Origin of the sequence: Rhodovulum sp. 12E13 (genome assembly GCF_003340565.1) — a bacterium.
Taxonomy (GTDB): domain Bacteria; phylum Pseudomonadota; class Alphaproteobacteria; order Rhodobacterales; family Rhodobacteraceae; genus HLUCCA09.
This window is the reverse complement of sequence record NZ_QPLK01000023.1, coordinates 1-51,315: the sequence shown is the minus strand read 5'-3', so window position 1 is coordinate 51,315 and position 51,315 is coordinate 1. Positions and strand designations below refer to the sequence as shown.

Sequence of the window (51,315 nt, the reverse complement as noted above, 5' to 3'; positions counted from 1 at the left end):
GGAAGTCTCCTTCTGCGACACGTCCAGCCCGACATACTGTTTCATTGCGGTATCCTCGATTGGGGCCTGATCCCGGCTATCGTGGCGATGTCGCCGGTCATGGGAAGCGCCGGCAGCAATTACCTCAGCGTAAGCAAGAAACGCGTGAACCCCCTTTATGGGTACGCATCCTAGGCCGCCTCCTTCCCCCCGGGCGACGGGCGTCTCGGTCACACGGAGCCATGGCAGGCCGCAGGCCCCCGGCGCGTCACCGGTCTGACATCTGTCCCGGCAGGCCGGCGCGCCCGGGTCCGCTCCCGCACTGCCGCCGCATGCCGAGCTTGCCCTCGGCATCGCCAGGTCGGCTGGTCAGGCCGCCGCGGTGATCGGCGGCGCGACACCGACGCGACACGGGGCGCGCCGGGGCGCAGGGGCCAAGCACGCACCGTGCAGTGTGGCACGACGCCGGCATCTTGGCTGGGCCTGCGCGCTCCCCATATCTTCGTCGAACCGAGACCCCGCTCATCGGAGAACGACATGGCCCTCGTCCGCACCGCGATGCTGCTCGCCGCGCTCACGGCGCTTTTCGGCCTCGCCGGCCTGGCGCTGGGGGGCGAGACCGGCATGATCCTCGCGCTGATCCTTGCCGCCGGGATGAACGTCTACGCCTGGTGGGGGTCGGACAGGGCGGCGCTCCGGGCGCACGACGCGCGGCTCGTGACGCGCGCCTCGGCGCCCGACTTCGTGGGCGACATCGAGCGGATGGCGCAGCGCGCGGGCATGCCGGTGCCGGCGATCTACCTGATCGACAGCGACCAGCCCAACGCCTTCGCCACCGGCCGCAACCCCGCGAACGCCGCCGTGGCGGCCACCACGGGCCTCCTGCGCAGCCTGTCTCGCGAGGAGGTCGCCGGCGTGATGGCGCACGAGCTGGCCCATATCCGCAACCGCGACACGCTGATCATGACAGTGGCGGCCACGCTCGCGGGCGCGATCACGATGCTCGCCAATTTCGCCTTCTTCTTCCGCGGCGGGCGCGACAACGGCATGGGGATCGTCGGCGTGCTGGCCACGATGATCCTCGCGCCGCTGGCGGCAGGACTGGTGCAGATGGCGATCTCGCGCACGCGGGAATACGAGGCCGACAGGGGCGGGGCCGAGATCTGCGGCCAGCCCCTGTGGCTCGCCTCGGCGCTGGCCAGGATTTCGGGCCTCGCGGCGCGGATCGACATGAACTCGGCCGAGCGCAACCCGGGCACGGCCCACATGTTCATCGTCAATCCGTTGCACGCCCACGCCCACGACAGGCTCTTCTCGACCCACCCGGCGACGGAGAACCGCATTCGCGAGTTGCAGAAGCTGGCGGGAGAGCGCGGCTCTGGCGGCGGGCGGAGCGCGGCGGCCCCGGCGACGCGGGCGAGCCCCGTTCCCTCGACACGGCGCACGCCTCGCGGGCCGTGGGCGTGAGGGCCGTGATCGTCGCCCTGCCGCGCCGACCGGAACGATGAAGGCAGCCGTCTGGCGGGGGCGGCCACGGCGCCTGCCGGCAGGGCGCCGCGGACGGGCGCGTCGGCCTGCCCCATCCCCGCCGCTCCGCCGCGCCGCATCGGCCGATCGGGGTCAATCGAGGCCCTCCTTTCACCCGCGTATCGGGCATCGCATCGCGGGAGCGCATCGCGAGGGGCTGTCCCGCGCCTGATGACCCGCCAGCCCGCCACCGCGATCGCCAGCGCAACGAGGACGAGAGCAACGAACAGCGCGGCACGCCGCGGGTTGCCGCCGTATCGCCCGTTTTCCCTGTCGCTGCCGGGACCGGTGCCGAGCAGACGCTGCACGCCGTCGCTCATCACGCCGGATCGTCGCCAAGGGCTGCCCAGAGGGCCGCGCGGGCCTCGTCGCCAATCCCCGGCGCGCTGCTTTCGCGCGGGCCGGCGACGTTGAGCACAGGAGGGCGCAGGTCCTCCAGCCACCGGCGGATCGCCTCCGCCGCAGCCTCGGCCCCGCTGTCGAGCGTCAGCCGGAGGCAGGGCCGGCCATGCGCCCGTGCGCGCCGCTCGGTCAGCGCCGTGCCCGGACTCTCCACGGCGTCGCGCGCCAGGATCAGCGTGGCATCGGAATCGCGCACGTTCAGGTCGGTCCGCACTGCCGGTGCGGCACTCTCCGCCTCCACGAGACCCGCATAATATTCGGGGATCGGCCCCGCCTCGTTGCGCCGCCCCTTCGGCACCCAGCCGCCGGTCTCGAAGCCCAGATCAAGCGCCACGTCGAGCGCGGCGAGGTCCACCCCGGTCTGCGCACCGGAGACGATCCTGCGCGGCCGGAACGCCATGCGCCGCTCAGAGCATCGACGGCACGACGAGGTCGGGCGGGCGGTGGCCGTCGGCGAAGGTCTTGACGTTGATCAGCACCTTTTCGCCCATCTCGACCCGCGCCTCGCGAGTGGCCGAGCCCATGTGCGGCAGCAGCACCACGTTGGGCAGCTCGCGCAGTCGCGGGTTGATGTCGGTGCCGTGCTCGTAGACGTCGAGGCCCGCGCCCGCGATGTCGCCCGACCGCAGCGCACGGGTCAGCGCGTTCTCGTCGACGACCTGCCCGCGCGAGGTGTTCACGATCACCGCCTCGGGCTTCATCAGCTTCAGCCGCCGCGCGTTGATCAGGTGGAAGGTCGCCGGCGTGTGCGGGCAGTTGATCGACAGCACGTCCATCCGCGCGACCATCTGGTCGAGGCTCTCCCAGTACGTCGCCTCGTGCTCGGCCTCCGTCTCGGGGTGGAGGCGGTGGCGATTGTGATAGTGCACCTGCATGCCGAAGGCGCGTGCGCGCTTCGCCACCGCCTGCCCGATCCGCCCCATGCCGAGGATGCCGAGCCGCCGGCCCGAGATGCGGCCGCCGAGGAAGGCCGTGGGCGCCCACCCTTCCCAGGTGCCCGCCTGCATCGCCGCCAGCCCCTCGGGGATCCTGCGGGTCACGGCGAGAATCAGCGCCATCGCCATGTCGGCGGTGTCGTCGGTGGTGGAGCCGGGCGTGTTCGAGACGAGGATCCCGCGTTGCCGGGCCGTATGCACGTCGATGTTGTCGACGCCGGCGCCGTAATTCGCGATCAGCTTGAGCCGGTCGCCGGCCTGCGCGAGCAGGGGCGCGTCGATCGTGTCGGTGATCGTGGGCACCAGCACGTCGGCCCGGCGCATCGCCTCGGCCAGTTCGTCGCGGCTCATCGGCCCATCGTCGGCACGCAGCTCGACGCGGAAGAGCTCCGACATGCGGGTCTCGACCGCCTCGGGCAACCGTCGCGTGACGACAACACTCAGCCGTTCGGATGGCATGCTGCCCCTCCCTCGTTCTTCCCAGGCCCGCGCGTCGGTGGCACCTTGGACCCCAAGGGCGCGCGGGACAAGCGCCCGCGACCGGACACGGATCGGGCAGGCAGCGAAACATGAGGATCTGGGGCCTTGGCTGGCGTATTGCGGCCATCCTCGCGGTATTGGCGTGGACGAGCGAGGCGGCGGCAGAGGGTGCCGGCGCGACGCAGAGGCCCGAACCACGCCCAGAGGCGGTGTCGGCCGCCAAACAGGCCACGCCCGCCACGGTGCGCGCGGCGCCCAAGCGCGGCCCCGTCACCAACCTGCCGCTGCCCCGCTACGTCTCGCTCAAGGCGTCGGAGGGCAACGTGCGGCGCGGGCCGTCGCTCCAGCACCGGATCGACTGGGTCTATACCCGCCGGGCCATGCCGCTCGAGATCACCGCGGAGTTCGGCCATTGGCGTCGCGTGCGCGACAGCGACGGCGCAGGCGGCTGGGTTCACTACTCGCTGCTCTCGGGCGTGCGTACCGTGCTGATCGAGCGCGACATGGTCGCCCTGCGCCACCGCCCGCAGGCCGACGGGCGGGTGATCGCGCGGGTCGAGGCGGGGGTGGTCGCGCGTCTCGGGCGGTGCCTGCCCGCGTGGTGCCGGATCGACGCGGGGGGCGAGACCGGCTGGGCCCCCAAGGCCGCGCTCTGGGGCGTCGGCGCCGACGAGTTGCGCGACTGAGGGCGCACCCTCACCCCCGTGCGAGTCGGGGAAAGCGGTAGCGCACGTCGATCACCACGCGGCCGCCGGCGAAATCGAGATGGTGGCAGCCGATGACGCCGGGGCGAAAGCCGGGGCGGACGTGGCGCACGCGCCGCTCGGCATAACCCGCCATGTCGAGCCGTGTGATCTCCATGACGTTCAGGCCCCAGCCGTAGAGGTCGTGGGTATTGTCCTGGCTGGCGCGGTAGAGGCGCCCGCCCTCCTGCCAGACCCGCCCGCCGCCGCGGGCGGTGGCGGCGTCGATCACCACCGGGTTCAGCGGGTGCGGCTCGATCTCGCGCAGGCGCGGGCCGTCGACGCGGAAAAGGTGCAGCTCGGAGCCGTAATCGCCGAAGCCGTCCTCGCAGAAATTGGCGAAGAGCCACCAGTCGCCCCCGACCTGCGCGAGCACCGCATCGGCCGGCGGACGACCCTCGAAGGCGGTCGCGGCACGCTCCCAGCCGAGGGGGAAATCGGTCGCGCGCCACACCTCGAGCCGCCCGGCGCCGATCGTCTCGGGCATCAGCCAGATGTCGCCCCCGGCGGCGAAGACGAAGGGATAAGAGAGGTGGTGCTCTGCCTCGAGCGGCGCCCCGAGCGGCGTCAGCCGGTCGCCCTCGAGACGGCCGGCCTGCAGGGTGCCACGGCCGAGCGCATGGAAGTAATCCTCCCAGAAGAGGAACGTCTGGCCCCGGTGCTCGAAGAGGAAGGGATCGGCCCAGTAATGCCCCTTCGGCGGCACGAGCGTCATGCCGCGCGCCGGGTCGAAGTCGAGCGCCCCGCCCGGGCAGAGCCGCAGCGCGAAGTCGCCGGGCGCGAGGCCCAGACGCCGCCCGCCTTTCGTGGCGAGCCGTCGCCCGAGTGCCAGCGCGAGCCGGGGCGCGTAGGCGGCGAGCGAGGCGGCAGGGGGCGATGCCGGGCCGGCACGCGGGGCTGCGCTTGCGCCGGCGCCCGCGTGCAGCGCGGCGAGGCGGCGTGCGGCAAGCTGCACCGATTTCTCCGCGGCGAAGGCGGCGTTGCGGGCGGCGAGAAACTTGGTGTTGTAGCGGGCGCGGTCGATCTCTTGCGCTCCCCCTGCCGTCTCGCGCAGGAGCGCCACCTCGGTCGCGGGGCGGCCCCGCATCGCCTCGGCCAGCCCGGCGCCGGGGGCGTGCGACGTCAGGCGCCAGACGCCATGGGGCGGCAGGTCTCCCTCCCAGGCCGCGGCGCCGCCGCCGGTGAGGTCGACGGCCACCTCGGCGGCGCCAATCTCGAGCCGTGGGGCAGGCAGCGGCGCGGCCTGGGGGAGGCGTACCGCCCGGGCCTCGAGCCGCGCGACCGCCCCCAAGGCTCCGCCGGGCGCGGGCGCGGGCGGCGCACGGCGAATCTCGACGAGGGCCATCCGCGGATCGGCATCGAGCCATCGGGCAAGCCATGCGCCCGCGGCGTCCACTCCCGCCGCCGCCCGCCCCTCCGGCAGGATCAGCGCGACGCGCAGCGGCGCACGGGCGGTGCGATCCGGGCAAGGGGCACCGGTCGCGCACGACGCCGCGAGGCCATCCGCCGCGCTCTCGTCTGCCAGGCTTGCCGGGCTGCCCGCCATCGCCTCCTCCGTGCCGTGCGCGCCCGATAGGGCTCCAGACGACAGGCTAGCCCGAAATCGTGGCGACACTGTGGAGAACCGCAAACACGCTGCCCGCGCGGCGGCAAAGCGGGTGGAGCGGGTAGACGGAATCGAACCGACATAACCTGCTTGGAAGGCAGGGGCTTTACCATTAAGCTATACCCGCGGAACGACATCTGGCTACGCCAGCACGGCGCTCCGGTCAACTCACATCCGACACCTCCCCTCCGTCAGGGGCCCGACATGCGGGGCCTTCTTCCTGCCGGGCCCGACCCGGCCGGCGCGCCGTTCGCCATCGCCGCCTCGCTGATCGTCACGCCGGGCGTGCCGTTCCTCGACGAACCGACGACCGCCCTCGACCCGACCGCCCGCCAGCGCGTCTGGCGGCGGATCGGCCGCCTCGCGGGCTCGGGCGTGACGGTGCTGCTGACGACGCCATACCTCGAGGGGGCCGGCCGCTACAGGCAGCGAGCAGGAGGAGCCACGCAAGAGCAAGACGAAACAGGTGGATCATGCGGCGCTCCTTGTCCGAAGGATGGCGGGGGCAGCGTTTCGGATCGGGCAGCTCGGGGCCAGAAAGGCCACCGTCCCTCACGCAGCTTTGAGCACGGATGCCGTTCCGGACGCGACGGCGCGATCACGATGTGATACCCCGACCGCGATACGGCGTGAGCATCCCTTGGGGGCACGGCATGGATCTCTCCGCGCCCGTCGGCCACCCGGCCGCCGAGCTTCTGGCCGAGAATTTCGACCCGGCGGTGCTGATCGACGCGGGCAGCGGGCGGTTCCTCGCCGCCAACGGCGCGGCGCGCGAACTGCTCGGCTTCTCCAGCGAGGAGCTGGCCGACATGACGCCGGCCGACATCCACCCCCACGAGATCGCGCGCCTCGAGGGCTTCATGGCCAATGTCCGTCGCGAGGGGCGCTGGAGCTCCGACGAGCTGTCCTGCCGCACGCGCGACGGGCGGACCGTGCCGGCGCTCCTGCGCGCGCGCATGATGGGCCGCGAGGATGGGGGCGACGCGGTGCTCATTGTCATCCGCGACCAGCGCGAGCGGCAACTGGCCGAGCTCGGCTCGGCCGTGCGCCAGCTCACCCACGACCTCAAGAACACGCTGGCGACCGCCCAGCTCATGTGCGACCGCCTCGCCGCCCACGAGGACGACCGGGTGCGCCTGAGCTCGGAGAGCATGGCCCGCGCGCTGGAGCGCGCCCTCGACATCTGCCGGCAGACGGTGCAGGCCGGCCGGGTCGGGCTTCCCGCGCCCGACCGCGAGCGCTTCCTGCTGGCCGACGTGGTGGAGGAGCTCGCCGCCACCGCCGTCGGCCCCGACGGGAGCGCCGCCGCGCTGGAGGGGGTGGCCTCCGACGACGTGCTGCTCGACGCCGATTTCGACCAGACCTACCGCATCCTGCTGAACCTCGTGCGCAACGCCTTCGACGCCGGCGCCCGCTCGGTACGGATCTCGGGCCGAAACGACGGCGAGAGCGCCGTGATCGAGGTGGCGGATGACGGGCCGGGCCTGCCCGGCTCCGTCGCTGGCCGCATCGGGCAGGACCAGCTGTCGGGCAGGGAGGGCGGCAGCGGCCTTGGCCTGCGCATCTGCCACGAGCTCTGCCGCAACCACGGCGGCAGGCTGGAGGTCGCACGCACGGGGCCGGCGGGCACCTGCTTCCGCGTCACCCTGCCGTTTTCGGGCTGAGCCTCATCCGAGGCGGTATTCGGGGTCGATCCGCGTCCGGTCGAGGTTGGCCGAGAAGGTCGCGACCGTGTATTCGCCGATCACGCCGATGATCTCGAGGATTTGCGCGAAGGACAGGCCGCGGTCCTGGTAGCTGGCCAGCTCTGCCCGGCCGAGCTTGCCCCGGCTGGCGAGCAGCGCCCGCGTCGCGCCGACGACGAGGTCGAGCCGCGCCTCGCCCGGCAGCTCGCCCTTCGCCGCGGCATCGACCACCGCGTCGGGCACGCCCAGGTCGTGCACGCTGTAATGGCTGAGCGCGACGATGCAGTAGCTGCACTCGCAGTAATTGGCCACCTCCAGCGCCACGAGGCAGCGCTCGGTCTCGGTGAGTTCGCCGCCGGCGAGATACTCCTTCATCGCGACGAGCCCGGCCATGACCCGCGGGTTGCGCAGCATCATCCGGTAGATGTTCGGCACCCCGTCGGGGAAGATCGCCCCGAGCCGGGCATGCACCGCCGCCTCGTCGAGGCTCGTCCCGTCCAGCGGCGGCCGGACATCGGTGTGGGCACTGCTATGCTCGGGCTCGTCGGCGGACATCTCTGGCTCCCGGATCGGTGGTGGTCTCATGGAGACGATACGCGACGCCCGGCATGCACGCATCCTCCTCTCACGCCGTAGTGACGCACCGACAGAGAAGGTGTCCGAGCGGAGGGGGGCCCCGCCGACGATCGGCACGGGGATCCGCTCGGCGCAGAGCAGGCCGGGCCGGCGCGACGCCCGGACGGTGCCCCTGCGGCAAGGATGGAGGCACTCGGCCGCCTGCGTCCCCCCGCCTCGCCGCAAGGCGTTGTCACCGCGGCCCGCTTGGTTAAGCATGGCACAGGGCCGCGCGCATCCGCACCGGCCCGCGACTAGTCCAACGACGTTTCCGAAAGGTCCCCGCCATGCGCCTCGTCACCACGATCGCCGCCGTCCCGCTCGTCGCCCTCGCCGCCGCCTGCACGCCCTCGGGCGCGGGCTACCAGCCTGTGATCGACGGGCCGGTCGGCCCCAACTATTCCTCCGACCTCGCCGCGTGCCAGTCGCTCGCGGCCCAGCAAGGCGGGTTGAGCAGCGGCGCGGCCGGCAACGCGGCGGCCGGCGCCGTGCTGTCGGGCGGCGCCGCGGCCGTCGTGCGCAACGAGGGCAATACCGTGCGCGACGCCGCGCTCCTCGGCGCGGCGGCGGGCCTGACCGGCAGCGCGCTCGAGCAGCAGCGCCGCAAGGAGGCCATCATCAGCAACTGCATGCGCCAGCGCGGCTACCGCGTCGTCGGCTGAGGCCGTGTCCGCCGGCGGGCCGCGTCGGCCCGCCGGCCCGCGCAGGGAGAGGGGGCGCCCGGGGCAATGGCGGAGACGATCCAGCTGCTGCACACGGCCGACCTGCACCTCGACTCGCCCCTGCGCAGTCTCGCCCTGCGCGACGACCGCCTGCGCGAAACGGTCGAGACGGCGAGCCGCGCCGCCCTGTCGCGTCTCGCCGATCTCGCCATCGACGAGGGCGTGCGCGCCCTCCTGATCGCGGGCGACCTCTTCGACGGGCGCGAGCGCTCGGCCCGCACCGGCGCCTTCCTGGTGGCCACCTTCGACCGGCTGCGCGCCGCCGGGATCGACGTCTTCGCCATCAGGGGCAACCACGACGCCGAGAACCCGGTCAGCGGCACGGTCGAGTGGCCCGACAACGTGCATGTCTTCGACGGGCGCGGCGGCAAGGTGCGGCTCGGCGAGAGCGAGATCTGGGTGCACGGCGTCAGCTTCAGCGGCCGCCACGCCGCCGACAGCCTGCTGCCGAAGTTCGGCCCGCCCGTGCCGGGGGCGGTCAATATCGGCCTTCTGCACACCTCGCTCGCGGGCGCGGCGGGTCACGATCCCTACGCGCCCTGCACGGTGGCCGATCTCTGCGCGCACGGCTTCGACTACTGGGCGCTGGGCCATGTCCACCTGCGCGCGGTGCATTCCGAGCGGCCGTTCGTGGTGATGCCCGGCATGCCGCAGGGGCGCGACATGGGCGAGGCGGGGCCGAAATCGGCCACTCTGGTCGAGGTGACAGGCGGCACGGTCGCGGCGCGCGAGGTGCCGACCTCTGTGGCGGAGTTCCGCCGTCTGGCGGTCGACGTGACCGGGGCGGAGGACGAGACGGAGATCCGCCGCCGCCTGCGCGCCGGGCTAGAGGAGGCGGCGCGCGCCACCGTCTCCGACGCCGCGATCCTGCGGCTGACGCTCGCAGGCCGGACGCCCCGCGCCTGGGCGCTCCGCCGCGACCGCGACCAGTGGGCCGAGACGGCGCGGATGGCGGCGGAGGAGACGGGCCGGCTCTGGATCGAGGCGCTCGAGCTCGACGTGACGCCGCCCGGCGAGGGGGCGGAGGCGCCGGGCGACGCCGTGGCCGAACTCGACCGGCTGATGACCGCCCTGCGCGCCGAGCCGGGCTTTCTCGCCGAGGCACGGGCCGAGGTCGACGACGTGCTGCGTCACCTGCCGCCCGACCGTCGTGCGGCGCTCCTGCCCGACGAGGCGGCGCTCGACGCGCTGGCCGAGCGGCTCGCGGCCTTTGGCGCCGAGCAGATGGTGGCGCGGATGCGGGGCGCGGGGCCGGGCGGCCCCGGCAACGCGGGCGAGGGCTGATGCGCCTGCGCCGGCTCGACCTCGACTTCTTCGGCCATTTCGCCGGCCGCAGCTTCGACTTCGGCGCGCGGCCCGAGGGGGGCGCCGACGTGCATGTCATCCACGGTGCCAACGAGGCCGGCAAGACCACGCTGATGGAGGGGTGGCTGCGCCTGCTCTACGGCTTCCCCCTCAGGGAGCCCTACGCCTTCCGGCACGGGCGTCCGTCGCTGCAGGTCTCGGCCGATCTCGAGATCGACGGCGCGACGCGCCGCTTCACGCGGCTGTCGAAGCGCACGGGCAACCTGCTCGACGCCGAGGGCGCCGCCCTGCCCGAAACGGCGCTCTCCCCTGTTCTTGCCGGCCTGTCGCAGGACGATTACCGCAAGCTGCTGTGCCTCGACGACGACACGATCGAGCGGGGCGGCAACGAGATCGCGGCGAGCGAGGGCGATATCGGGCGGCTGCTGTTCTCGGCCGCGGCCGGGGTGGCCGATCTCTCCGGCGTGCTGGACGGGGCGACCGCGGAAGCCGACGCGCTGTTCCGCCCGCGCGCCTCCACCTCGGCCTTCGCGGGGCTGCGGCGGACCCACAAGGACCTGTCGGACCGCATCCGCGAGGCCGATGTCGACGCCCACCGCTATCGCCAGTTGCGCGACGACCTCGCCGCCGCCGAGGCCGAAGAGGCCGAGGCGCGGGCGGCGCGCCGCGCCCGGCTGGAGGCGCGCGACCGGCTGCGCGGGCAGGCCGAGGCGCTGCCGATCATGGCCGAGATCGCGGAAACCAACGCCGCGCTCGCCCCCCTCGCCGCCTATCCCGAGACGCTCGACGTCGACCCCGAGCGACTGATCGGGATGATGACCGAAAGGCTCGGCCACGCCCGCGAGGCCGAGCGGCTTGCCGCCGCGATCGCGGCGGCCCGCGCCGAGCGCGACGGCATCCCCAGCGCCCCCGGCCTCGCCGCCCTGCGCCAGCCGCTCGCCGATCTCAAGCCCATGCGCGACCGCTGCGCGGCGGCCGAGGCCGATCTGCCCCGCCGGCGCGACGCACTCGCGGCGGTGCTGACCGAGATGCGGGCCCGCCTCGCAGAGATCGGCATCGCCTGCGACGGCGATGCCGATCCGCCCGTGCCCGACGAGCCGACCCTGCGCGCGCTCGAGCGCGCCGTCACTGCCGACACGGAGGCCGAGGCCGCCCTCGCCGCCGCCGCCCGCGAGAGAGCGCAGGCGGAGGACGAGGCCGCCGAGGCCGCACGCCGGCTCGCGGCGGCCGAGCAGGCGCTCGCCGCCCTGCCCGACACCGCGCCCCTGCTCGCCCGGCACGACGCCGAGCGGGTGGCTGCCGCCGCTGCCCGGTCCCGGCACGCGCTCGCCCATGCCGAGCGCCAGCGCGAGGCGGCGCTGGCCGCGCTGGCTCTGGGCCCGGCCACCTTCGACGCCGCCCCCGCCCTGCCGCTCGCGGCCGACGCCGCCGCCGCGCTCGCCGCGGATCTCGACAGGGCAGAGCAGGAGGTCGCCCGCGAGGAGGCGGACCTCGAGAAGGCCGTGGACGCCGAGGCGCGGCTCCTGTCCGAGATCGAGGCGCGCGAGGCGGCGCCGGAGCTTGCGAGCGATGCCGAGGCCGCGGCGCTCCGCGCCGAGCGCGACCGCCTGTGGCAGGCGCACCGCGCCGCGCTGACGGTGGAGACGGCCGACGCCTTCGAGCGTGCGCTGCGCGCCGACGACGTCGCCACGGCGACCCGGCTGGCCCAGGCCGACACGCTCGGCGCGATCGGGGAGAGGCGCGTGGCGCTGGCCGAGGCGGAGCAGCGGCGTGGCACCGCCGAGGGCGCCCTCGAGGCCGCGCGCGGCGCGCTGGAGATGCTGGAGGAGCGGCTGTCCGGGTTGCTCTGCGGCCTCGGTCTGCCCCGCGACACGCCTGCCCGCGCGTTCGCAGACTGGGCGCGGCGGGCCGAGGCCGCCCTCTCTGCCGAGCGCGTCGCGGCCGCCGAGGCGCGCGCCGCCGCCCCCGCGCTCGAGGCGGCCGAGCGGCTGCGCGCGGCGCTGGCCGAGGCGATGGACGCGCCCGAGACCCCCCTCGACGCGCTGATGGACATGGCGCGCGCGCGCGCCGCCGCCCGCGACCGTCACGCCGAGGCCGCGGTGGCCGCCCGCGAGGCCGCCGCCCGGGCCGAGGCCACCCGCGCCCGCCGCACGACCGACGAGGGCGCCGCCCGAGGGCGCCGCGAAGCCGCCGCCGACGCGCTCTCGCAGGCCGCCGCCGCGCTCGGCCTCGGGGCCTGCCCGGTGGCCGATGCGCTGCCCGTCCTGCGGTCGCTTCGCGAACGCGAAGCCGAGCGGCAGGGCCTCGCCCGCCAGGTCGACGGGATGGCGCGCGACGCCGACCGCTTCGCCGAGGCGCTCGCCCCCCACGTCGCGGGCCGGGGGGAGCTTGCCGAGCTCTCCCCCGTCGCCGCCTACGACGCCCTCGCCGACCGTGCGGCCGAGGCCGAGGCGGCGCAGACACGCCGCGCCGCCCTCGCCGAGAGCATTGCCGCCGACGAGGCCGCGCTGGCCGACGCACGGGCGGAGATCGCGCGCATCGACGACGAGACGGCGCTACTGGCAAGCGCCTTCGACGCCACGATCCCCACGACCACGCTGGAAGAGTTGCGCGCAGCGGTGGGCCGCGCGCAGGAGGCCGCCGGCCTGCGCGCGCGCCGCACCGATCTCGCGCGGCAGGTTCTGGGGCGGCTCGGGGTGGAAAGCCTCGCCGAGGCCGGCGCCGCGCTCGACGGGCTCGACGCCGCCGCGCTCTCCGCCGCTCTCTCGGAGGCCGAGCGCGACATCGAGGGGCTCGACGCGCGCTGCCGCGAGGCGGGCACCGCGCTCGGTGCGGCGCGACAGGCCCTCGAGGCGGTGACGGGCGCCGCGGAGGTGGCTGCGCTCGTCTCGCGACGCCAGACCGTCGAGCTTGACATGGAGCGGACGCTGCTGCGCCATCTCGAGCTGCGCCTCGGCCAGCGCCTCGCCGAGAGCGCCATCCGCCGCTACCGCGACGCGCACCGCTCGGGCATGATGGCGGCGGCCGAGGCCGCCTTCCGCGACCTGACGAACGGCGCCTATGCCCGCCTCACGGTGCAGCCGGAGGGCGATACCGAGGTGCTGGTCGCGGTCGCGGCCGACGGAGAGGGCGACGGCGCGGCCAAGCGCGTCGACGCCATGTCTAAGGGCACCCGCTTCCAGCTCTACCTCGCGCTGCGGTCGGCGGCCTACGACCAGATGGTGGCGACGGGCACGGTGCTGCCCTTCTTCTGCGACGACGTGTTCGAGACCTTCGACGAGGAGCGCACCCGCGCCGCCTGCGGTCTCCTGCGGCGGATCGGACGGGCGGGGCAGGCCATCTATCTCACCCACCACCGCCACGTCGTCGAGATCGCCGAGGAGGTCTGCGCGAGCGATCTGCGCATCCACCGGCTCTGAGCCTCGCCTGTCGTCTCAGGGTTTCAGCCGATAGCCGATGCGGATCCAGTGCCAGCACAGCGCGAGAACGACCGCCGTCGCCCCCGAGCAGATGGCGAGGCCGAGCCAGGGCGAGCTGTCGGAGGTGCCGAGCACGCCGTGGCGCACCCCGTCGATCAGGTAGAAGACCGGGTTCCAGTGCAGCAACACGTCCATCCACTCCGGCACCGCGTCGACCGAGTAGAACGTGCCCGACAGAAACGACAGCGGCGTGATCAGGAAGTTGGTGATCGCCGCGGTCTGGTCGAACTTGGTGGCGTAGATCCCGGTCAGCACCCCCAGCCCCCCGAGGAACGCCCCCCCGAGCGCCAGAAACACGAGCACCCAGAGCGGGTGGGCGAGACCGGTGCCGAGGAAGAGCACGATCGCCGCGATGATCGGCAGCCCCACGAAGAGGCCCCGCGCGATCCCGCCCGCGATGTAGCCCGTCACAAGCTCGCCCGCCGAGAGGGGCGGCATCAGCGTGTCGACGATGTTGCCCTGCACCTTCGAGACCACGACCGAGGACGAGGTGTTGGCGAAGCTCTGCTGGATCACCGTCATCATGGCGAGACCGGGCGCGAGGAACTGCAGGAAAGACACGCCCATCACGTCGGGCCGCGAGGGGCCGATGGCGAGCGAGAACACCACGAGGAACAGCGCGGCGGTCACGGCGGGGGCGAGCAGCGTCTGCCGCCAGATGTTGAGGAAGCGCCGGCATTCCCGCTCGGCCAGCGTCCATGTGCCGAGCCAGTTGACCCGGCCGAACCGGCGCACGCCCATCGCGGCGGCCGGGCCGGCGCCCCCCTGGCGTCGGGCCGTGCCCTGGTCGGGCGGCTGCGCCCCGGTCGTCTCCGTCATCTGTCCTCCATCCGGTCTCGGCGGGGGGCGCGGCCCGCGCCCGCGCCCAGCCTGGCTTTTCCGACTCACCCGTTGCCCGTCGGCCTCTCTCCTGGCGGCCGATCCCGCCCGGGCCGGCGTGCCTCCCGCACGGCGGGCCGGCGCCAGGGGCACTCGGGCCGGCGCGATGCGACGGCGGCTCTCGCCACGTCTCGGCCTGCGCTCCGGCCGGGTCGTCGCCTCCGCCCCTTGGGCTCCTCGCGCGGTTGTAACGGCATACGCAGCGCCCTAGTATATGGCCGCGTCGGAAAGGTCCAACCGCCGGCCGGCGTGCCGATGTTCCACCCCGCACGGGCGCGCGCCCCTTTACCCGGAGGGCGCACGAGGCCCTCCCCGCCGTCCTTCGACCCACCCTTGCAAGCCAGAGAGAGTTCCGCCCATGTCCTGGACCGATGAGCGCGTCGAGCACCTGAAGAAGATGTGGACGGAGGGCAAGAGCGCGAGCCAGATCGCCAAGGAGCTTGGCGGCGTGACCCGCAACGCCGTGATCGGCAAGGTCCACCGCCTCGGCCTGTCGAACCGCAACGGCGGCGGGCCAGACGCCGCCGGCGCCCCGCCCGCCGAGGAGCCGGCCCCGGCCCCGGCTGCCGCCGCGGCCGAGGTGCCCGAGCCTGCACTGGCCGAGGGCCGGGCCGAGCCGGCGCCCGCGCCCGAACCCGCCAACGTATCCGACGCACCGGTCGCACCGCCGCGCCGCCAGATCGTGCCGGCCGGCCAGCCGCTGCCGCCGCAGCCCTCGGCCAACGAGATCAGCCCCGAGGCGCTTGCCTCGGTGCGCGAGGTCGAGAAGCGGGCGCTGAAGCTGTCGCTGATGGAACTGACCGAGCGGACGTGCAAGTGGCCCGTGGGCGACCCGGCGACGGACGATTTCTGGTTCTGCGGGCTGCCCGTGCAGCAGGGCAAGCCCTATTGCGAGGCGCATGTGGGCGTGGCGTTCCAGCCGATGTCGTCGCGCCGCGACCGCAAGCGCTGACCGGGCCCCGGGAGGAGCGCGGATGCGCCTCGGCGTCGTGGAAAGCGACAGTGGCGGCGGCCTCGACGACCGGTTCGCGGCTCTGGCCGGCGCGCTCGGCGCCGACGGTCTGCGTGTCGTGGGCGCCGTCCAGCGCACCGAGCGCGACGCGGCGGGCCGGCTTTCGGGCATGGAGCTGCGCCTCCTGCCCGAGATGGCGCCGCGCGACATCGCCCAGCGCCTCGGCGCCGCGGCCACGGGGTGCCGCCTCGACCCCGGCGCGCTCGAACAGGCCACCGAAGAGATCGCGCGGCGTGTGGCGGCGGGCGCAGACCTCCTGATCGTGCCCCGCTTCGGCGAGCGCGAGGCCGGGGGTGGCGGCTTCCGGGTCGCCATCGCCGCGGCGATCGAGGCGGGTGTGCCCGTCCTCGTGGGGCTCTCGCCGGCATGGCGCGCGGCCTTCGACGGCTTCGCCGGAGAGCTTGCCGTGGCGCTGCCCCCCGACCCCGGCGTCCTGCGCAGCTGGGCCATGACCCCCGCATCCGCGTGAGCGCCCCGCACCCCCGCCGCGCTCTGCCACCTGCGGGCAGAGCGGCACCCGCTCTCGCCTGACAGCTCGCGCACGGCAGCTCGGGGCGGCCGGTGCCGTGGGGGCACGGAGCGCGCGGGGCGCGGCGATCTTTGCCCGCTGCCCGTGGCGGGTTATGTGACGGCGGATGGGGAGGGCGCACATGGCCGACATCATCGAGATCCGCGGGCTGGAGAAGACCTACGACGACGGGTTCCAGGCGCTGAAGGGCGTCGACCTGACGATCCGCGAGGGCGAGATTCTTGCCCTGCTCGGCCCCAACGGCGCCGGCAAGACCACGCTGATCTCGGCCGTCTGCGGGCTCGTCACCCCCACCGGCGGCACGGTGACGGTTGGTGGCCACGACATCCTGTCCGACTATCGTGCGGCGCGGTCGCTCATCGGCCTCGTGCCGCAGGAGATCACGATCGAGCCCTTCGAGAAGGTGATCGACACGGTGCGCTTTTCGCGCGGGCTGTTCGGCCGCCCCCGAGACGAGTCGCATATCGAGCGGGTGCTGCGGGCGCTCTCGCTCTGGGAGAAACGGAACAACCGCAACAAGGAGCTCTCGGGCGGCATGAAGCGGCGCATCCTGATCGCCAAGGCGCTCGCGCACGAGCCGAGGGTCCTGTTTCTCGACGAGCCGACCGCGGGCGTCGACGTGACGCTGCGCCGCGAGATGTGGGACCTGGTGCGCCGCCTGCGCGACGAGGGCGTGACGATCATCCTGACCACCCACTACATCGAGGAGGCCGAGCAAATGGCCGACCGCATCGGTGTCATCGACAGGGGGCGCCTGCTGCTGGTGGAAGAGACCGCCGGGCTGATGCACAAGCTCGGGCGCAAGGAGCTGGTGGTCGAGATCGCCGAGCCGCTCGCCGCCGTGCCGCCGGCCCTCGCCGCCCACGGCCTCACGCTGTCCGATGACGGCTGCCGTCTGATCTACACCTTCGACGCCACCGCCGAGCGCACGGGGATGACCCGGCTGATGGCCGACATCGCCGAGGCCGGCCTGCACGTGCGCGACCTCTCCACCCGCCAGTCGAGCCTCGAGGAGGTGTTCCTGCGGCTGGTCGACGAGGGCGCGCAGGCGATGGAAGCCGCCCAATGACCGGCCTCAACTGGACGTCGATCCTGGCGATCTACCGCTTCGAGATGGCGCGCACCTTCCGCACCATCGGGCAGTCGATCCTGTCGCCGGTCATCACCACGGTGCTCTATTTCGTCGTCTTCGGGGGCGCCATCGGCGGGCGGATCGAATCGGTCGAGGGAATCGCCTACGGCAGCTTCATCGTGCCCGGCCTCGTGATGCTGACGCTGCTGCAGCAGGCGATCAACAACGCCGCCTTCGGCATCTACTTTCCCAAGTTCATCGGCACGATCTACGAGCTGCTGTCGGCGCCGATCAACTTCCTCGAGATCGTCATCGGCTACGTGGGCGCAGCGGCGACCAAGGCTCTGGGCGTGGCCGCGATCATCCTCGTCACCGCCACGTTCTTCGTCGAGCTCACGGTGCTGCACCCGCTGGCGATGCTCGCCTTCCTCGTGCTGACGGCAGTCTCGTTCTCGTTGCTCGGCTTCATCCTCGGCATATGGGCGGGCAACTTCGAGCAACTCACGCTGGTGCCGCTGCTCGTCGTCACGCCGCTCGTCTTCCTCGGCGGCGCCTTCTACTCCATCGACATGCTGCCCGAGGGCTGGGCGCAGGTGACCTATTTCAACCCGGTGCTCTACCTGATCTCGGGTTTCCGCTGGTCGTTCTTCGGCGTGGCCGACGTGGCGCCGTGGGTGTCGCTGCTGGCCATCGCGGGCTTTCTCGCCGCCTGCATGGGCGTGATCTGGTGGATCTTCCGCACCGGCTGGCGGATCAAGCCCTGACGGCGCAACCGCGCGCCTCGGCCTGACCGGGGCGCCCGCTGACCCGGGCCGCGCTGCAGGCAACCCCGCACTCCCCCACCCGATCCGCCGGTGCAGGCACGCCCCGCCCCCCGAACCGGCGGAACAGGGCGTCGGCGAGCCTGTTGGAGCGTCGGGCAGGGGTCGAACGTCGATCGCAGATGGAGACACAGATGCACCGCACGCTCGCCGCCGCCCTCGCGTCCACCGCCCTCGCCCTGCCGCTCGCCGCGCAGGACCAAGGGCAAGGCGCGGCCGCCGGGGCCGCCCGCGCGCTCGAGGCCGCGGTCGAACTGGCCGACGGCACCTCGGCCGGCACCGTCACCTTCACCGAAACGCCGCACGGCGTTCTGATCGAGGCCCGGCTCGAGAACCTGCCCGAGGGGCCGCACGGCTTCCACATCCACGAGACAGGTGCCTGCGCGCCCGATTTCCAGGCCGCGGGCGGGCACTACACCCCCGCCGACACCGAGCACGGCTACCGCAACGAGAGCGGTTACCACGCCGGCGACCTGCCCAACATCCACGTGCAGGCCGACGGCACGGCGACGGCAGACATCTTCGCGCCGTGGCTGACGCTCGCGGAGAGCCCCAAGGCCGACGCGCCCTACCCCCTCGACGACGGCGACGGCTCGGCGATCATGGTCCACGCCGATGCCGACGATTACATGGCCGAGCCGCCGGGCTCGACCGGCGACCGTATCGCCTGCGGCGTGATCTTTCCGTCCGAGGTGTGAGAAGGCGCGGCGCGGCAAGCGGGCGCCCGCCCCGCGCCGCCCGCGACCCGCCCCGCAAGACGCCGGCACATCACGGCCCACGAGCCACGCCGCACCGATGCCACACCTGCGCACGCCGGGGCGACCCGACTGGGCGAGCCAACGGCCGACACCGTCGTCCGCCCCGCGCGATCCCCGGAACAACGCGCCGCCGCGCCGCGCGCCCCGCGCGGCGCCGGGCCCAACGGAGCGAGGGGCCGCACGGCCCCGAGCGGAGGCGGGAGCGCCCCCGTCCGGGTCACGCCGGCAGGGCGCCGACCGCCCTTCCCCCGGGCCGCCGCTTCGCCTATGTGGCGGCGCATGTCCGCGAACCCGCCCGATCTGCGCCCCGACCGCGCCCATGCCCGCCTCGACGACAGCCGCCGCCCCGGCCAGCCGACCATCGGCATGGTGTCGCTCGGCTGCCCCAAGGCGCTGGTCGACAGCGAGCGCATCCTCACCCGGCTGCGCGCCGAGGGCTACGGCATCTCGCCCGACTACGCCGGCGCCGACGCGGTGATCGTGAATACCTGCGGCTTCCTCGACAGCGCCAAGGCCGAGAGCCTCGAGGCCATCGGCGAGGCACTGGCCGAGAACGGGCGCGTGATCGTCACCGGCTGCCTCGGAGCCGAACCCGACTACGTCACCGGAGCGCATCCCACAGTGCTCGCCGTCACCGGCCCGCACCAGTACGAGCAGGTGCTCGACGCGGTGCATACCGCCGTGCCGCCCGCGCCCGACCCCTTCGTCGACCTGTTGCCGGCGCAGGCCGTCAGCCTGACCCCGCGCCATTACAGCTATCTGAAGATTTCCGAGGGCTGCAATCACAAGTGCAAGTTCTGCATCATCCCCGACATGCGCGGCGCGCTCGTCTCGCGCCCCCGCGCCGCGGTCCTGCGCGAGGCCGAACGGCTTGTCTCATCCGGGGTGAAGGAACTCCTGGTCATCAGCCAGGACACCTCCGCCTACGGCATCGACCGCAAGGACGAAAAACCGCAAGGCGAAGCCGCGATCACCGCGCTGGCGCGGGATCTGGGGCGCCTCGGTGCCTGGGTGAGGTTGCATTACGTCTATCCCTACCCGCATGTGCGCGAGCTCGTGCCGCTGATGGCCGAGGGGCTGGTGCTGCCTTATCTCGACATTCCGTTCCAGCACGCCCACCCCGACACGTTGCGCCGGATGGCCCGCCCCGCGGCGGCAGCCAGGACGCTCGACGAGATCGCCGCCTGGCGCGCGATCTGCCCTGACATCGCGCTGCGCTCGACCTTCATCGTCGGCTACCCCGGCGAGACGGAGGCCGAGTTCCAGACCCTGCTCGACTGGCTCGACGAGGCCCGCCTCGACCGCGTCGGGTGCTTCACCTACGAGAACGTCGCCGGCGCCCGTTCCAACGCCCTGCCCGACCACGTGCCGGAAGAGGTCAAGCAGGAGCGGTGGGCGCGCTTCATGGAAAAGGCGCAGGCGATCTCGGAGCAGAAGCTCGCCGCGAAGGTCGGCACGCGGCAACAGGTGCTGGTGGACCTCGTGGAAGACGACGCCGCGACCTGCCGCACGATGGCCGACGCGCCCGAGATCGACGGCCATCTCTACATCGACGAGGGCCATGCCGGCCTCGGCCCCGGCGACCTCGTTACGGTCGAGGTCGACGAGGCGTCCGACTACGATCTGTGGGGCCGGATCGTCGGCTGAGCACCGCCCCGGCTCAGTGGGGCTTCAGCGCCTGCAGGGCCGGGCCGTTCGGGCAGAAGTCGGGCGCCCGCCGCGCCCCGTTCGGGCCGCCCGCCGAGGCCAGCCATTGCTGGCAGGCGGCGGAATGCGGGCAGGCGCGACACGCCGCGATCAGCGCGGCATAGCCCGACGGAGCGAGCCGCCCCTCCTCCATCGCGGTGGTGAAGTTCAGCCCGATCGAGCGCCCGATCGAGCGGGTCAGCCAGAAAGCCAGGTCGGGATCGTCGTTCGAGTGCGCCATGCCGTGATCGCTCCGCCCGCCCCTCATCGGGCGGTGCCTTCGTCCAGCCCCAGCAGCGCGTCGAAGCGTGCGGCGTTCACGCAGGCCTCCGGCGCGCGCTCGGCGTCCGGGTTGTCCTCCATCCATGCCGGGCAGCCGTCCGCCCAGCCGCAGCCGCGGCAGCGCTGCACCGTCTCGGCCCATGCCTCCTGCGAGAATCGGCCGGCCTCGATCTCGGCCTGCAGGTCGAGGCCCACGGTCTGCGCCATGCCGAGCGCAAGCCAGTAATGCTCGCGCTCGTCTCCGAGCGGCCGTGGGCGGAGGGGTCGGGGCGTGTCGGCGGTGCCGTTCATCTCGGGCCTCGCTTCGCTTGCGTTGCGTACGACGGCATGCTGCGCGAGCCCTTGTCTGGGCGCCTTGATGCAGGTCAAGGCTCCTGTCCTGTCCTGTCCGCAGCACTCCGCGGCCGCTCGCCGCCCGCCGCACGCGGCTTTTGCGTCAGGGCAGCGACGCCGCCACCCGCCGCACCAGCGCGACCCGCTCGGCATTGGGCGGATGCGTCCCGAGGAAGCGGTCGCCCGGGTCGGGGATGCGCGCGAAGAACTCCGCCCCCCGGACCGGATCGTAACCGGCACCATGCGCGATCACCGTGCCCAGCGCGTCGGCCTCGAGCTCGAATTCGCGCGCATAGCGCCGCGCGCCGACCTCGGCCCCGAGCCGCAGCGCCGCATCGACACCTTCGGGCCCCTGCCCGGTCACCTCGGCGAGCCCGCCGAGGACCAGCGCCCCGAGCTCGGCGCTGGCCCGCGAGCGGGGAATATGCTCCTCGATGTGGTGCGCCGCCTCGTGCCCGAGGATGAAGGCGAGCTCGTCCTGGTTGCGTGCATCGGCGATCAGCGCCAGCGAAAAGACGATGGCCGGCCGCCCCCGCGGGTCGATCGTCTGGAACGCGTTGGGGGGCACGCCGGGCCGGTCGTCGACATAGATCCGGAAGTCGCAATCGATGCCCTCGGTCCGCTCCCGGCAGACGCGCTCGGCCACAGGCTCCACGCGCTCCACCACCGAGACGAAGTTGTCCGCCGCCTGCATCGCCGCCGCGCGAAGCGCCGCGCGCTCCCCTGCAGGCAGTTCGGCTGCCGCGGCCCCGGTCGATGGGGCCTGCTGCGGCGGCGGCGCGGGCACGGCGCACCCTGCGAGCGCGAGCGCGGCAACGGCGAGGGCGACACGTAGGATCGTCGAGCGCATGAGGACCCATCAGATCAGGGGCGGCTCGTACCCTAGCAGCCCCCGCGCCGCGAGCCACCCCACGGACCCGTGAGCGCGCCTTTCCGCCGGCCCGGCCCCGCCTATGTGCCCCGGCATGACGCTGACCGTGATCTACAACGCCTCCTGCCCGATCTGCGCGCGCGAGGTCGACGGCTACCGCCGCTACGCCGAGGCGCGCGCCCTGCCCCTGCGCTTCGACGACATGGGCACCGCAGACCTCGCCGCCTTGGGCCTCACTCCGGAGGATGCGGCGCGCCGGCTCCATGTTGTCCGCGAGGGTCGGCTGCTCGCCGGCGTCCCTGCCTTCGTGGCGCTCTGGTCCGAGATGCCGCGCTTCCGCTGGCTTGCCCGTCTCGTCTCGTTCCCCCTCGTCCGCCCCGTCGCCGAGGTCGTCTACGAGCGCGCCCTCGCGCCTCTGCTCTACGCGATGCACCGCCGCCGCGTCGCCCGCCGCGCCGCCCGCGCGTGATCCCTGTCAGTGCGACGGGCCGCCCTGCGTCGGCCTCCCACCTGTGCCCTCCGCCCTCTCTTCTTCTTGCGCCAAATATCCCGGGGGGCGCGGGGGGCTGGCCCCCCGCTCAGCCCGGGCGCACCTCGGTGCCGCCGCACCCGTAGAGCGCCGCGCCCCGGTGCGCGCGCGCCTCGTGCTCGAACTCGAGCGTCGAGTGGTCGATCCCGAACTCGGCGGCGAGCGCGGCCTTGATCTCGGCCTTCACCTCCTCCAGCCGCGACCACGCCTCGGCGCGCAGCACCACATGGGTGTCGAGTGCCGCTGCGTGCTCCTGCATCTGCCACAGGTGGACATGGTGGATGCCGGCCACCCCCTCCACCCGCTCGACCGCTGCGATCACCGCCGCCGGGTCGAGCTCGGGGGGCGCACCCAGCATCAGCGTGCGGATCGGCCCGCCGATTTCGTGCAGGGCGAGCCACAGGATGTAGCCGGCGATGCCGATGGTCACCACAGGGTCGACCAGCCGCCAGTCGTAGAGCAGGATCAGGGCGCCGCCCGCCACCACGGCCACCGAGGCCAGCGCGTCGGACAGGTTGTGGAGAAACAGCGCGCGGATGTTCACGCTGCCCTTCTGCATCGACCAGGTGAGCCAGGCCGTCAGCGCGTCGACGCCGAGCGCCACGCAGCCGACGATCACGATGGTCCAGCCGCCCACCTCGGGCGGATCCACGAGGCGCATCGCCCCTTCGTAGAGCAGGTAGGCGCCCACGAGGATCAGCGTGGTGTAGTTGATCAGCGCCGCCACGACCTCGATCCGCCCGTAGCCGTAGGTCATCCGCGAATCGGCCGGCCGCCGCGCCACCTTCCGCGCGACGAAGGCGATGACGAGCGAGGCCATGTCGGACAGGTTGTGCAGCGCGTCGGCGATCAGGGCGAGACTGCCCGAGAGAATGCCGCCCGCGATCTGCGCGACGGTCAGCAGCGCATTGGCCCAGATCGCCACCTGCACCCGCCGGTCGCCGCTCTCGGGCGAGAGATGGGGATGGGCATGGCCATGGTCGTGGGGCATGGGGCATCCTCGGCCGGGGCGGAGCCCGCAGGGAACCTGCCCGCCCCGCCGGGGTCAAGCCGCGGCGGCTACCCGCCGAGCGGAGCGAGCGGCGTCGGGCAGTCGGCCTCCCCGAGCCAGACGAGCACGCCGGCCGCCGTCTCGAGGGCGCAGGGAACGGGCGGCAGGAGGGCGCGGTAGGTCTCGCGCCACTCGACCGGCGAGACGGCGAGGAAGGCGGGCGCGCCCGCCTCCAGCGCACGCGCCACCCGCTCGGGCGAGTCGCCGTGGAAGTCGGGGCGGGGCAGCGCGGGCGAGTCGAGGCGCAACGAGAGGATATCACGCCGCAGCGCGGTGAACGGCTCGCCCGCGAGGATGCGCGCGTCGCCGTGGCCCGATCCCTCGATCGCTGCCGCCATCTCGCCGTATTGCGGCCCCGGGCCCGGATCGGCCAGGGCCGAGGCAAGGGCGAAGCCCGCGCTCACGGCGACGAGAACGCCCCCGGCGAGCGCCTGCACGCGCCACGGCAGCCGGCCCAGGCCGATCCCGGCAAGCGCGAGCACCGCCGCCCACCACGGCAGGAAGTAGCGGTCGAGCAGCAGGCTCGAGACGGCGCTCGCCGCCACCATCACCACGCCGAAGCCCACCGCGAGGCCCACGACCGGCCAGAGGGCGGGCACCTCGCGCACCCGGCGCGCGCCGGCCACGGCCAGCGCCGCCACCGCCAGCGCCAAGGCGGCGAGCAGCGCGGTCTCGAGCGGCTGGGGCAGTTGCGCCGGCGCGATGTGGCGCAGGCGCCCGCCCAGGAGGTCGCCCCCCAACTCGACGAGGCTCTCAAGGCCGAAGGGGCGATACTCCTCGACCCAGAAGCCGCGCACGCCGCCCTCGTAGACATGCGGTCGGCTGACTGCCAGATAGGCGAGGCCCGCCACGACCGACGGCACGACGGCCGCACGGCGCCAGCGGCGGCGAAAGCCCGGGTCGGCCAGCCTCTGCACCCCGAGCCGGCCCGCCACACGCGGCGTCAGCACCACGGCGAGATAGGCGAGGATGCCACCCGTCAGGGTAAAGACCGCCCCGGCCCAGCCGGCTCCGAAGGCGAGGCGCGCGGGCCGCCCCTCGCCCCGCTGCCGCACCATCGCCATCGCCGCGACGAGACCGACAGCGACGAGCGCCATGAGCAGCCCGTAGGGCCGCGCATTCTGCGCCCAGATCACGAAGGCGGGCCCCGTGGCGTAGAGCGCCCCGGCCCAGAGGCCGGCGGGCAGGCCGGCGAAGCGCCCGATCCCGGCCGCGAGGATCGCCGCGGCGGCGGCATCGGCCAGAGCCGATGGCAGGCGCAGCGCGATCGGGTCGGCCACGTCGGGCACGGTCGCCTTCACGAGCGCGAAGTAGGTTGGCATGTGACCGCGCGAGGCGCGGTCGAGCACCATGCCCGCCCAGTCCCGCGAGGCGGCGAACTGGGTGTAGACCTCGTCGAGCGACACCGCCGCGACGCCCAGCCCTGTCAGCCGCAGCGCCAGCGCCGCAACGAAGAGTCCTGCAGCCAGCGGCAGGAGCGCCCCGGCCCCGGGCCTCGTATGGGGGTCGGCGGTCGGCGGGGCGCTCGCGGCGCGGGGGTGGTCGTCGGTCGGCATCGGGCCTCCTTTCCCTTTCCGCCATCGGCAGCTCGTGCTCTTGTCGATGCCTGTGCCGGCAGACGGTTTGTCCGCCCGGAGCCGCGCCGCTAGGGTCGGCACGGCGCGGAGCGCGGCACGGAGCGCGGCCCGGTTCGCGGGCCGGCAGGCAGATCGGCGAGCAGAGGCCCGGCATGACCCAGATCGACTACTTTCTCTCCCCCATCTCTCCCAACGTCTACCTCGCCAGCACCCGGGCGGAAGAGATCGCCGCCCGTCACGGCGCGACGCTGGTCTATCGCCCGGTCGACGTGGGCGGCCTCTTCGCACGCACGGGCGGGACGCCGCTGCCAGAGCGCCACGAGAACCGCAAGGCCTACCGCCTGCAGGAGCTGCGCCGGCAATCGGCGAAGCGCGGCCTGCCGCTCACCCTTCGGCCCGCCCACTTCCCCACCAACCCGGCGCCCGCCTCCTACGCGATCATCGCCGCGCAGGCGGCGGCGGACAAAGGGGCCGGGGGCGATGTGGGGGCGCTGGTCCATGCCCTCGCCCGCGCCTGCTGGGCCGAGGACCGCGACATCGCCGCCGACGACGTGGTGCGCGACTGCCTGTCGGCCGCGGGCTTCGACCCCGGCCTCGCCGACAGCGGGCTGCTCGCGGGCGCCGAAACCTATTCGACCAACCTCGAGGATGCGGTGGCGCGCGGGGTGTTCGGCGTGCCGTTCTGGATCGTGGCCGACGACGACGAGCGGTTCTGGGGGCAGGACAGGCTGGACGACCTGGAGGCGCACCTCGCGTCGCGGGGCTGAGGCACCGTGAGGCGAGGCGCCGCACCTGTCCTTTTGTCAGTCTTGCCCGGGAGGCAGGATGATCGCTATTCCATAGGTGTTAGTTATTGACTTGGGGATCAGTCGGGCCGCTCGGGGGCGGGCGCTGCGCCTGCCCTCGCGGCCCATTCGCTCGGTGGCAGTGCTTCAGGTCGCGCCCGTGTCCCCCGGCCCGTCCCCCTGCTCCTCGCTCCGGTTCAGTATCGCCAGCAGCGCGTCCACCCGGCCCGCGTCGGTCGCCCAGTCGCAGACGAAGCGTGCCCCGAGGGGCGCATCATCGGCGCCGCTGTCGAGGTCGGGCTCGGGCAGGTCGGACAGGTAATAGACCGCCCCCGCTGCCCGCAGCCGCCGGTGCAGGGCGCGCGGCAGACGGGCGAAGACCATGTTGCCCTCTGCCGGGTGATCGAGCGTGACGGCCGGATGCGCGGCGAGCCCGTGGGCAAGCCCCAGCCCCGCCGCATTCGCGGCCTCGGCCATGTCGCGCCACAGCCCGCCCTCCAGCCAGGCCACGAGTTGCGCCGCGAGGTAACGATGCTTCGACACCGTCAGCCCCATCCGCTGCCGCCGCAGCCGCGCCTCGTCGGCAAGGCCCGCAGGCGGATCGACCAGGACCACCGCCTCGACCCCCATCGCCCCCGCCTTGGAGGCCCCGAGCGAAAGCGCCGCGGCCCCGGCCGCGCGCACCATCTCACCGGGCGTGCAGCCGAGCGCCAGTGCCGCGTTCGACCAGCGCGCCCCGTCGAGATGCAAGGGCAGGCCGTGGGCGCGCGCGACCTCGCCCAGGGCCGAGAGCGCGTCGAGGGTGTAGACGGTGCCCGCCTCGGTCAGTTGCGTGACCGAGACCGCCCCGCGACGCGCCGCCGGCTCGGCCGCGATGCGCGAGGCCAGCGCCTGCGCCGTCATGCGCCCGTGCATGGAGGGCACGAGCGCCGTTTCGGCCCCGCCCGAGGCGAGGCCGAGCGCGCCTGCCTCGTCGAGCTCGACATGGGCGATGTCGGTGCAGAAGACGCGCGACCACGGCCGCGACAGGGTGGCGAGCGCCAGCGCGTTGGCGGCGATGCCCGTGGGCACCAGCAGCACCTCGGCGCGCGGCGCCTCGAACGTCTCGCGCACCGCGGCCGTGGCGCGCACCGTCCAGTCGTCGGCGCCGTAGGGCATGGCGCGGCCCCGGTTCGCCCGGCCCAGCGCGTCGAGGATCGCGGGGTGGACGGGGCCCGCATTGTCGGAGGCAAAGCAGAGATCGGCGCTCACGGCTCGCCCTCGACGATGTGGTCCTCCCAGTCCTCCTCCGGCACCTCGAACTCGCTGACGGTGCGCCCCCGCACCGAGATGCCGGCGGTGTGCACGCTCTCGGGGTCGCCCGTCAGCAGCGGGTGCCACTCGGGCAGGTCCTGCCCCTCGGCGAGCAGCTTGTAGGCGCAGGTCGAGGGCATCCAGTAGGCATGGAGGTGGATGTTCTCGGGGCTGAGCGTCACGCATTCGGGCACGAAATGGTGGCGCACCTCGTAATGCACGCAACCGCAGGTCGCGTCGTCGAACAGCCGGCAGGCGACGCGGGTGAAGGCGACCTCGCCGGTATCCTCGTCCTCCAGCTTGTTGAGGCAGCACTTGCCGCAGCCGTCGCAGAGCGCCTCCCACTCGCGCGGCGTCAGTTCGTGCAGCGCGTGCCGCTCCCAGAAGCGGGGGCGCAGGCCGTCGCGCGGGATCGGCGCCGCCCGTGCCCGCCGCGGGCCGCTCACGGCGCCGCCTCCGCCGCGAGCAGGGCGCGGGCCTTGTCCGAGTCGCGATCCATCTGCGCGATCAGGGCCTCGACGCTGTCGAACGCCGCCTCCGCGCGCAGGAAGTCCACCAGCGCAACCGAGAGGGTGACGTCGTACAGGTCGCCCGCGAAGTCGAACAGGTGCACCTCGAGGTTCGGCTCGTGCACGCCGAACTGGGGGCGCACGCCGAGCGAGGCGACGCCGCGATGGGAGCCGGCATGGGGGCCGTCGAGCACGTCGACGAGCACCGCATAGACCCCGAAGCGCGGCCGGTGCAGGCGCCCGAGGCTCATGTTGGCCGTTGGGTAGCCGAGATCGCGCCCGCGCTTGTCGCCGTGCAGCACCGCGCCCTCGATCCGGTGCCAGTGGCCGAGCATGGCCGCGGCATCGCGCGGGCGCCCCTCGCTCAGGGCGGCGCGGATCGCGGTGGAGGACACGCGCGCGCCCGCCGCCTCGATCTGCAACAGGTCGGCCACCGTCACGCCGAAGCCCTGCGCCGCCCCCTCCGCGCGCAGCGTCTCGGGCGTCCCCGTGCGGCCGAGGCCGTAGCGGAAGTCGGCGCCCACCGTGACATGGCGCAGACCGAGCCCCTCGGCCAGCACCCGGGCGGCGAACACCTCGTGCGGCAGGGGCCGGATCGTGCCGAAATCGAGCTCGAACAGCAGCTCGACCCCCAGCTTCTCGAGCCGGTGAGCGCGCGCCTCGGGGTCGGTCAGGCGAAAGGGCGGCGCGTCGGGGCGAAAGACCTCGCGCGGATGCGGCTCGAAGGTCAGCACCGCAAGCGGCGCATCGGCCGCGCCGCCGGTCGCGTGCCGCGCCGCCGCGAGCACCTGCTGGTGGCCCAGGTGCACGCCGTCGAAATTGCCGATGGCGGCGGTTGCGCCCCTGTCGGCAGCGGTCACGTCCTCGAGGCGGCGGATGCGCTTCATGGCCGCCGACCTAGCGGCGGCGGGGGGGATGCGCAAGGCAGCCGCAGCCCGCCCCCCTGGCGGCCCTGCGCGCCGGCCCGGCGACCCCGACAGGCTCAAGCCGCGCATTGCGTATTTCGCACAGAAGGAAGCCGGCAGGCGCACGCCTCCCGCGTCCTGCCGCCCGGATGCGCATCGCGGGCCAAGTCCTCCCGGGGCGCCGCCGGCGCGCTCAGGCGGCATCCCGCGCGGCGTCTTTCCAGGCCCAGGGGCGGGTGTAGTGGCCGAGCGCCTCGCGCAGGGCGGCCTCGTCGACCTCGCCGGTCTTCTCGAGCATCGCCACGAGGCCCAGCTTGCGGTCTTCCTCCACATCGGCGACCCGCGCGGCGATGCCGGCCTCGCGCAGCGCCGCGTCGTAGACCCGGCAGATCGCGCGGCGCCGCAGGTCGGGCTTGAAGATCTTGCCGACCGCCGTCTTGGGCAATTCTTCGAGGATCTCGACGCGCTTGGGCATCGCCGCGCGCTCGGAGATGCGGTCGCGGCAGAACGCGAGGAGCTCCTCCTCCGTGACCGAGGCGCCCGAGACGAGCTCGACATAGGCCACCGGCAACTCGCCCGCATGGGCGTCGGGCTGGCCGATCGCACCGGCCGAGGCGACCGCGTCATGCGCGAGCAGGGCCTCCTCGATCAGCGCAGGGTCGATGTTGTGCCCGCCGCGGATGATGAGATCCTTCGCGCGGCCGGTGATCCAGAGATAGCCGTCGGCATCCATGCGCCCGAGATCGCCGGTGCGCAGGTAGATGTCGTAGTGAAAGAGGTTCCGGTTGCGGTCGGATTCGGTGTAGGTCGACCCCGCGTAGACGCCCGGATTGGCCACGCAGATCTCGCCCACCTCGTCGACGCCGCATTCGCGCACGCCATCGTCGGCGGTGTGGATCAGGATCTTCACGTCGGTATGCGGAAAGGGGATGCCGACCGAGCCGATCTTCTTCGGACCGTCTACAGGGTTGCACGAGACGAGGCAGGTCGCCTCGGTCAGCCCGTAACCCTCGATGATGTTCACCCCGCACGCCTTCTCGAAACGGTGGTAAAGCTCCACCGGCAGCGGCGCCGAGCCCGAGAACGCGCTCTTGAGCGATTTCAGGTCGGCGTTCACCGGCCGCTGCATGAGCGCCGAGAAGGCGGTCGGCACCCCGATCATGAAGGTGACCTGCCAGCGCTCGATCAGCTTCCAGAAATTGTCGAACACGCCCTCGCCCCGGTAGCCCGCGGGCGTGGGAAAGACGACATGCGCGCCCGACGCGATCATCGACATCAGGATCGGGTGGCAGGCGAAGACGTGGAAGAGCGGCAGCGGGCAGAGGATCACGTCGTCTTCGGTGAAGAGCAGCCGCTTGCCGATCCAGCCGTTGTAGATCATCCCCGAATTGAGGTGCTGGGCGACCTTGGGCATCCCCGTCGTGCCGCCGGTATGGAAATAGGCCGCCACCCGGTCGCGGTCGGCATCGATGAAATCGAGACCGCCGCCCGCGCGCTTCGCCATCTCGGCGTTGAAGTCGAGCACCCGCGCCCTGTGGCCGACCGGGTTCGCGGGCCGGATCAGCGGCACGAGGTATTTCTTCAGCCCCGTCAGGTAGCGCAGAAGATCGACCTCGAGGACATGGGTGACATTGGGGGCCATGGCCACCGCCTTCGCCGCCTTCTGCGCCACGTCGGTCTTCGGGAATGACTTGAGCGTGACGAGAACCCTGGCGTTGGTCTGCCGCAGGATCGCGGCGATCTTTTCGGGCTCGAGCAGCGGGTTGATCGGATTGGCGATGCCGGCCACCGCGCCGCCCAGCAGCGTGAAGACCGCCTCGTTGCAGTTGGGCAGCAGGTAGGCGACCGCGTCCTGCTCGCCGACGCCGAGATCGTGGAAGAGATTCGCGGCCTGGGTCACGCGGGCGTGCAGGGCGGCCCAGGTCAGCGTCTCGGCCGGCGCGCCGGGGTCGGACAGGAGCTGGAAGCTGATCGCCGGGCGCTGCCCCCATGTCTCCTTCGCGTGCGTCACGAACTGGTAGAGCGTGCGGGGCACCTCGCGCTCGGCCCAGGGCATCTCGGTCTCGATCGCGTCGCGGTCGGCGACGCCGGCGAAGGTGGTCATCGGTTCTCCTCCCTCTGCCCCGGCGTTTCCCCGGGGTCGTAGGCCGATGTTGGGCAGCGAGGCCGCAACGCGCAAGCCTGACGCCGCGGTTCGCCGCCAGGGCGGGCGAGGCCCCGTTGCTTCTGCCGGCAGGGCCGCCGAAAAGGCGGCAGGGAGGAGCCCCGACCATGACACCAGACCGCCCCGAGCGGCGGGCCGACCCGCCGGCCCGGCCGCCTGCCGACCCGCGCGCCGACGCGGCCGCCAACCTGCGCGGCAGCCTGCTGATGACCGGGGCCATGGGCGGCTTCGCGGTCGAGGACGCCTTCCTGAAGGAGGCCGCGCGCACGCTGCCGGTGGGCGAGGTGCTCATGCTCTTCGGCGCGGCCGGCATGGCGCTGTTCGCCGCGCTCTGCCTCTGGCGCGGCGAGCGGCCGTTGACCCGGTCGATGCTGTCGCCGCTGATCCTGGTGCGCGCGGCCTGCGAGGTGACGGGGCGGGCCGGGCACACGCTGGCGCTGGCGCTCGCCGGGCTCTCGCTGACCTCGGTCATCCTGCAGGCCACGCCGCTCGTGGTGATCGCGGGCGCGGCGCTGCTCTTCGGCGAGCGGGTGGGCTGGCGGCGCGCGGCGGCCGTGGCGGTGGGCTTTGCCGGCGTCCTGATGGTGCTGCGGCCCGGGGCCGAGGGGCTGGGCGCCGGCGCGCTTTTCGCCGTGCTGGGGATGTTCGGCTTCGCGGGCCGCGACCTTGCCACCCGGGCGGCGCCGCCTGCCATGACCACCGCGCAACTCGGCGTGCTGGGCTTCGGCGCACTGGTGATCGCGGGCGCCCTGCTGCTGGCGCTCTCGGGCGGAGCGGTCTGGCCGGGGCCAAGGGCCGTCGGCGCGGTGGCGGCGGCGACCGTGGTCGGGGTGCTGGCCTACGCGCTGCTGACAGCGGCGATGCGCACCGGCGAGGTCTCGGCGGTCACGCCCTTCCGCTACACGCGCATCGTGTTCGGCGTGGGCCTCGGCGCGGCCGTGTTCGGCGAGCGGCTCGACGGCTGGACGTTCGCGGGGGCGGCACTGATCGTGGGCAGCGGCCTCTACTCGCTTCTCCGCGAGCGCAGGCTGGCCCGGGGGTGATCCGGCGGCGCGCCTGCGGCGCATTCCCTTGTCCTGCGCCCGTTCCGGGCGCGCGCCTCCGGCGGGAGTATTTCGGCCAGGGTGATGGGACGAGACCGCGCGGACCGTCGGGCTCAGCGCCCCGGCTCGGCCGCATGCGGGGCGCCGGCCATCAGGCACGCCATCTCGATCAGCCGGTTGGAGAAGCCCCATTCGTTGTCGTACCAGCCGAAGATTCGGGCGAGGCCACCCTTTGCCACGGTGATCTCGGGGGCCTGGAGGATGACGCTCTCGGGTCGGCCGCGCAGATCGGAAGACACCAGCGGCTCGTCCTCCCACCCGATGAGGCGGCCGCGCGCGGAGCGCAGGGTCGCGCGGAGCTCGTCGGTGGTGGGAGCGGCGCGCAGACTGACCATGAGGTCGACGGCGCTGACGCTGGCCGTCGGCACCCTGACGGCGCGCGCGGTGACCCGGTCGGCGAGATCGGGGAGGACGACACCCACGAGGCGGCCGGCGGAGGTGGAGGTCGGCACCATCGAGAGCGCTGCCGCGCGGGAGCGCTCGAGCGGGCCGCGCGGCGTGTCCACCGTGGGCTGGCTGCCGGTGTAGCAGTGGATCGTCGTCATGTGCCCGCTCTCGACGCCGAAGGCCGCGTCGACCAGTTTCAGCAGCGGGGCGAGCGCGTTTGTCGTGCACGAGGCGTTCGAGACGATGCGCGCGGCCTGCGCCTGCTCTTCGTTGGCGCCGATGACCGAGGTCGCCTCGGCCGCGGCCGAAGGGCCGGAGATCAGGACCCGCCCCGCACCCGCCCGCAGGCCGCGCTCGGCCACCTCGCGCCGCTCGGCGCGGCCGGTGCATTCGAGCACGACGTCGACGCCCGAGAGGTCGAGCGCCGAGATGTCGGACGCGTCGGTGAAGGGGATGGCGCGGCCCTCGACCACCAGCGCGCGCCCTTCGAGGCGTGCCTCGCCCGGAAAGGCGCCGAAGACCGAATCGTGCCGGAACAGGTAGGCGCAGGTCTGCGCATCGGCGATGTCGTTGAGCGCCACGACCTCGACCCCGGGCGCCCGGCCGGTGGCCACGAGGCGCAGCACCGACCGGCCGATCCGGCCGAAGCCGTTTATCGCGAGACGGACAGGGCGCGTCATCGGCTCAGAAGTCGACGCTCTGCGCGACGCCGCGCTCGACCGCCAGCCGCAACGCCCGGTTGGCCACCGCGAGATCCTGCAGGCCGACGCCTGTGCCGTCGAACAGGGTGATCTCGTCGACGGAGGTGCGGCCCGGGTGCGTTCCCTCGATCACCTGCCCGATCGTGGCGATATCGGCCTCGGCCTTCAGCCCTGCCTTGACCGCGTGCTGCGCCTCGCCGAGCGTGACCGACTGGGCCACCTCGTCGGTGAAGACGCTCGCGCGGGCGACGAGCGCCGCGTCCACCTCCTGCTTGCCCACCGTGTCGGTTCCCATGCAGGCGAGATGCGTGCCGGGTCGAACATGGGCGGCCATGAGCGAGGGCGCGAAGGACGAGGTGATCGTCACGACGACGTCGGCCTGCGCGCCGAGGTCCTCGAGCGAAACCGCCTCGAAGGGCAGGCCCAGCGACTCGGCCGTCTCGGCGAGCCGCGGCAGCATCTCGGGGTGATAGTTCCACCCCACTACCTTCTCGAAGTCGCGCTGGCGCACCGCCGCGCGCATCTGGAAGGCCGACTGGTGACCGGCGCCGACCATGCCCAGCACCTTCGCGTCAGGCCGGGCGAGATGCCGGATCGACACCGCCGCGGCGGCGGCCGTGCGCAGGGCGGTCAGCAGGTTGCCGCCCACGAGGGCCTTGCACTGCCCGGTGTCGGCGTCGAACAGCACGACGGTCGACTGGTGGTTGGTCAGCCCCCTCTCGCCGTTGCCGGGCCAGTAGCCACCGGATTTCAGCCCAAGCACCAGCCCCGCCCGGTCGAAGCCCGACTTGAAGCCGTAGAGCGCGTCGGCATGGCCGATCGCCTCGCGCACCACCGGAAAGTTGTACGCATCCCCCCGCGCCATGGCGGCGAACACCGCCTCGACCGCCTCGTAGGCCGCCTGTTCGTCCATCAGGCCGGCGATCTCCGCCTCCGGAACGATGATCATTCCCCTGCCCCTTCCACATCGTGGCACGCGCCACATGGTTCGGGGCGCTGCCCCGCACCTTCTTCTTGCTTCAAATATCCCCGCCGGAGGCTCCCTCGCGGTCAGCCGGAGCCCCCGGCAGGCGCCCCTCGCCTCAGTAGGCCTTGCCGCGCGCCGAGACCGGCCAGACCGCCTCGACCTTGCCGTTCCGCACGCCGACATACCAGTCGTGCACGTTGCAGGTCGGGTCGCAGTGGCCGGGGACGAGGCGCAGCTTTTCGTTGACCTTCAGCACGCCGCCCTCGTCCTCGATGACGCCGTGCTCGTCGGAACACTTGACGTATTTCACGTCGTCCCGCCCGTAGATGAAGGGCAACCCCGAGTCGACCGACTGAGCCTTGAGGCCCGCGTCGCAGATCGCCTTGGCGGGCTTGGCGTGGCTCATGACGCTGGTCAGCAGGAACAGCGCGTTTTCCCACTCGCCCTGGTCGATCCGCTTGCCCTCGGCATCGAGGATGCGGCCGTAATCGGCATCCATGAAGGCGTAGGAGCCGCACTGGAGCTCGTTGTAGACCCCCGAATTCGACTCGAAGTAGTAGGAGCCGGTGCCGCCGCCGCCGACGATATCGCACTCAAGCCCCTCGGCCTTCAGCGCCTCGACCGCGTCCTTCACCATCGCCACGGCCACGTCGATCTTGGCCTTGCGGTCTTCGTACGAGTCCATGTGCTGCATCGCACCCTGGTAGGCCTGCAGCCCGGCGAATTTCAGCCCAGGGGCGGCGTCGATCGCCTTGGCGATGCGCACCACGTCCTCGGTCTTGGTCACGCCGCAGCGCCCGGCGCCGCAGTCGATCTCGACCAGCGCCTCGATCTCGGTGCCATGCGTCTGGGCGGCGGCCGACAGGTCGGCCACGTTCGCCTCGTCGTCGACGCAGACCAGCACGCGGGCGCCGAGCTTGGGCATCCGGGCCAGCCGGTCGATCTTGGCGGGGTCGCGCACCTGGTTCGACACCATCACGTCGGCAATCCCGCCGCGGGCGAAGACCTCGGCCTCGCTCACCTTCTGGCAGCAGACGCCGCAGGCGCCGCCCAGCTCAATCTGCAGCTTGGCCACGTCGACCGACTTGTGCATCTTGCCGTGCACCCGGTGCCGCATGCCATGCGCCTTGGCGTAGTCGCCCATCTTGCGGATGTTGCGCTCGAGCGCGTCGAGATCGAGCACGAGGCAGGGGGTCTGGATCTCGCTCTCGTCCATCCCCGGCAGCGCGGGAATGTCGTAGCCGACTTCGTAGTCGTCGAGTTGCGTCACGTCCTTCATCTCGAAATCCCTCTCAGGTCAGGCGCCGGCGCGCGGCCCGCGCGGGGGGGGGGGGGGGGGGCGCGGCGGCCCCGCGCCCCGCCCTTCCGCCGCGCCCCCCGGCCCCGCCCCCCCCCCCCGCCCCCCCCCCCCCCCCCCCCCCCCCCCCCCGCGCCCGGCCTTTCAGCTCTTCATCCAGGGCAGCTTGTCGAGATCGACATTGCCGCCCGTCACGATCACGCCGACGCGCTTGCCCCTGAATACATCCGGGTTCTTCAGGATCACGGCAAGGGGCACCGCGCAGGAGGGCTCCATCACGATCTTCATGCGCGCCCAGGTCAGCTTCATCGCGTCGACGATCTCCTGCTCGCTCGCGGTCAGGATATCGGTCACGTAGGTCGACACGAAGTGCCACGTGCGCTCCTTCAGCGGCACCTTGAGCCCGTCGGCGACCGTCTGCGGCGCGTCGTCGGCGATGATGTGGCCCGCCTTGAAGCTGCGACAGGCGTCGTCGGCCTGCTCGGGCTCGGCGGCGTAGATCTCCACATGCGGGGCGATCTCGGACAGCGTCAGGCAGGTACCCGAGACCATGCCGCCGCCGCCGATCGGCGCGATCACGGCATCCAGCCCCTCGACCTGCTCCATCAGCTCGCGCGAGCACGTTCCCTGCCCCGCGATCACGCGCGGGTCGTTGTAGGGATGCACGAAGTCTGCCCCCGTGGCCGCCTGCACCTCGGCGAACACCGCCTCGCGCGACGACGTCGATGCCTCGCACTCGGTAATCTGCCCGCCATAGCCGCGCACCGCGGCCTTCTTGGCCTCCGGGGCCGTCTTCGGCATCACCACATGGCAGGGAATGCCCCGGCGCCCCGCGGCGTAGGAGAGCGACAGGGCGTGGTTGCCGCTCGAATGGGTGGCCACACCCTTCGCCGCCTGGTCGTCGGACAGGCCGAACACCGCGTTGCAGGCGCCCCGCACCTTGAAGGCGCCGGCCTTCTGGAAGTTCTCGCACTTGAAGAAGAGCGAGGCGCCCGACATCTCGTCGAAGGTCGTCGAGGTCAGCACTGGCGTGTTGTGGATGTAGGGGCGGATGCGCTCGTGCGCGGCCACCACGTCGTCGAAGGTCGGAATGTCGAGCCCGGCGATGTCCTTCATGTCTCTGTCTCCGTCATTCGGCCGCGAGGCCGAGGGCCGCGCCCTCGACCGTGGCACGATAATGGGCCTGCGCGGCGGCGACACCAGATCCGGGGGCGAAATTCACGCCCAGATCCGACATGACCATTTCCGCCGCGGACAGCCCGGCGAGCGCCTGCACGTCGGTCAGCATCCCCAGATGCCCGATGCGGAAGACCTTGCCCGCGACCTCGCCGAGGCCGGTGCCGAAGGCGACCCCGTAGGTCTGCGCGGCGCGCGCGACGAAGGCGTTGGCGTCGATGCCATCGGGCATCCGCACCGCCGAGACGGTGTCGGACTGGACAGCCCGTGTTTCGGCGCAGAGCTTAAGCCCCCAGGCCTCGACCGCGGCGCGCACGCCGCCCGCGATGCGCGCGTGACGGGCGAAGACCGCGTCGAGCCCCTCGGCCAGCAGCATGTCGCAGGCCACGCGAAGGCCGTTCATCAGCCCGACGGCGGGCGTGTAGGGGTAGCCCGAATTGGCGTAGGCGCCCATCATGTCGCGGAAATCGTAGAAGGCGCGCGGCAGGTCGGCGCCCTCCATCGCCTTCCGCGCCTTGGGGCTGACGCCCACGATGGCGAGGCCCGGCGGCAGCATGAAGCCCTTCTGGCTGCCTGTCACGGCAAGATCGACGCCCCACTCGTCCATCCGGAAATCCATCGAGCCGATCGACGAGACGCCGTCGACCATCAGGAGCGCCGGGTGGCCGGCGGCGTCGAGCGCCTTGCGGATCGCGGCGATGTCGGAAACGACGCCCGTCGCCGTCTCGTTGTGCGTGGCGAGGACCGCCTTGATGGCATGGCCGGTATCGGCGCGCAGCGCCGCCTCGTAGCGGGCGGCGTCGAGCCCCTCGCCCCAGCGGTGCTCGATCACCTCGACATCGAGGCCGAAGCGCTCGCACAGGTCGATCCAGCGGTGCGAGAACATGCCGTTGCGGCCCGCGAGTACCCGGTCGCCCTTCGACAGGGTGTTGGCGATCGACGCCTCCCAGCCGCCGGTGCCGGTGGCGGGAAAGACGATGACCTCGCCGGCCTCCGTCTTGAGCACGCGCTTCACGCCGGCGAGCACGGGGTGCAGGATCTCGGCGAAGGCGGGCGAGCGATGGTCGAGCGTGGGCATGTCGTATGCCTTGCGCAGGACCTCGGGAATGTTGGTCGGGCCGGGGATGAAGACCGGATTGGCGGTGGTCATGATGCTGTCCCTTCTCAGGCGGTGCGTTCCCCTACCGTGCCGTCCGCAGGTGCACAATTTTTTTGAATTGCTTTTGCACTGGCTGAAAAATATGATGTTCTTGCGTCAGATCAGGCAGTTACGTTTTTTCACCCCAACATTCTGCAGGTGCGAAACTGAAAAATGGATGATTCGACGCCCACCCGACGGCCCCGTGGCCGCCCCCGCGCCTTCTCCGACAAGACCGAGCAGAACACGATCCAGTCGCTCGACCGCGCGATGGGCGTGCTCGAGGGGCTGGCCGAGGCGGGCGCGGCCACGCTGACGGAGCTCGCCGGCGCCACCGGCCAGTCGCCGGCAACCGTCTATCGCGTGCTGGTGACGCTCGAGACGCGCGGCATCGTGGAGTTGCGCGCGGAGGACCAGACATGGGCCGTCGGCCCCCGTGCCTTCCTGATCGGCTCGTCCTTCCTGCGCCGCGCCTCGGTGGTGGAGCGGGCACGGGTGCCGATGCGGCACCTGCGCGACGAGACGGGCGAGACGGCCAATCTCGGGGTGCCGCGCGGCGACGAGGTGATGTTCGTCAGCCAGGTCGAGACACATGCCTCGCTGCGGGCCTTCTTCCCGCCGGGCACGCTCTCGCCGCTGCACGCCTCCGGCATCGGCAAGGCGTTGCTCGCGTGGTTCGACGCGCCGCGCCGGGCGGCCTATCTCGCGGAGGCCGAGTTGACCCGATTCACCGGGCACACCATCACCTCGCCCGACGCGCTGGCCGAGGATCTCGAGCGCATCCGCGTGCGCGGCTATGCCCTCGACGACGAGGAGAAGGCGGAAGGAATGCGCTGCGTCGCGGCGCCGGTCTTCGACGCGACGGGCGAGGCGGTGGCCGGCCTGTCGGTCTCGGGCCCCGTCAGCCGGGTGACGCCCGACAATGCCGGCCGCCTCGGCGCGCAGGTCGCCCGCGCCGCCGCCGAGCTGTCGGCCGCGCTCGGGGCGCCGACCCGCGCGTGAGGCAGCGACCCGGCCCCTGTTGCCCCCCGCGCGCCCGTGCTAACCGCACGTCCAGCCAACCCCGGAGAGCCGCCGATGACCGCAACCTTCCCAGACAAGGCCGTGATGGCCGAGCTCACCGCCCGCATGCTGATGGAGATCGAGGCGATCCATTTCCGCCCCGAAGAGCCGTATCACTTCACCTCGGGTCTCGCGAGCCCGGTCTACATCGACTGCCGCAAGCTCATCTCCTACCCCCGAATCCGCTCGACCCTGATGGATTTCGCCGTGGCCACCATCCTGCGCGATGTCGGCTTCGAGCGGATCGACGTGGTGGCGGGGGGCGAGACCGCCGGCATCCCGTTCGCGGCATGGATCGCCGAGCGAATGGGCCTGCCGATGGTCTACGTGCGCAAGAAGCCCAAGGGCTTCGGCCGCGACGCGCAGATCGAGGGCCACCTGCCCGAAGGCGCGCGCACCCTGCTGGTCGAGGACCTGACGACCGACGGCGGCAGCAAGATCCGCTTTTGCGAGGCGATCCGCGCCGCGGGGGGCGAGGTCGCGCACACCGCCGTCCTGTTCTACTACGACATCTTCCCGGAGACGCGGCCCACGCTGGCCCGCCACGGCATCGCGCTGCACGCGCTGGCGACGTGGCACGACGTGCTGGCCCTCGCGCGCGCACAGGGACGGTTCGACGAGGCCACGCTGGGGGAGGTCGCGCGCTTCCTCGAGGCGCCGCTCGACTGGTCGGGGCAGCACGGCGGGGTGACCGAAATCGCCTCCTGAGCGGCCGTCTCTGCGGCCGGATTCAGCGCGCCCTCGGCCGGTGCCCCGCCCGCACGACATCTCGCAGGCCGCCTCACCTATGGCGTCGGGGCCGGCGCGGGTGTGCAGTCCGGCGATGATGCCGGTTGGCGTTTCAAGCCGCCCGGAGAAGCCCGGGCCGGCGGCCTCGACAGGCCCGGTCGACGCCTCCCTCCCCGTGCCGCATCCGCCAGTGCGGCTCTTTTCCGCCCATGCGCTCGTCCGGCGCGCTCGCTGACGGCAATGAACGGGGGCGCCCGTCACGCGTGAGCGGCCGCGCTGGCGGCTGGCCATGACCCGCGATCTGGGGCAGACCGGCGAGGCGGCGGCCGGCGCCGCACCGACAGGAAGGGACAGACCGTGACAGACCCCGCCGATCTGGGCGCCGTGGAGGCGCGCCGCCTGATCGCCCGCCGCCAGCTCTCGCCCGTCGAGCTGGTCGAGGCCTGTATCGCCCGCGTCGAAGCGGTGAACCACGCGGTCAACGCGCTCGTCGCGCACGACTTCGACCGCCTGCGCGCCGAGGCCCGCACCGCCGAAGCGGCCGTGATGGAGGGGCGCGCGCTCGGCCCCCTCCACGGCCTGCCGGTGGCCATAAAGGACATGAACGACGTCGCCGGCCTGCCCACGACCTACGGCTCCGAGGCGTTCGCCGGCAACGTGCCCTCGCATGACGACGCGCTCGTGGCCGCGATCCGCGCCGCGGGCGGGCTGATCCTCGGCAAGACGAACGTGCCCGAATGGTCGGCGGGGGCGAACACGCGCAACCGGGTCTACGGTGTCACCGCCAACCCGCACGACGTGACGCGCTCGGCGGCGGGCTCTTCGGGCGGCTCGGCGGTGGCGCTGGCCACCGGCATGGCGCCCCTCGCCACCGGCTCCGACCTCGGCGGCAGCCTGCGCAACCCGGCCGCCTTCTGCGGGGTGACGGGCTTCCGCCCCTCCCCGGGCGTGGTGCCAGGGCCGGGGCGCGAGATGGCGCTGCTGCCGTTGTCGACCGACGGCCCGATGGCGCGCACGCCGGGCGATGCCGCCCTGCTGCTGTCGGTGCTCGCCCGGCCGGATGCCCGCGACCCGTGGTCCCGCGGGGGCGCCCTGCCCGCCGCGCTGCCTGCGGTGGATCTCTCGGCCCTCCGCGTGGCGGCGACGGAGGATTTCGGTTTCGCCCCCACCGAGGCGATCGTGCGCGCGGCCTTCCGCGACCGGGTGGAGCGGCTCGCCCCCCATCTCGGCCCGCTCGCCGAGCGTGCGCCCGACAGCACGGGGGCCGACCGGATCTTCTCGGTCCTGCGCGCCGTGGGCTTTCTCGGCCATCACCGCGACCTGCTCGCGCGGCACCCCGGCTTGGTCGGCCCCAACGTGCGCGCCAATGTCGAGGAAGGACAAGCCTACGCGGCGGCCGACGTGGCCGAGGCGATCGCCGCACAGGGCGTCTACCACAGGGCCTGGGCGGCCTTCTTCGACGAGGTCGACATCCTCCTCTGCCCCGCCGTCTGCATCAGCCCGCGCCCGTGGACAGAGCTCTACCCCGCCGAGATCGACGGCGTGCCGACGCGCAGCTACTACCACTGGCTCGGCTGCGCCTACGCCACCACGCTCGCCGGCCACCCCTCCGTCTCGATCCCCTGCGGCCGCGACGGGGCGGGCCTGCCCTTCGGCCTGCAGGTGGTCGGCCGACGGCACGATGATGCGCGCGTGCTGGCCGTCGCGCGGGAACTCTCCGCCGTCATCGCGGCGGACGAGGCGATGCGGCTGCCTCCGCCCGATCTGGCCGCCCTGCGCGCCGCGGCGCCGCTCTCCGAAGCCGAGGGGTTCCGCGCGCTCTAGGGCCGGAAGTCCGGACGAGACACGCTGCCCGCCCAAGCGTATCGCGACCCGGACGGGGAACCTGGACGGGGAACCTGGACGGGGAACCTGGACGGGGGACGTGGTCGGCCGCGGGCCGGTGCGGCGCGCGCCGCCCATTCGGGGCGCGTCGCGCCCATGAGCACAGCGCGCGCACCCGCGTCTCCGCGCCCACCAGCGGCGCCCATGTGGGGCGTCGGCCCGTGGCGCGGCACGCAGGGCCGACGCCGGCGCCATGCCAGGGGGCGGCGCGCCGGCCCGCCGAGGCCGGAGATCGACACGCCCCCGGCAGGCGCCGGGCCGCCGGCCGAGCCTGCCCCGCCGGTGTGTCCACCGAGCGGGCCGGGTTCGGCCGCCCAGGCCTCGAGGAGCGGCCGGGCGGCGGCGAGGAGCGGCCCCAGTGGCGGCGGCGGCACCCAGTCGGTCTCGGCCGGGATAGACGCGAAGGCCGCATCCATCAGGCGGGACACCTTCGCCGCCCGCGCGGCCGACGACGCCTCGCCGAAGACGGTGGCGATGACCCAGCGCTCGCCCCGCACGGCCGAGGCGGCAAGGGTGTAGCCCGCAGCGCTCGTGTAGCCCGTCTTGACCCCGTCGGCCCCCGCATAGCCCGACAGGAATCGCCGGTTGGTATGCGCCACGCGGCGCACCCCCGCATCCGCCTCGAGCCGCGAGAACAGCGCCCACTCGCCGGGGAAATCGAAGCGCAGGCGGCGGGCGAGGATCGACATGTCGCGTGCCGTGCTGAGGTGCCCCGCCTCGGTCAGCCCATGCGCATTGGCAAAGCTGGTGCCCGCCAGCCCCATCGCCCCGGCAGCCTCGTTCATTCGCGCCACGAACGCGGCCTCGTCGCCGGCGATGGCCTCGGCAAGCGCGGTGGCGGCATCGTTGGCCGATTTGACCGCGACCGCCCGCACGAGGTGGCGCAGCGCGATCCGCTGGCCCGGGCGCAGGCCAAGGCGCGAGCCGGGCTCCGCCGCCGCCGTCGCCGAGACGGTCGTCATCGCGTCGAGGTCGATCTCGCCCCGCGCGGCCGCTGCGAAGGCGAGGTAGAGCGTCATCATCTTGGTGAGCGAGGCAGGGTGCAGACGTGCCTCGGCATTCTCGGCCACGAGCACCTCGCCCGTGCGCGCATCCATCACGAAGGTCGCCCGCGGGGCGGTGGCGGCGGCGCCGGCGAGGCCCGTCAGGAGCAGGGCCAGGAGCAGCACCGGCCGGGCGGACGGCAGGCGGGGCGGTTGCATGGGCGGGCTTCTCCTCGCGGCGGAACCGCATGAGCCCTACCGCACCGGGAGTTTCGGTGCCGTTGACGACGACCGGCATGTGGACGGCCCGACCCGGCCGCTGCCAGGGCCACGTGGGCGAGGATAGGCCCCCGTGAGGCGCCCGTGTCCCGCCCCCGAACGCCGCGCGGCCGGCAGGCCCGGCGCGATGGCCCCGCCCGGGCACGACGTCTCTGCCGATAGGGACGGGTCGTGCCCGGCGCGGCAGCCCCACGGCGCCAACGGCTGAAAAATCGCGCCCTGCCGCAGAACGGGAGGCGAGGCGCAAGAGGCGACGGGCGGCCGGGCCGGGCCGCCCCCATCGGTTCCATGTCCGAGGTGCGGGGCCACCCGCGCGCCGGTGATCCGTCTCCGCCCGACGCGACCACGCAGGCGGGCACCCAGCCAAACCGGAGGAGCGCCCGCACCGGCGCGATGGAGGGCGGGAGCCCCCTCGCCGCCTGGCGCGGGAACACGCCCCTGGCACCGCGCCCCCCGGTGGCCCCGGTTCCCGGCACCCGTTCCGGGGGCCCGTTCGCGGCGCCCGTTCCCGACGCCAGGCCGCGCTCAGCCGCTGTGAAGGAAGTGCAGCACGTCGCCGTCCTGCACGACGTAGGCCTTGCCCTCGACGCGCATCCGGCCCGCTTCCTTGGCGCCCTGCTCACCGCCGCAGGCCACGTAATCGTCGTAGGAAACCGTCTCGGCCCGGATGAAGCCGCGCTCGAAATCGCCGTGGATGACCCCGGCCGCCTGCGGCGCGAGCGTCCCCTTTGGAACCGTCCAGGCGCGCGCCTCCTTGGGGCCGGCGGTAAAGTATGTCTCGAGCCCCAGAAGGCCGTAGCCGGCCTTGATCAGCCGGTCGAGGCCGGCCTCCTCAAGGCCCAGCTCCTCGAGGAAGGCCTCGGCCTCCTCCGCGTCGAGCTGGGCGATCTCTTCCTCGATCTTCGCGGAGATCACCACCGAGGCCGCACCCTCGGCCTCGGCCATCTCCGCCACCGCACGCGACAGCGCGTTGCCGGTCGCCGCCTCGTCCTCGGCGACGTTGCAGACGTAGAGCACGGGCTTCGACGTCAGCAGCTGGAGCGAGCGCCACGCCTTGAGGTCGTCCTCGGCCACGTCGACCGTGCGGGCGGGCCTTCCCTCTTCCAGCGCGGCGAGCGCGGCCTTGAGCAGGCGCTCCTGCTGCACCGCGTCCTTGTCGCCGCCGCGCACCTTGCGCGACAGGCCCTGCAGCCGCTTCTCGACCGACTCGATGTCGGCCAGCATCAGCTCGGTCTCGATGGTCTGCGCGTCCGCCACCGGGTCGACCCGGCCGTCGACATGGGTGACATCGTCATCCTCGAAGCAGCGCAGGACGTGGGCGACGGCGTCGACCTCGCGGATGTTGGCGAGAAACTGGTTGCCGAGGCCCTCGCCACGGCTGGCGCCCTTCACCAGCCCCGCGATGTCGACGAAGGTCATCCGCGTCGGGATCACCTGCTTCGAGCCGGCGATCTCGGCCAGTTTCGCCAGCCGCGGGTCGGGCACCGCCACCTCGCCCACGTTGGGCTCGATGGTGCAGAAAGGGAAGTTTGCCGCCTGCGCCGCGGCGGTGCGGGTGAGCGCGTTGAAGAGGGTGGACTTGCCGACGTTCGGCAGGCCCACGATGCCGGTCCTGAAGCCCATGTCTGGTCCTTCCCGAGGGTCGGCGGAGCGCCTAGCGCGGCGCCCCCGCCGATGCAAGGCGCCCCGCGACGCCCTCTCCGCACGCGGCAGGGCACCGAGGCTGTCGCAGCGAGAGCCGGATCGGGGACCGGCCCCGAACCGGGCAGGTGTCAGCGCGAACACGCCCCCCTGCCGGGTGCTTGCCCAACCCGACGTGCAGCCGAACGGTTTTGGGGCAGCAGGGGCACCGCCGCCCGCGGCGCGCGCTGTCCCTCGCCGCTCGGGGCCCCGCCACCGGCCCGTTCCGGGCGGTCACGGGAAGCCGGCGCTCAGTCGTCGCGCCTGCCGCCGCGCATGATCTCGCGGTGGCGCCGTTCCTCTCCCGACTGGTAGATGATGATCCACGCCAGAAGGATGAAGACCGTATGGCCAAGCCCGCCGGAGAAGAGGATCGCCGGCACCCAGATGACGAACACGACGAGCGCGAGCAACGGCCGCCCCGCGAGCAGGATCGATACCGGCGGCACCAGAAGGGCGAGCACGAAATTCATGCGCAGCAAGATAGGCGCAGGACGCCGCCGCCGCGAGAGGCCCCATTGAAAATCCCGCGCTGCCGGGCGATGGGAGGCCCGCTGGACGGTCAGCGGCACCGGAGAGGGGGCAAGGCATGACGAGGATCGACGACACCTTCGCGCGGCTGCGCTCGGAGGGCCGCAAGGCCTTCGTGGCCTACGTGATGGCGGGCGACCCCGACTACGAGACCTCGCTCGAGCTGGTGCGCGGGCTGTCCGGCGCGGGCGTCGACGTGATCGAGCTCGGCCTGCCCTTCACCGACCCGATGGCCGACGGCCCGACGATCCAGCTCGCCGGGCAGCGCGCGCTCGAGGCGGGGCAGACGCTGGCCCGGACGCTCGACATCGCCCGCGCCGTGCGCGAGGAGGACGACGCCACACCGATCGTCCTGATGGGCTATTACAACCCGATCTATTCCATGGGCGTGCCCCGCTTCCTCGAGGCGGCGAAGGCGGCCGGGGTCGACGGGCTGATCGTGGTCGACCTGCCCCCCGAGGAGGACGACGAACTCTGTCTGCCCGCGCAGGCGGCGGGGCTGAACTTCATCCGCCTCGCCACGCCCACGACCGACGACCGGCGCCTTCCCAAGGTGCTGCAGAACACGTCCGGCTTCGTCTATTACGTCTCGATCACCGGCATCACCGGCGCGGCCGCCGCGCAGGCGGGAGAGGTCGGCCCCGAGGTGGCGCGCATCAAGGCGCAGACCGACCTGCCGGTGGTCGTGGGCTTCGGCATCCGCACGCCCGAGGCGGCCGAGGCGATGGCGGGCGTGGCGGACGGCGCGGTGGTCGGTTCGGCCATCGTCAGGCAGGTTGAGGAGGGCCGCCCGGTATCCGAGATCCTCGACTACGTGCGCGCGCTCGCGGCCGGCGCGCACCGGGCATGACGCGCCGCGCCGCGCCAACCGGACAGCAGGCGGAGGGTTCGGAGGGGGCGCTGCCCCCGGCGCCCGTTCCGGGCGCCTCCCCCGGAGTATTCGGGCCAAGATGATGGGGCAGGATGGCGCGCAGACGCGGCGGCCCGGCCGACGGCGGGGCGTGGTGCAGCATCGATGCGGCGAGAGGGCGCGATGAAACTGGCAGATCTGGAGGTGGTCGTCGTGGCGCCGCCGCCGCCGGGCTGGGGCGGGCGCTACTGGCAGTTCGTCAAGGTAACCACCGCCTGCGGGATCGTGGGCTGGGGCGAGGTCTATGCCGCCGCCGTGGGGCCCGTGGCGATGGAGGCGGTCATCCGCGACGTCTTCGAGCGGCACATGGCGGGCGAGAGCCCGGAAAATGTCGAGCTGATGTTCCGCCGCGCCTATTCGAGCGGGTTCACCCAGCGCCCCGACCCGACGGTCATGGGCGCTTTCTCGGGGCTCGAGATCGCCTGCTGGGACATCGTCGGCAAGGCACGCGAGCGGCCCGTCTGGGCGCTGCTGGGGGGGCGGATGAACGACCGCCTGCGGGCCTATACCTACCTCTACCCGCGCCCCGGGCAGGACGCGGTCGCCTTCTTCCATGACGCAGGGGCCCACGGGCAGGAGGCTGCGCGCCGGGTCGAGGAGGACGGCTTCACCGCGCTCAAGGTCGACCCGGCCGGCCCCTACACGATCCGCGGCGGCCACCAGCCGGCGATGCGCGACATCGCCCGCTCGGTCGCCTTCTGCCGCGAGATCCGAGCGGCGGTGGGCGACCGGGCCGACCTGCTGTTCGGCACGCACGGCCAGTTCACGCCCGCGGGCGCCCTGCGCCTCGCGGCCGCCATCGAGCCCCATGCGCCGCTGTGGTTCGAGGAGCCGGTGCCGCCCGACGACGTCGCGGCGATGGCGCAGGTCGCGCGAGGCACCTCGCTGCCGGTGGCCGCCGGCGAGCGGCTGACGACCAAGGCGGAGTTCGCCCCCTTGCTCGCCGCCCGCGCCGTCTCGATCGTGCAGCCCGCGACGGGGCGGTCGGGGGGGCTGTGGGAGACCAAGAAGATCGCCGCGCTCGCCGAGGCCGCGGGGGCACAGGTCGCCCCGCATCTCTACGCCGGACCGGTCGAATGGGCGGCCAACGTGCATCTCGCCGCGACCTGCCCCAACCTGCTGCTGGTCGAGACGATCGGCACCGGCGGCGACTTTCACCGAGCGCTGATCGGCGATGCGATCCGCTTCGAGGCAGGTCACCTGATCCCGCCCGAGGAGCCGGGCCTCGGCATCGAGGTCGACGAGGCGGTGGCACGCGCCCATCCATGGCGCGGCGAGGGGCTGCACCTGCAGATGCAGGAGGCGCCCTGCAACTACGCCGAGGAAAACGTCTTTGCCGGGGGTGCCCCGCCGCGCCCGGACTAGACCGGCATCGGGCCGTCGCCACATCCTTTGGCGTTCGGCGCGCTCGCATGGGCCATGCCTTCGGCAGGGATGCCTGGAGCAAGAAGAACGAGCGGCGCGCGCGCCGTGTCACCCGCGCGAGAGCGCCCGCGCGCGCGGGCGCCGGGCCCAACGGAGCGAGCGGCCGCATGGCCGCGAGCGGAGGCGGGAGCGCCCCCGGGCCGGTGGGGCGCGCGGGTCAGATCCGGCCGGTGTGCCAGGCCCACACGATCGCGGCGGCGGCGATGAGCATGAAGTTGAACGCGAGGCTGGCGAGAATGCCGAGGATCATGCCCTTGCGCCGGTCTGCCGGGTCGATCCGGTCGAGAAAGCCGCGCAGGCGGGCCTCGGCGGCGGCGAGGGCTGCCGGGTCGAGACGGCGACGCAGCTTGGGGTTGGCCCAGAGCTGCTCGGCCTCGACGAGGGTGCGGCCGGCCTTCCGCTCCGCCTTCGGCAGCAGCCGGCCGGCGATGCGGAGTTTCGCCGCGAGCGTCGCACCGCGGCGGATGCCCAGCTTCTCGCGCATGAGCGCCGCCAGCGCGGCGTTGGTCTCGATGAGGTCGCGCTCCAGCATGCGCTTCCGTTAGCCGGGCGCGGCGCCGGCCGCAACGGCTGGCCAGCGGCCCCGCGTCGCGCTATGGCGCGGCCCATGCTGACCCTTCTCCGCCATGGCCCCGAACCGGGGGAGAGCGCGCGCCGCCCCCTGCTCATCGCGCACGGCCTGTTCGGCTCGGCCCGCAACTGGGGCGCCATCGCCCGGCGCCTCGCGGTCGACCGGCCCGTGCTGGCCGTCGACATGCGCAATCACGGCGCAAGCCGTTGGGCCGGGACGCACACCTATCCCGACCTCGCGGGCGACCTCGCCGAGGTGATCGCGGCGGAGGCGGGCGGGGCCAGCGAAGGCGGGGCGGCCGACGTGCTCGGTCATTCGATGGGCGGCAAGGCGGCGATGGCGCTCGCGCTGACGCGCCCGGATCTCGTCGGCAAGCTGGTCGTGGCCGATATCGCGCCGGTCGCCTACGGCCACACCCAGATGCCCTACCTGATCGCCATGCGCGACATGGAGCTGGCCGGCCTGACCGGCCGGAGCGAGGCCGATGCGCGCCTCGCCGAACGCATCGACGACCCGAGCATCCGCGCCTTCCTCCTGCACTCGCTCGACCTGAGAGCCGACCCGCCCCGCTGGCGGCTCAACCTGGCAACGCTCGAATGCGAGATGGACACGATCCTCGGCTGGCCCGACCTGAAAGGCCGGTTCGACGGCCCCGCCCTCTTCCTCTCGGGCGGCGACTCCGACTACGTCCGCCCCGAGCACCGCGAGACGATCCGCGCGCTCTTCCCGGCCGCGCGCTTCGCGAAGATCCCCGGCGCGGGTCACTGGCTGCACGCAGATCGACCGCGCGACTTCGCCGCGGCGGTGGCGGCCTTTCTCGACGCCTGAGCGCGCCTCGACCGGCCGGGGCAGCACGCTCGCGCGGGGGGCGCGGGCGTGCTACCTTGTCACCCTTCACCGGGGAGGAGAATCCGCATGATCACGCTCGACGACATCGAGGACATGACCGACCTGACGCGCGCCGAGATCGAGGCCATCGCCGAGCACGAGCACATGGGCGAGGGCGATGCGGCGCTGTTCGGCGATTACGTCATGCACATCCACCACGGGCCGGCACGGGTGCAGCAGATGATCTGCGAGGACATTCGCACATCCCTGCGCAAGGACGACCTTCCCCATGCGCGGACGCTTTTCGAGGTGTTGCGCCGGTTCATGGCCGCCCACCCCGACGCCGCGCGCGGGGCATCACCGAACTGATGCTGGCGGCGGCTCAGTCGACGGGACGGCGCATCCGGTCGATCGCACCGGTCTTCTGCACGACCTGCCCGTAGATCGCGCCCGCCACATGCAGGACGATCGCGAGCAGCAGCAGGGCGCGCATCACCTCGTGCGCGGTCGAGGCGCCCTCCGACGCCATCGCCCACGCGACCCCCCCGGTCACCGGCAGGCCGAGCATGAGCGCATACATGGCGGCGTGCGTGGATCGGGCGAGGCCGCGCTGCCAGGGCGGATCCTCGGCCGGGGGCGCGGGTGCGCCCCGCTCCTGCCGCAACAGCAGACGCCACGCGGCGAGCAGGAAGATCGCCGAGCCCGCCACGAAATGGCCGACGGCCGGGGCGGAGAGGGTCAGCGCGCCTGCCTCCATGCCCCGATCGAAGGCCGAGGCGACGCCGTCATGCAGCGCGTATTGCAGCACGACGAGCGCGACGACAGCCCAGTGAAGGCGGATCTGCAGGCGGCTGTAACCCGCGGGTGGGGCGGCGGCCACGGCCTCACATCCCCGGGTCCTGCGGGCCGGTCACGGGGCCGCCGGCCGCCTGCCAGTCCTTGAAGCCGCCGAGGTTGTAGACCTGCCCGTAGCCCATCTCCTTCAGCGTCTGCCCGGCGAGCGCCGCGCGCCCCCCGGCGGCACAGTAGAGCACCACCGGCCGGTCGGGGCGCAGCTCGCGGTCGTAGAGGGGGCTGTCGGGGTCGGCGCGGAACTCGAGCATCCCGCGGGGGACATGGTGGGCCCCGACGGCGGAGCCGGTGGCGGCAAGCTCGCTGCCGTCGCGCACGTCGAGGAGGAGGGCGCCCTCCTCCATCATCTTCTGCGCCTCCTGCGGCGCGATGCCGGGCACGACCTTGTGGGCGGCCTCGACGAGATCCTTCACCTTGGCGGGCATGGGCTCCCTCACTGCTGTTCGAGTTGTCGGGCGACAGCATAGGCGACCGGCGCGGCCAGCGCAGCCCCCGCCGCGAGCGCGGCGACGATCGCAGGGGCGTTGACCCAGCCGGCGACGAGCACGGCCACGAGGGCCGAGCCGCCGAACACCGTGGCGGCGAGCGACCAGACCAGCGAGAACAGGCGGCTCACGAGGCAAGCCTGCGGGCGACCACCACGCTCACCGGGATCGCCACGAGAAAGCCGATGGCGGCGGCCGCGATGATGGGCTGCGCGGTGTCGAGGCCGACGACGAGCGCGGCGACGATCAGGATGCCGGCGAGGGTGGCGCCGGACATGATGAAGATCAGGGCGGCGAGGCGAAGCATGACCAACTCTCCCTTGGTGCGTCGCCGGCGAGTGTGCGCAGCCCGCGCCGCCGCTCCATGATCTGCGTCAAGCGCTTACACCTCGGGCGCGTCCTTGCTGGGCACGGGCGACTTGTACTCCTCGACCTTCGCCTCGTCCCAGTCGGGATCCCATTCCTTGATCTTGCGGCTGACCCAGTACGAGGCCGGCCAAGCGAGCACGAAGAAGCCGATCAGCGCCGTCGGCACGATCACCTGCCAGGTGTAGAAGCCCATGGCCATGACGGCGATCACGGGCACGCCCGTGGTGACGGCGCCCACCATGAGGGTGAGAAGGATGCTGAGACGGTCCATGATGGTCCCTCCTTTGCAGGGGGAACGCATGGGCGCGGGCCGGGTTCCGCAGGCTTGCCCGGGGGCGCGGCCTGCCGTATCTTGGGGCCCGGCCAAGGAGGACCCCCAGATGCGCCCCATCCGCCCGCTCGTTCTGTGCCTGCTGCTGGCCCTGCCCGCCTGCGCCACGGTGGAGGGCGCGGGCCGCGACCTCTCGAAGGCCGGGGAGCTGGTCTCGGAGGGCGCGCGGGAGGTGCGGCGGGCGTTTTGAATGTTTTGCTGAAAACGTCAAATTAGCGCTTTTGAAACTCCCACACTAGATCTTCCTCTGCAGGATCTAGTAGATCGGCATTCCTGACAACCCTTATGCTTCCTTCGTCGCTGAACGGATATATTTCGCAATACTTCTCACAACCGGGCAGAATTGTATCCTTGATCAAAACACCGACCTCTCTTGAGAAAGCTTGCTGAGCCTGCTTATCTATTCGCAGATCTAGCAGTCGATTGGCGAGCAAGTCTCGCCGCCATACATACTCAATAGGCTTTCCGGCCGCCGCTCGAATTCCTCCGTTCTTGTCGTACCAACAGGAGAAATTCTGCCGAAGCGTGCGCATCGTGTCCTTAGTCCCCCAGTTCCGCTTATTGTAGGACAGCTCCATCGCCGCCTGGCGAAGTCTACGAAAAAATCTGTCATACTGCTTTCGATCCAAACGTATCCGCCCTTTAGCAGCATGAGCTTCTTCGCCTCGAAGATTGAACCACTGCCGGACCTCGCTTTTTTGAACCTCAATGCCCGTACCGGAAAAATATTGCACAATCTTATTAATGAGCTTCCCCTCTTCCCGCATTCCAAAGCCGGCCTCGAATATATGAATGTACTTGAGGGCGCTGGGCAGGCGCTCTCTCTCTGACTCGGCATGCGCCAAAAGATGTGAGGCTTCAGGGTTTTCCGGGCTTGGCCTAAAGAATCCGTGTCTTGGAACATGGTGAACAAGTTCGATTACCTGGCCCCGCGCCGATAGCGCGATCGCTTTATCGTTCTCTAAACCCGCAGTATTCACCGAATGCGTCTGAGCGGCGGATTTGGCGGTCGTGGGCCGGTCGTGAGGACCGGTCGAGGGTTGTGCAGACCCTCCCGAGCGGCGCGACGCCTGTTGACGGTGCGCGTGGGCCC

The 51,315-nt window shown here is 72.7% G+C and carries 53 protein-coding genes and 1 tRNA gene; 24 read left to right on the top strand and 30 right to left on the bottom strand.

What is annotated here, in order from left to right:
- Positions 1 to 516: 516 nt before the first annotated feature.
- Positions 517 to 1,446, top strand: a complete 930-nt coding sequence (gene htpX, locus DLJ49_RS16980; protein ID WP_115394743.1) for a zinc metalloprotease HtpX — start codon at positions 517 to 519, stop codon at positions 1,444 to 1,446.
- Positions 1,447 to 1,825: 379 nt separating this feature from the next.
- Here htpX and DLJ49_RS16975 read toward each other — a convergent pair whose 3' ends face one another.
- Positions 1,826 to 2,308: a putative molybdenum carrier protein gene (locus DLJ49_RS16975; RefSeq protein WP_115394742.1), complete on the bottom strand. Its 483-nt coding sequence runs from the start codon at positions 2,306 to 2,308 to the stop codon at positions 1,826 to 1,828.
- A gap of 7 nt (positions 2,309 to 2,315) precedes the next feature.
- Positions 2,316 to 3,302 carry a 2-hydroxyacid dehydrogenase gene (locus tag DLJ49_RS16970; protein WP_115394741.1) on the bottom strand — a complete coding sequence of 329 codons (987 nt, stop codon included), beginning with the start codon at positions 3,300 to 3,302 and terminating at the stop codon, positions 2,316 to 2,318.
- Between the two features lie 110 nt (positions 3,303 to 3,412).
- On the opposite strand from DLJ49_RS16970, the gene DLJ49_RS16965 reads away from it, so the two are divergent.
- Positions 3,413 to 4,009, top strand: coding sequence for an SH3 domain-containing protein (locus tag DLJ49_RS16965; protein ID WP_115394740.1), 597 nt, complete (start codon positions 3,413 to 3,415; stop codon positions 4,007 to 4,009).
- A gap of 10 nt (positions 4,010 to 4,019) precedes the next feature.
- Here the strand turns inward: DLJ49_RS16965 and DLJ49_RS16960 are convergent, their stop codons facing one another.
- Positions 4,020 to 5,612 carry a glucosamine inositolphosphorylceramide transferase family protein gene (locus tag DLJ49_RS16960; RefSeq protein WP_115394739.1) on the bottom strand — a complete coding sequence of 531 codons (1,593 nt, stop codon included), beginning with the start codon at positions 5,610 to 5,612 and terminating at the stop codon, positions 4,020 to 4,022.
- Positions 5,613 to 5,725: 113 nt separating this feature from the next.
- Positions 5,726 to 5,799 (bottom strand) — tRNA-Gly (locus DLJ49_RS16955).
- 77 nt (positions 5,800 to 5,876) lie between these two features.
- Here DLJ49_RS16955 and DLJ49_RS22900 point away from each other — a divergent pair.
- Both DLJ49_RS22900 and DLJ49_RS16945 read left to right on the top strand, forming a co-directional pair.
- Positions 5,877 to 6,281 (top strand): DrrA family ABC transporter ATP-binding protein, encoded by a 405-nt coding sequence (locus DLJ49_RS22900; protein WP_369932646.1) that lies wholly within the window; start codon positions 5,877 to 5,879, stop codon positions 6,279 to 6,281.
- Positions 6,282 to 6,301: 20 nt separating this feature from the next.
- Positions 6,302 to 7,336 (top strand): ATP-binding protein, encoded by a 1,035-nt coding sequence (locus DLJ49_RS16945; protein ID WP_158547496.1) that lies wholly within the window; start codon positions 6,302 to 6,304, stop codon positions 7,334 to 7,336.
- A gap of 3 nt (positions 7,337 to 7,339) precedes the next feature.
- Here DLJ49_RS16945 and DLJ49_RS16940 read toward each other — a convergent pair whose 3' ends face one another.
- The gene (locus DLJ49_RS16940; RefSeq protein WP_115394737.1) at positions 7,340 to 7,912 is read right to left on the bottom strand and encodes a carboxymuconolactone decarboxylase family protein; all 573 of its coding nucleotides are present in this window, start codon (positions 7,910 to 7,912) and stop codon (positions 7,340 to 7,342) included.
- Positions 7,913 to 8,259: 347 nt separating this feature from the next.
- Here DLJ49_RS16940 and DLJ49_RS16935 point away from each other — a divergent pair, with 347 nt between their 5' ends.
- The 3 genes from DLJ49_RS16935 to DLJ49_RS16925 all read left to right on the top strand — a co-directional run bounded on the left by DLJ49_RS16935 (position 8,260) and on the right by DLJ49_RS16925 (position 13,418).
- Positions 8,260 to 8,634 carry a glycine zipper family protein gene (locus DLJ49_RS16935; RefSeq protein WP_115394736.1) on the top strand — a complete coding sequence of 125 codons (375 nt, stop codon included), beginning with the start codon at positions 8,260 to 8,262 and terminating at the stop codon, positions 8,632 to 8,634.
- Between the two features lie 66 nt (positions 8,635 to 8,700).
- Positions 8,701 to 9,978, top strand: a complete 1,278-nt coding sequence (locus DLJ49_RS16930; protein WP_115394735.1) for a metallophosphoesterase family protein — start codon at positions 8,701 to 8,703, stop codon at positions 9,976 to 9,978.
- Positions 9,978 to 13,418, top strand: coding sequence for a YhaN family protein (locus DLJ49_RS16925; protein WP_115394734.1), 3,441 nt, complete (start codon positions 9,978 to 9,980; stop codon positions 13,416 to 13,418). The genes DLJ49_RS16930 and DLJ49_RS16925 overlap by 1 nt, the downstream gene beginning before the upstream one ends.
- A gap of 15 nt (positions 13,419 to 13,433) precedes the next feature.
- On the opposite strand, the gene DLJ49_RS16920 is transcribed toward DLJ49_RS16925, so the two are convergent.
- Positions 13,434 to 14,219: an ABC transporter permease gene (locus DLJ49_RS16920; RefSeq protein WP_115394746.1), complete on the bottom strand. Its 786-nt coding sequence runs from the start codon at positions 14,217 to 14,219 to the stop codon at positions 13,434 to 13,436.
- A 496-nt stretch (positions 14,220 to 14,715) separates the two neighbouring features.
- On the opposite strand from DLJ49_RS16920, the gene DLJ49_RS16915 reads away from it, so the two are divergent.
- The 6 genes from DLJ49_RS16915 to rimO all read left to right on the top strand — a co-directional run bounded on the left by DLJ49_RS16915 (position 14,716) and on the right by rimO (position 20,196).
- Positions 14,716 to 15,309 (top strand): GcrA family cell cycle regulator, encoded by a 594-nt coding sequence (locus DLJ49_RS16915; RefSeq protein ID WP_115394733.1) that lies wholly within the window; start codon positions 14,716 to 14,718, stop codon positions 15,307 to 15,309.
- A gap of 22 nt (positions 15,310 to 15,331) precedes the next feature.
- Entirely contained in the window at positions 15,332 to 15,838 is a 507-nt protein-coding gene (locus DLJ49_RS16910) for a DUF2478 domain-containing protein (protein WP_115394732.1), read from the top strand.
- 181 nt (positions 15,839 to 16,019) lie between these two features.
- Positions 16,020 to 16,967: an ABC transporter ATP-binding protein gene (locus DLJ49_RS16905; protein ID WP_115394731.1), complete on the top strand. Its 948-nt coding sequence runs from the start codon at positions 16,020 to 16,022 to the stop codon at positions 16,965 to 16,967.
- Entirely contained in the window at positions 16,964 to 17,734 is a 771-nt protein-coding gene (locus DLJ49_RS16900) for an ABC transporter permease (RefSeq protein WP_115394730.1), read from the top strand. The genes DLJ49_RS16905 and DLJ49_RS16900 overlap by 4 nt, the downstream gene beginning before the upstream one ends.
- 191 nt (positions 17,735 to 17,925) lie before the next feature.
- Positions 17,926 to 18,489, top strand: a complete 564-nt coding sequence (locus DLJ49_RS16895; protein ID WP_115394729.1) for a superoxide dismutase family protein — start codon at positions 17,926 to 17,928, stop codon at positions 18,487 to 18,489.
- A 339-nt stretch (positions 18,490 to 18,828) separates the two neighbouring features.
- On the top strand, positions 18,829 to 20,196 hold the full coding sequence (rimO, locus tag DLJ49_RS16890) for a 30S ribosomal protein S12 methylthiotransferase RimO (protein WP_115394728.1): 1,368 nt from the start codon (positions 18,829 to 18,831) through the stop codon (positions 20,194 to 20,196).
- A 13-nt stretch (positions 20,197 to 20,209) separates the two neighbouring features.
- On the opposite strand, the gene DLJ49_RS16885 is transcribed toward rimO, so the two are convergent.
- The 3 genes from DLJ49_RS16885 to DLJ49_RS16875 all read right to left on the bottom strand — a co-directional run bounded on the left by DLJ49_RS16885 (position 20,210) and on the right by DLJ49_RS16875 (position 21,700).
- Entirely contained in the window at positions 20,210 to 20,476 is a 267-nt protein-coding gene (locus tag DLJ49_RS16885; protein ID WP_115394727.1) for a DUF6455 family protein, read from the bottom strand.
- Positions 20,477 to 20,499: 23 nt separating this feature from the next.
- Positions 20,500 to 20,808: a DUF6455 family protein gene (locus DLJ49_RS16880; protein ID WP_115394726.1), complete on the bottom strand. Its 309-nt coding sequence runs from the start codon at positions 20,806 to 20,808 to the stop codon at positions 20,500 to 20,502.
- A 145-nt stretch (positions 20,809 to 20,953) separates the two neighbouring features.
- A complete protein-coding gene (locus DLJ49_RS16875) occupies positions 20,954 to 21,700 on the bottom strand; it encodes a M48 family metallopeptidase (RefSeq protein ID WP_115394725.1) in 747 nt (248 codons plus the stop codon).
- Positions 21,701 to 21,815: 115 nt separating this feature from the next.
- Between DLJ49_RS16875 and DLJ49_RS16870 the strand changes: the two genes are divergently transcribed.
- Positions 21,816 to 22,190 (top strand): thiol-disulfide oxidoreductase DCC family protein, encoded by a 375-nt coding sequence (locus DLJ49_RS16870; protein ID WP_115394745.1) that lies wholly within the window; start codon positions 21,816 to 21,818, stop codon positions 22,188 to 22,190.
- 109 nt (positions 22,191 to 22,299) lie between these two features.
- On the opposite strand, the gene DLJ49_RS16865 is transcribed toward DLJ49_RS16870, so the two are convergent.
- The gene (locus DLJ49_RS16865; protein WP_115394724.1) at positions 22,300 to 23,241 is read right to left on the bottom strand and encodes a cation diffusion facilitator family transporter; all 942 of its coding nucleotides are present in this window, start codon (positions 23,239 to 23,241) and stop codon (positions 22,300 to 22,302) included.
- 68 nt (positions 23,242 to 23,309) lie between these two features.
- A complete protein-coding gene (locus tag DLJ49_RS16860; protein WP_115394723.1) occupies positions 23,310 to 24,857 on the bottom strand; it encodes a hypothetical protein in 1,548 nt (515 codons plus the stop codon).
- Positions 24,858 to 25,030: 173 nt separating this feature from the next.
- Between DLJ49_RS16860 and DLJ49_RS16855 the strand changes: the two genes are divergently transcribed.
- Positions 25,031 to 25,645, top strand: a complete 615-nt coding sequence (locus DLJ49_RS16855; RefSeq protein WP_115394722.1) for a 2-hydroxychromene-2-carboxylate isomerase — start codon at positions 25,031 to 25,033, stop codon at positions 25,643 to 25,645.
- Positions 25,646 to 25,810: 165 nt separating this feature from the next.
- Here the strand turns inward: DLJ49_RS16855 and DLJ49_RS16850 are convergent, their stop codons facing one another.
- From DLJ49_RS16850 to DLJ49_RS16835, 4 genes are all read right to left on the bottom strand, one after another.
- Complete coding sequence (locus tag DLJ49_RS16850) at positions 25,811 to 26,914, bottom strand: threonine aldolase family protein (RefSeq protein ID WP_115394721.1); 1,104 nt, start codon at positions 26,912 to 26,914, stop codon at positions 25,811 to 25,813.
- The gene (locus tag DLJ49_RS16845; RefSeq protein ID WP_233489159.1) at positions 26,911 to 27,402 is read right to left on the bottom strand and encodes a YcgN family cysteine cluster protein; all 492 of its coding nucleotides are present in this window, start codon (positions 27,400 to 27,402) and stop codon (positions 26,911 to 26,913) included. Before DLJ49_RS16845 ends, DLJ49_RS16850 begins: the two co-directional genes overlap by 4 nt.
- Positions 27,399 to 28,352: a bifunctional riboflavin kinase/FAD synthetase gene (locus DLJ49_RS16840; RefSeq protein WP_115394720.1), complete on the bottom strand. Its 954-nt coding sequence runs from the start codon at positions 28,350 to 28,352 to the stop codon at positions 27,399 to 27,401. Before DLJ49_RS16840 ends, DLJ49_RS16845 begins: the two co-directional genes overlap by 4 nt.
- Before the next feature lie 211 nt (positions 28,353 to 28,563).
- Complete coding sequence (locus DLJ49_RS16835; protein ID WP_115394719.1) at positions 28,564 to 30,474, bottom strand: acyl-CoA synthetase; 1,911 nt, start codon at positions 30,472 to 30,474, stop codon at positions 28,564 to 28,566.
- Positions 30,475 to 30,641: 167 nt separating this feature from the next.
- Here DLJ49_RS16835 and DLJ49_RS16830 point away from each other — a divergent pair, with 167 nt between their 5' ends.
- A complete protein-coding gene (locus DLJ49_RS16830) occupies positions 30,642 to 31,577 on the top strand; it encodes a DMT family transporter (protein ID WP_115394718.1) in 936 nt (311 codons plus the stop codon).
- Between the two features lie 113 nt (positions 31,578 to 31,690).
- Here DLJ49_RS16830 and DLJ49_RS16825 read toward each other — a convergent pair whose 3' ends face one another.
- The 5 genes from DLJ49_RS16825 to bhcA all read right to left on the bottom strand — a co-directional run bounded on the left by DLJ49_RS16825 (position 31,691) and on the right by bhcA (position 37,315).
- Positions 31,691 to 32,704: a type I glyceraldehyde-3-phosphate dehydrogenase gene (locus tag DLJ49_RS16825; RefSeq protein WP_115394717.1), complete on the bottom strand. Its 1,014-nt coding sequence runs from the start codon at positions 32,702 to 32,704 to the stop codon at positions 31,691 to 31,693.
- Between the two features lie 4 nt (positions 32,705 to 32,708).
- Positions 32,709 to 33,674 (bottom strand): iminosuccinate reductase BhcD, encoded by a 966-nt coding sequence (gene bhcD, locus DLJ49_RS16820; protein WP_115394716.1) that lies wholly within the window; start codon positions 33,672 to 33,674, stop codon positions 32,709 to 32,711.
- A 133-nt stretch (positions 33,675 to 33,807) separates the two neighbouring features.
- A complete protein-coding gene (gene bhcC, locus DLJ49_RS16815; protein ID WP_115394715.1) occupies positions 33,808 to 34,971 on the bottom strand; it encodes a 3-hydroxy-D-aspartate aldolase BhcC in 1,164 nt (387 codons plus the stop codon).
- Between the two features lie 162 nt (positions 34,972 to 35,133).
- Complete coding sequence (bhcB, locus tag DLJ49_RS16810; protein ID WP_115394714.1) at positions 35,134 to 36,105, bottom strand: beta-hydroxyaspartate dehydratase BhcB; 972 nt, start codon at positions 36,103 to 36,105, stop codon at positions 35,134 to 35,136.
- Positions 36,106 to 36,118: 13 nt separating this feature from the next.
- A complete protein-coding gene (gene bhcA, locus DLJ49_RS16805; protein WP_115394713.1) occupies positions 36,119 to 37,315 on the bottom strand; it encodes an L-aspartate--glyoxylate aminotransferase BhcA in 1,197 nt (398 codons plus the stop codon).
- Positions 37,316 to 37,477: 162 nt separating this feature from the next.
- Between bhcA and bhcR the strand changes: the two genes are divergently transcribed.
- The 3 genes from bhcR to DLJ49_RS16790 all read left to right on the top strand — a co-directional run bounded on the left by bhcR (position 37,478) and on the right by DLJ49_RS16790 (position 40,918).
- Positions 37,478 to 38,305, top strand: coding sequence for an HTH-type transcriptional regulator BhcR (gene bhcR / locus DLJ49_RS16800; protein ID WP_115394712.1), 828 nt, complete (start codon positions 37,478 to 37,480; stop codon positions 38,303 to 38,305).
- Positions 38,306 to 38,380: 75 nt separating this feature from the next.
- Complete coding sequence (locus DLJ49_RS16795; protein WP_115394711.1) at positions 38,381 to 39,073, top strand: orotate phosphoribosyltransferase; 693 nt, start codon at positions 38,381 to 38,383, stop codon at positions 39,071 to 39,073.
- A gap of 378 nt (positions 39,074 to 39,451) precedes the next feature.
- Positions 39,452 to 40,918, top strand: coding sequence for an amidase (locus DLJ49_RS16790; protein ID WP_115394710.1), 1,467 nt, complete (start codon positions 39,452 to 39,454; stop codon positions 40,916 to 40,918).
- On the opposite strand, the gene DLJ49_RS16785 is transcribed toward DLJ49_RS16790, so the two are convergent.
- From DLJ49_RS16785 to DLJ49_RS16775, 3 genes are all read right to left on the bottom strand, one after another.
- On the bottom strand, positions 40,915 to 42,180 hold the full coding sequence (locus DLJ49_RS16785; protein ID WP_115394709.1) for a D-alanyl-D-alanine carboxypeptidase family protein: 1,266 nt from the start codon (positions 42,178 to 42,180) through the stop codon (positions 40,915 to 40,917). The two genes, DLJ49_RS16790 and DLJ49_RS16785, sit on opposite strands and share 4 nt — an antisense overlap.
- Positions 42,181 to 42,765: 585 nt before the next feature.
- Positions 42,766 to 43,863 carry a redox-regulated ATPase YchF gene (gene ychF / locus DLJ49_RS16780; protein ID WP_115394708.1) on the bottom strand — a complete coding sequence of 366 codons (1,098 nt, stop codon included), beginning with the start codon at positions 43,861 to 43,863 and terminating at the stop codon, positions 42,766 to 42,768.
- Positions 43,864 to 44,171: 308 nt separating this feature from the next.
- Positions 44,172 to 44,393 carry a hypothetical protein gene (locus tag DLJ49_RS16775; RefSeq protein WP_115394707.1) on the bottom strand — a complete coding sequence of 74 codons (222 nt, stop codon included), beginning with the start codon at positions 44,391 to 44,393 and terminating at the stop codon, positions 44,172 to 44,174.
- Positions 44,394 to 44,509: 116 nt separating this feature from the next.
- Here DLJ49_RS16775 and trpA point away from each other — a divergent pair, with 116 nt between their 5' ends.
- On the top strand, positions 44,510 to 45,301 hold the full coding sequence (gene trpA, locus DLJ49_RS16770) for a tryptophan synthase subunit alpha (RefSeq protein ID WP_115394706.1): 792 nt from the start codon (positions 44,510 to 44,512) through the stop codon (positions 45,299 to 45,301).
- Positions 45,302 to 45,484: 183 nt separating this feature from the next.
- The gene (locus tag DLJ49_RS16765; RefSeq protein WP_115394705.1) at positions 45,485 to 46,726 is read left to right on the top strand and encodes a mandelate racemase/muconate lactonizing enzyme family protein; all 1,242 of its coding nucleotides are present in this window, start codon (positions 45,485 to 45,487) and stop codon (positions 46,724 to 46,726) included.
- Positions 46,727 to 46,943: 217 nt separating this feature from the next.
- Here the strand turns inward: DLJ49_RS16765 and DLJ49_RS16760 are convergent, their stop codons facing one another.
- Complete coding sequence (locus DLJ49_RS16760) at positions 46,944 to 47,318, bottom strand: hypothetical protein (RefSeq protein WP_115394704.1); 375 nt, start codon at positions 47,316 to 47,318, stop codon at positions 46,944 to 46,946.
- A gap of 75 nt (positions 47,319 to 47,393) precedes the next feature.
- On the opposite strand from DLJ49_RS16760, the gene DLJ49_RS16755 reads away from it, so the two are divergent.
- Together DLJ49_RS16755 and DLJ49_RS16750 are read left to right on the top strand one after the other, a co-directional pair.
- On the top strand, positions 47,394 to 48,185 hold the full coding sequence (locus tag DLJ49_RS16755; RefSeq protein WP_115394703.1) for an alpha/beta fold hydrolase: 792 nt from the start codon (positions 47,394 to 47,396) through the stop codon (positions 48,183 to 48,185).
- A gap of 87 nt (positions 48,186 to 48,272) precedes the next feature.
- On the top strand, positions 48,273 to 48,554 hold the full coding sequence (locus DLJ49_RS16750) for a hypothetical protein (protein WP_115394702.1): 282 nt from the start codon (positions 48,273 to 48,275) through the stop codon (positions 48,552 to 48,554).
- A 13-nt stretch (positions 48,555 to 48,567) separates the two neighbouring features.
- Here the strand turns inward: DLJ49_RS16750 and DLJ49_RS16745 are convergent, their stop codons facing one another.
- From DLJ49_RS16745 to DLJ49_RS16725, 5 genes are all read right to left on the bottom strand, one after another.
- Positions 48,568 to 49,065, bottom strand: coding sequence for a cytochrome b (locus DLJ49_RS16745; RefSeq protein WP_115394701.1), 498 nt, complete (start codon positions 49,063 to 49,065; stop codon positions 48,568 to 48,570).
- Between the two features lie 4 nt (positions 49,066 to 49,069).
- The gene (locus DLJ49_RS16740) at positions 49,070 to 49,462 is read right to left on the bottom strand and encodes a rhodanese-like domain-containing protein (RefSeq protein WP_115394700.1); all 393 of its coding nucleotides are present in this window, start codon (positions 49,460 to 49,462) and stop codon (positions 49,070 to 49,072) included.
- Positions 49,463 to 49,470: 8 nt separating this feature from the next.
- Positions 49,471 to 49,653: a hypothetical protein gene (locus DLJ49_RS16735; protein WP_115394699.1), complete on the bottom strand. Its 183-nt coding sequence runs from the start codon at positions 49,651 to 49,653 to the stop codon at positions 49,471 to 49,473.
- Positions 49,650 to 49,829, bottom strand: a complete 180-nt coding sequence (locus tag DLJ49_RS16730; RefSeq protein ID WP_115394698.1) for a CTP synthetase — start codon at positions 49,827 to 49,829, stop codon at positions 49,650 to 49,652. The genes DLJ49_RS16735 and DLJ49_RS16730 overlap by 4 nt, the downstream gene beginning before the upstream one ends.
- Positions 49,830 to 49,904: 75 nt before the next feature.
- On the bottom strand, positions 49,905 to 50,162 hold the full coding sequence (locus DLJ49_RS16725; RefSeq protein ID WP_115394697.1) for a hypothetical protein: 258 nt from the start codon (positions 50,160 to 50,162) through the stop codon (positions 49,905 to 49,907).
- 109 nt (positions 50,163 to 50,271) lie between these two features.
- Between DLJ49_RS16725 and DLJ49_RS16720 the strand changes: the two genes are divergently transcribed.
- Positions 50,272 to 50,412 (top strand): entericidin A/B family lipoprotein, encoded by a 141-nt coding sequence (locus tag DLJ49_RS16720; protein WP_115394696.1) that lies wholly within the window; start codon positions 50,272 to 50,274, stop codon positions 50,410 to 50,412.
- A 22-nt stretch (positions 50,413 to 50,434) separates the two neighbouring features.
- On the opposite strand, the gene DLJ49_RS21855 is transcribed toward DLJ49_RS16720, so the two are convergent.
- On the bottom strand, positions 50,435 to 51,315 hold an 881-nt coding region (locus DLJ49_RS21855), incomplete at its 5' end, for a hypothetical protein (protein WP_199533403.1).

Excerpts from the sequence above, each read along its gene's own strand:
- htpX (WP_115394743.1), top strand. The coding sequence starts at position 517 with ATGGCCCTCGTCCGCACCGCGATGCTGCTCGCCGCGCTCACGGCGCTT.
- DLJ49_RS16975 (WP_115394742.1), bottom strand. The coding sequence starts at position 2,308 with ATGGCGTTCCGGCCGCGCAGGATCGTCTCCGGTGCGCAGACCGGGGTG.
- DLJ49_RS16970 (WP_115394741.1), bottom strand. The coding sequence starts at position 3,302 with ATGCCATCCGAACGGCTGAGTGTTGTCGTCACGCGACGGTTGCCCGAG.
- DLJ49_RS16965 (WP_115394740.1), top strand. The coding sequence starts at position 3,413 with ATGAGGATCTGGGGCCTTGGCTGGCGTATTGCGGCCATCCTCGCGGTA.
- DLJ49_RS16960 (WP_115394739.1), bottom strand. The coding sequence starts at position 5,612 with ATGGCGGGCAGCCCGGCAAGCCTGGCAGACGAGAGCGCGGCGGATGGC.
- DLJ49_RS22900 (WP_369932646.1), top strand. The coding sequence starts at position 5,877 with ATGCGGGGCCTTCTTCCTGCCGGGCCCGACCCGGCCGGCGCGCCGTTC.
- DLJ49_RS16940 (WP_115394737.1), bottom strand. The coding sequence starts at position 7,912 with ATGTCCGCCGACGAGCCCGAGCATAGCAGTGCCCACACCGATGTCCGG.
- DLJ49_RS16935 (WP_115394736.1), top strand. The coding sequence starts at position 8,260 with ATGCGCCTCGTCACCACGATCGCCGCCGTCCCGCTCGTCGCCCTCGCC.
- DLJ49_RS16930 (WP_115394735.1), top strand. The coding sequence starts at position 8,701 with ATGGCGGAGACGATCCAGCTGCTGCACACGGCCGACCTGCACCTCGAC.
- DLJ49_RS16925 (WP_115394734.1), top strand. The coding sequence starts at position 9,978 with ATGCGCCTGCGCCGGCTCGACCTCGACTTCTTCGGCCATTTCGCCGGC.
- DLJ49_RS16920 (WP_115394746.1), bottom strand. The coding sequence starts at position 14,219 with ATGGGCGTGCGCCGGTTCGGCCGGGTCAACTGGCTCGGCACATGGACG.
- DLJ49_RS16915 (WP_115394733.1), top strand. The coding sequence starts at position 14,716 with ATGTCCTGGACCGATGAGCGCGTCGAGCACCTGAAGAAGATGTGGACG.
- DLJ49_RS16910 (WP_115394732.1), top strand. The coding sequence starts at position 15,332 with ATGCGCCTCGGCGTCGTGGAAAGCGACAGTGGCGGCGGCCTCGACGAC.
- DLJ49_RS16905 (WP_115394731.1), top strand. The coding sequence starts at position 16,020 with ATGGCCGACATCATCGAGATCCGCGGGCTGGAGAAGACCTACGACGAC.
- DLJ49_RS16900 (WP_115394730.1), top strand. The coding sequence starts at position 16,964 with ATGACCGGCCTCAACTGGACGTCGATCCTGGCGATCTACCGCTTCGAG.
- DLJ49_RS16895 (WP_115394729.1), top strand. The coding sequence starts at position 17,926 with ATGCACCGCACGCTCGCCGCCGCCCTCGCGTCCACCGCCCTCGCCCTG.
- rimO (WP_115394728.1), top strand. The coding sequence starts at position 18,829 with ATGTCCGCGAACCCGCCCGATCTGCGCCCCGACCGCGCCCATGCCCGC.
- DLJ49_RS16885 (WP_115394727.1), bottom strand. The coding sequence starts at position 20,476 with ATGGCGCACTCGAACGACGATCCCGACCTGGCTTTCTGGCTGACCCGC.
- DLJ49_RS16880 (WP_115394726.1), bottom strand. The coding sequence starts at position 20,808 with ATGAACGGCACCGCCGACACGCCCCGACCCCTCCGCCCACGGCCGCTC.
- DLJ49_RS16875 (WP_115394725.1), bottom strand. The coding sequence starts at position 21,700 with ATGCGCTCGACGATCCTACGTGTCGCCCTCGCCGTTGCCGCGCTCGCG.
- DLJ49_RS16870 (WP_115394745.1), top strand. The coding sequence starts at position 21,816 with ATGACGCTGACCGTGATCTACAACGCCTCCTGCCCGATCTGCGCGCGC.
- DLJ49_RS16865 (WP_115394724.1), bottom strand. The coding sequence starts at position 23,241 with ATGCCCCACGACCATGGCCATGCCCATCCCCATCTCTCGCCCGAGAGC.
- DLJ49_RS16860 (WP_115394723.1), bottom strand. The coding sequence starts at position 24,857 with ATGCCGACCGACGACCACCCCCGCGCCGCGAGCGCCCCGCCGACCGCC.
- DLJ49_RS16855 (WP_115394722.1), top strand. The coding sequence starts at position 25,031 with ATGACCCAGATCGACTACTTTCTCTCCCCCATCTCTCCCAACGTCTAC.
- DLJ49_RS16840 (WP_115394720.1), bottom strand. The coding sequence starts at position 28,352 with ATGAAGCGCATCCGCCGCCTCGAGGACGTGACCGCTGCCGACAGGGGC.
- DLJ49_RS16835 (WP_115394719.1), bottom strand. The coding sequence starts at position 30,474 with ATGACCACCTTCGCCGGCGTCGCCGACCGCGACGCGATCGAGACCGAG.
- DLJ49_RS16830 (WP_115394718.1), top strand. The coding sequence starts at position 30,642 with ATGACACCAGACCGCCCCGAGCGGCGGGCCGACCCGCCGGCCCGGCCG.
- DLJ49_RS16825 (WP_115394717.1), bottom strand. The coding sequence starts at position 32,704 with ATGACGCGCCCTGTCCGTCTCGCGATAAACGGCTTCGGCCGGATCGGC.
- bhcD (WP_115394716.1), bottom strand. The coding sequence starts at position 33,674 with ATGATCATCGTTCCGGAGGCGGAGATCGCCGGCCTGATGGACGAACAG.
- bhcC (WP_115394715.1), bottom strand. The coding sequence starts at position 34,971 with ATGAAGGACGTGACGCAACTCGACGACTACGAAGTCGGCTACGACATT.
- bhcB (WP_115394714.1), bottom strand. The coding sequence starts at position 36,105 with ATGAAGGACATCGCCGGGCTCGACATTCCGACCTTCGACGACGTGGTG.
- bhcA (WP_115394713.1), bottom strand. The coding sequence starts at position 37,315 with ATGACCACCGCCAATCCGGTCTTCATCCCCGGCCCGACCAACATTCCC.
- bhcR (WP_115394712.1), top strand. The coding sequence starts at position 37,478 with ATGGATGATTCGACGCCCACCCGACGGCCCCGTGGCCGCCCCCGCGCC.
- DLJ49_RS16795 (WP_115394711.1), top strand. The coding sequence starts at position 38,381 with ATGACCGCAACCTTCCCAGACAAGGCCGTGATGGCCGAGCTCACCGCC.
- DLJ49_RS16785 (WP_115394709.1), bottom strand. The coding sequence starts at position 42,180 with ATGCAACCGCCCCGCCTGCCGTCCGCCCGGCCGGTGCTGCTCCTGGCC.
- ychF (WP_115394708.1), bottom strand. The coding sequence starts at position 43,863 with ATGGGCTTCAGGACCGGCATCGTGGGCCTGCCGAACGTCGGCAAGTCC.
- DLJ49_RS16775 (WP_115394707.1), bottom strand. The coding sequence starts at position 44,393 with ATGAATTTCGTGCTCGCCCTTCTGGTGCCGCCGGTATCGATCCTGCTC.
- trpA (WP_115394706.1), top strand. The coding sequence starts at position 44,510 with ATGACGAGGATCGACGACACCTTCGCGCGGCTGCGCTCGGAGGGCCGC.
- DLJ49_RS16765 (WP_115394705.1), top strand. The coding sequence starts at position 45,485 with ATGAAACTGGCAGATCTGGAGGTGGTCGTCGTGGCGCCGCCGCCGCCG.
- DLJ49_RS16760 (WP_115394704.1), bottom strand. The coding sequence starts at position 47,318 with ATGCTGGAGCGCGACCTCATCGAGACCAACGCCGCGCTGGCGGCGCTC.
- DLJ49_RS16755 (WP_115394703.1), top strand. The coding sequence starts at position 47,394 with ATGCTGACCCTTCTCCGCCATGGCCCCGAACCGGGGGAGAGCGCGCGC.
- DLJ49_RS16750 (WP_115394702.1), top strand. The coding sequence starts at position 48,273 with ATGATCACGCTCGACGACATCGAGGACATGACCGACCTGACGCGCGCC.
- DLJ49_RS16740 (WP_115394700.1), bottom strand. The coding sequence starts at position 49,462 with ATGCCCGCCAAGGTGAAGGATCTCGTCGAGGCCGCCCACAAGGTCGTG.
- DLJ49_RS16730 (WP_115394698.1), bottom strand. The coding sequence starts at position 49,829 with ATGCTTCGCCTCGCCGCCCTGATCTTCATCATGTCCGGCGCCACCCTC.
- DLJ49_RS16725 (WP_115394697.1), bottom strand. The coding sequence starts at position 50,162 with ATGGACCGTCTCAGCATCCTTCTCACCCTCATGGTGGGCGCCGTCACC.
- DLJ49_RS16720 (WP_115394696.1), top strand. The coding sequence starts at position 50,272 with ATGCGCCCCATCCGCCCGCTCGTTCTGTGCCTGCTGCTGGCCCTGCCC.